This is a genomic window from Achromobacter sp. GbtcB20, from assembly GCF_019091095.1.
GTDB classification, from domain to species: Bacteria; Pseudomonadota; Gammaproteobacteria; order Burkholderiales; family Burkholderiaceae_B; genus Achromobacter; species Achromobacter mucicolens.
Map to the genome: position 1 here is coordinate 56,170 of NZ_JAGXJZ010000006.1, position 56,824 is coordinate 112,993.

50 protein-coding genes (2 of these 50 running past the window's edge) are annotated in these 56,824 nt (G+C 67.7%); 27 read left to right on the forward strand and 23 right to left on the reverse strand.

What is annotated here, in order from left to right; all coding sequences use genetic code 11:
• The 4 genes in view from KVT32_RS10715 to KVT32_RS10730 are tightly spaced (at most 43 nt apart) and all read right to left on the reverse strand, a layout consistent with a single transcriptional unit that may run on beyond the window.
• On the reverse strand, positions 1–481 hold the beginning of the coding sequence (locus KVT32_RS10715) for a tripartite tricarboxylate transporter substrate binding protein (RefSeq protein ID WP_175156136.1). 485 nt of this gene lie to the left of the window's left edge; only the first 481 of its 966 coding nucleotides appear in the window; its start codon is at positions 479–481; its stop codon lies beyond the left edge, outside the window.
• Positions 482–524: 43 nt separating this feature from the next.
• The gene (locus KVT32_RS10720; RefSeq protein WP_217618165.1) at positions 525–1,769 is read right to left on the reverse strand and encodes a CaiB/BaiF CoA-transferase family protein; all 1,245 of its coding nucleotides are present in this window, start codon (positions 1,767–1,769) and stop codon (positions 525–527) included.
• 29 nt (positions 1,770–1,798) lie between these two features.
• The gene (locus KVT32_RS10725; protein WP_056325026.1) at positions 1,799–2,944 is read right to left on the reverse strand and encodes a MaoC family dehydratase N-terminal domain-containing protein; all 1,146 of its coding nucleotides are present in this window, start codon (positions 2,942–2,944) and stop codon (positions 1,799–1,801) included.
• 40 nt (positions 2,945–2,984) lie between these two features.
• Positions 2,985–4,562: an acyl-CoA synthetase gene (locus KVT32_RS10730; protein WP_217618166.1), complete on the reverse strand. Its 1,578-nt coding sequence runs from the start codon at positions 4,560–4,562 to the stop codon at positions 2,985–2,987.
• Between the two features lie 168 nt (positions 4,563–4,730).
• On the opposite strand from KVT32_RS10730, the gene KVT32_RS10735 reads away from it, so the two are divergent.
• On the forward strand, positions 4,731–5,528 hold the full coding sequence (locus KVT32_RS10735; RefSeq protein ID WP_081259812.1) for an IclR family transcriptional regulator: 798 nt from the start codon (positions 4,731–4,733) through the stop codon (positions 5,526–5,528).
• A 4-nt stretch (positions 5,529–5,532) separates the two neighbouring features.
• Entirely contained in the window at positions 5,533–6,006 is a 474-nt protein-coding gene (locus tag KVT32_RS10740) for a PaaI family thioesterase (protein ID WP_152382668.1), read from the forward strand.
• Between the two features lie 34 nt (positions 6,007–6,040).
• On the opposite strand, the gene KVT32_RS10745 is transcribed toward KVT32_RS10740, so the two are convergent.
• The 7 genes from KVT32_RS10745 to KVT32_RS10775 all read right to left on the reverse strand — a co-directional run bounded on the left by KVT32_RS10745 (position 6,041) and on the right by KVT32_RS10775 (position 15,325).
• Positions 6,041–7,885, reverse strand: coding sequence for a methyl-accepting chemotaxis protein (locus tag KVT32_RS10745; protein WP_217618167.1), 1,845 nt, complete (start codon positions 7,883–7,885; stop codon positions 6,041–6,043).
• Between the two features lie 155 nt (positions 7,886–8,040).
• Positions 8,041–9,222, reverse strand: coding sequence for a 2-methylaconitate cis-trans isomerase PrpF (gene prpF, locus KVT32_RS10750; protein ID WP_217618168.1), 1,182 nt, complete (start codon positions 9,220–9,222; stop codon positions 8,041–8,043).
• 69 nt (positions 9,223–9,291) lie between these two features.
• The gene (gene acnD / locus KVT32_RS10755) at positions 9,292–11,907 is read right to left on the reverse strand and encodes a Fe/S-dependent 2-methylisocitrate dehydratase AcnD (protein ID WP_175234703.1); all 2,616 of its coding nucleotides are present in this window, start codon (positions 11,905–11,907) and stop codon (positions 9,292–9,294) included.
• Positions 11,907–12,641: a GntR family transcriptional regulator gene (locus KVT32_RS10760; protein WP_152382665.1), complete on the reverse strand. Its 735-nt coding sequence runs from the start codon at positions 12,639–12,641 to the stop codon at positions 11,907–11,909. Before KVT32_RS10760 ends, acnD begins: the two co-directional genes overlap by 1 nt.
• A gap of 185 nt (positions 12,642–12,826) precedes the next feature.
• On the reverse strand, positions 12,827–13,798 hold the full coding sequence (locus KVT32_RS10765; protein WP_217618169.1) for a tripartite tricarboxylate transporter substrate binding protein: 972 nt from the start codon (positions 13,796–13,798) through the stop codon (positions 12,827–12,829).
• Positions 13,799–13,901: 103 nt separating this feature from the next.
• The gene (locus KVT32_RS10770) at positions 13,902–14,726 is read right to left on the reverse strand and encodes an alpha/beta fold hydrolase (protein ID WP_152382663.1); all 825 of its coding nucleotides are present in this window, start codon (positions 14,724–14,726) and stop codon (positions 13,902–13,904) included.
• On the reverse strand, positions 14,723–15,325 hold the full coding sequence (locus KVT32_RS10775; protein ID WP_056325045.1) for an amino acid synthesis family protein: 603 nt from the start codon (positions 15,323–15,325) through the stop codon (positions 14,723–14,725). Before KVT32_RS10775 ends, KVT32_RS10770 begins: the two co-directional genes overlap by 4 nt.
• Before the next feature lie 122 nt (positions 15,326–15,447).
• On the opposite strand from KVT32_RS10775, the gene KVT32_RS10780 reads away from it, so the two are divergent.
• On the forward strand, positions 15,448–16,356 hold the full coding sequence (locus KVT32_RS10780) for a LysR family transcriptional regulator (RefSeq protein WP_217618170.1): 909 nt from the start codon (positions 15,448–15,450) through the stop codon (positions 16,354–16,356).
• A gap of 29 nt (positions 16,357–16,385) precedes the next feature.
• On the opposite strand, the gene KVT32_RS10785 is transcribed toward KVT32_RS10780, so the two are convergent.
• Positions 16,386–17,291, reverse strand: coding sequence for a LysR family transcriptional regulator (locus KVT32_RS10785; protein WP_180097714.1), 906 nt, complete (start codon positions 17,289–17,291; stop codon positions 16,386–16,388).
• A 112-nt stretch (positions 17,292–17,403) separates the two neighbouring features.
• On the opposite strand from KVT32_RS10785, the gene KVT32_RS10790 reads away from it, so the two are divergent.
• The 14 genes from KVT32_RS10790 to KVT32_RS10855 all read left to right on the forward strand — a co-directional run bounded on the left by KVT32_RS10790 (position 17,404) and on the right by KVT32_RS10855 (position 34,182).
• Entirely contained in the window at positions 17,404–20,943 is a 3,540-nt protein-coding gene (locus KVT32_RS10790) for an indolepyruvate ferredoxin oxidoreductase family protein (protein WP_217618171.1), read from the forward strand.
• A gap of 387 nt (positions 20,944–21,330) precedes the next feature.
• A complete protein-coding gene (locus KVT32_RS10795; RefSeq protein WP_152382659.1) occupies positions 21,331–22,191 on the forward strand; it encodes an N-acyl homoserine lactonase family protein in 861 nt (286 codons plus the stop codon).
• An 8-nt stretch (positions 22,192–22,199) separates the two neighbouring features.
• Positions 22,200–23,183, forward strand: coding sequence for an ABC transporter ATP-binding protein (locus KVT32_RS10800; RefSeq protein ID WP_152382658.1), 984 nt, complete (start codon positions 22,200–22,202; stop codon positions 23,181–23,183).
• The gene (locus KVT32_RS10805; RefSeq protein WP_056325070.1) at positions 23,180–23,893 is read left to right on the forward strand and encodes an ABC transporter permease; all 714 of its coding nucleotides are present in this window, start codon (positions 23,180–23,182) and stop codon (positions 23,891–23,893) included. The genes KVT32_RS10800 and KVT32_RS10805 overlap by 4 nt, the downstream gene beginning before the upstream one ends.
• Entirely contained in the window at positions 23,890–25,269 is a 1,380-nt protein-coding gene (locus tag KVT32_RS10810) for a GldG family protein (protein ID WP_217618172.1), read from the forward strand. The genes KVT32_RS10805 and KVT32_RS10810 overlap by 4 nt, the downstream gene beginning before the upstream one ends.
• Positions 25,266–25,844, forward strand: coding sequence for a DUF4340 domain-containing protein (locus tag KVT32_RS10815; protein WP_227741306.1), 579 nt, complete (start codon positions 25,266–25,268; stop codon positions 25,842–25,844). The genes KVT32_RS10810 and KVT32_RS10815 overlap by 4 nt, the downstream gene beginning before the upstream one ends.
• Before the next feature lie 244 nt (positions 25,845–26,088).
• Positions 26,089–26,994 carry a branched-chain amino acid ABC transporter permease gene (locus tag KVT32_RS10820; protein ID WP_056325078.1) on the forward strand — a complete coding sequence of 302 codons (906 nt, stop codon included), beginning with the start codon at positions 26,089–26,091 and terminating at the stop codon, positions 26,992–26,994.
• A complete protein-coding gene (locus tag KVT32_RS10825) occupies positions 26,994–27,974 on the forward strand; it encodes a branched-chain amino acid ABC transporter permease (protein WP_056325080.1) in 981 nt (326 codons plus the stop codon). Before KVT32_RS10820 ends, KVT32_RS10825 begins: the two co-directional genes overlap by 1 nt.
• Before the next feature lie 2 nt (positions 27,975–27,976).
• The gene (locus KVT32_RS10830; RefSeq protein ID WP_152382655.1) at positions 27,977–28,717 is read left to right on the forward strand and encodes an ABC transporter ATP-binding protein; all 741 of its coding nucleotides are present in this window, start codon (positions 27,977–27,979) and stop codon (positions 28,715–28,717) included.
• A gap of 3 nt (positions 28,718–28,720) precedes the next feature.
• Positions 28,721–29,377: an ABC transporter ATP-binding protein gene (locus KVT32_RS10835; RefSeq protein ID WP_063956832.1), complete on the forward strand. Its 657-nt coding sequence runs from the start codon at positions 28,721–28,723 to the stop codon at positions 29,375–29,377.
• 20 nt (positions 29,378–29,397) lie between these two features.
• Positions 29,398–30,834 carry an aldehyde dehydrogenase family protein gene (locus KVT32_RS10840; protein WP_128829112.1) on the forward strand — a complete coding sequence of 479 codons (1,437 nt, stop codon included), beginning with the start codon at positions 29,398–29,400 and terminating at the stop codon, positions 30,832–30,834.
• 27 nt (positions 30,835–30,861) lie between these two features.
• Complete coding sequence (locus KVT32_RS10845; protein WP_056559207.1) at positions 30,862–31,614, forward strand: glucose 1-dehydrogenase; 753 nt, start codon at positions 30,862–30,864, stop codon at positions 31,612–31,614.
• Between the two features lie 101 nt (positions 31,615–31,715).
• Positions 31,716–32,840, forward strand: coding sequence for a zinc-dependent alcohol dehydrogenase family protein (locus KVT32_RS10850; protein WP_062839933.1), 1,125 nt, complete (start codon positions 31,716–31,718; stop codon positions 32,838–32,840).
• A 37-nt stretch (positions 32,841–32,877) separates the two neighbouring features.
• Positions 32,878–34,182 (forward strand): ABC transporter substrate-binding protein, encoded by a 1,305-nt coding sequence (locus KVT32_RS10855; protein ID WP_152382653.1) that lies wholly within the window; start codon positions 32,878–32,880, stop codon positions 34,180–34,182.
• 74 nt (positions 34,183–34,256) lie between these two features.
• On the opposite strand, the gene KVT32_RS10860 is transcribed toward KVT32_RS10855, so the two are convergent.
• Entirely contained in the window at positions 34,257–36,608 is a 2,352-nt protein-coding gene (locus KVT32_RS10860) for a cytochrome P450/oxidoreductase (protein ID WP_217618173.1), read from the reverse strand.
• 151 nt (positions 36,609–36,759) lie between these two features.
• Entirely contained in the window at positions 36,760–37,713 is a 954-nt protein-coding gene (locus KVT32_RS10865) for a tripartite tricarboxylate transporter substrate binding protein (protein WP_254636851.1), read from the reverse strand.
• Positions 37,714–37,909: 196 nt separating this feature from the next.
• On the opposite strand from KVT32_RS10865, the gene KVT32_RS10870 reads away from it, so the two are divergent.
• Positions 37,910–38,764, forward strand: coding sequence for an IclR family transcriptional regulator (locus KVT32_RS10870; protein ID WP_217618175.1), 855 nt, complete (start codon positions 37,910–37,912; stop codon positions 38,762–38,764).
• Between the two features lie 4 nt (positions 38,765–38,768).
• Here KVT32_RS10870 and KVT32_RS10875 read toward each other — a convergent pair whose 3' ends face one another.
• Entirely contained in the window at positions 38,769–39,809 is a 1,041-nt protein-coding gene (locus tag KVT32_RS10875) for a DUF2235 domain-containing protein (RefSeq protein WP_217618176.1), read from the reverse strand.
• Between the two features lie 426 nt (positions 39,810–40,235).
• Between KVT32_RS10875 and KVT32_RS10880 the strand changes: the two genes are divergently transcribed.
• From KVT32_RS10880 to KVT32_RS10910, 7 genes are all read left to right on the forward strand, one after another.
• Positions 40,236–40,982, forward strand: coding sequence for a 5'-methylthioadenosine/adenosylhomocysteine nucleosidase (locus tag KVT32_RS10880; RefSeq protein ID WP_217618177.1), 747 nt, complete (start codon positions 40,236–40,238; stop codon positions 40,980–40,982).
• A gap of 102 nt (positions 40,983–41,084) precedes the next feature.
• Positions 41,085–42,065 carry a tripartite tricarboxylate transporter substrate binding protein gene (locus KVT32_RS10885; RefSeq protein WP_056325121.1) on the forward strand — a complete coding sequence of 327 codons (981 nt, stop codon included), beginning with the start codon at positions 41,085–41,087 and terminating at the stop codon, positions 42,063–42,065.
• A 54-nt stretch (positions 42,066–42,119) separates the two neighbouring features.
• Positions 42,120–43,085 (forward strand): tripartite tricarboxylate transporter substrate binding protein, encoded by a 966-nt coding sequence (locus KVT32_RS10890; RefSeq protein ID WP_175156227.1) that lies wholly within the window; start codon positions 42,120–42,122, stop codon positions 43,083–43,085.
• Positions 43,086–43,104: 19 nt separating this feature from the next.
• Complete coding sequence (locus KVT32_RS10895) at positions 43,105–43,749, forward strand: flavin reductase family protein (protein ID WP_152382648.1); 645 nt, start codon at positions 43,105–43,107, stop codon at positions 43,747–43,749.
• Between the two features lie 38 nt (positions 43,750–43,787).
• A complete protein-coding gene (locus KVT32_RS10900) occupies positions 43,788–44,402 on the forward strand; it encodes a glutathione S-transferase family protein (protein WP_152382647.1) in 615 nt (204 codons plus the stop codon).
• Positions 44,403–44,415: 13 nt separating this feature from the next.
• The gene (locus KVT32_RS10905; RefSeq protein WP_152382646.1) at positions 44,416–45,027 is read left to right on the forward strand and encodes a carboxymuconolactone decarboxylase family protein; all 612 of its coding nucleotides are present in this window, start codon (positions 44,416–44,418) and stop codon (positions 45,025–45,027) included.
• A complete protein-coding gene (locus KVT32_RS10910) occupies positions 45,024–45,947 on the forward strand; it encodes an amidohydrolase (RefSeq protein ID WP_152382645.1) in 924 nt (307 codons plus the stop codon). The genes KVT32_RS10905 and KVT32_RS10910 overlap by 4 nt, the downstream gene beginning before the upstream one ends.
• A 65-nt stretch (positions 45,948–46,012) precedes the next feature.
• Here the strand turns inward: KVT32_RS10910 and KVT32_RS10915 are convergent, their stop codons facing one another.
• The 8 genes from KVT32_RS10915 to KVT32_RS10950 all read right to left on the reverse strand — a co-directional run bounded on the left by KVT32_RS10915 (position 46,013) and on the right by KVT32_RS10950 (position 55,489).
• Positions 46,013–46,975, reverse strand: a complete 963-nt coding sequence (locus tag KVT32_RS10915) for a LysR family transcriptional regulator (protein ID WP_056325137.1) — start codon at positions 46,973–46,975, stop codon at positions 46,013–46,015.
• A 69-nt stretch (positions 46,976–47,044) separates the two neighbouring features.
• Positions 47,045–48,016: a tripartite tricarboxylate transporter substrate binding protein gene (locus KVT32_RS10920; RefSeq protein ID WP_152382644.1), complete on the reverse strand. Its 972-nt coding sequence runs from the start codon at positions 48,014–48,016 to the stop codon at positions 47,045–47,047.
• Between the two features lie 46 nt (positions 48,017–48,062).
• A complete protein-coding gene (locus tag KVT32_RS10925; RefSeq protein WP_217618178.1) occupies positions 48,063–50,414 on the reverse strand; it encodes an acyl-CoA dehydrogenase in 2,352 nt (783 codons plus the stop codon).
• Positions 50,411–51,634 (reverse strand): CaiB/BaiF CoA-transferase family protein, encoded by a 1,224-nt coding sequence (locus KVT32_RS10930; protein WP_152382642.1) that lies wholly within the window; start codon positions 51,632–51,634, stop codon positions 50,411–50,413. The genes KVT32_RS10925 and KVT32_RS10930 overlap by 4 nt, the downstream gene beginning before the upstream one ends.
• 11 nt (positions 51,635–51,645) lie before the next feature.
• Positions 51,646–52,443 carry an enoyl-CoA hydratase/isomerase family protein gene (locus KVT32_RS10935; RefSeq protein ID WP_370458339.1) on the reverse strand — a complete coding sequence of 266 codons (798 nt, stop codon included), beginning with the start codon at positions 52,441–52,443 and terminating at the stop codon, positions 51,646–51,648.
• 18 nt (positions 52,444–52,461) lie between these two features.
• Positions 52,462–53,682, reverse strand: a complete 1,221-nt coding sequence (locus KVT32_RS10940) for a CaiB/BaiF CoA-transferase family protein (protein WP_217618179.1) — start codon at positions 53,680–53,682, stop codon at positions 52,462–52,464.
• Positions 53,683–53,827: 145 nt separating this feature from the next.
• Positions 53,828–53,992, reverse strand: a complete 165-nt coding sequence (locus KVT32_RS10945) for a hypothetical protein (RefSeq protein ID WP_152382640.1) — start codon at positions 53,990–53,992, stop codon at positions 53,828–53,830.
• Between the two features lie 57 nt (positions 53,993–54,049).
• Entirely contained in the window at positions 54,050–55,489 is a 1,440-nt protein-coding gene (locus KVT32_RS10950) for a hypothetical protein (RefSeq protein ID WP_254636847.1), read from the reverse strand.
• A gap of 181 nt (positions 55,490–55,670) precedes the next feature.
• On the opposite strand from KVT32_RS10950, the gene KVT32_RS10955 reads away from it, so the two are divergent.
• Both KVT32_RS10955 and KVT32_RS10960 read left to right on the forward strand, forming a co-directional pair.
• A complete protein-coding gene (locus KVT32_RS10955) occupies positions 55,671–56,102 on the forward strand; it encodes a hypothetical protein (protein ID WP_217618180.1) in 432 nt (143 codons plus the stop codon).
• A gap of 43 nt (positions 56,103–56,145) precedes the next feature.
• Positions 56,146–56,824, forward strand: the 5' portion of a protein-coding gene (locus tag KVT32_RS10960; RefSeq protein WP_056325154.1) for a glutathione S-transferase N-terminal domain-containing protein. 20 nt of this gene lie beyond the right edge of the window; 679 of the gene's 699 nt are visible here — the first part of the coding sequence; it begins with the start codon at positions 56,146–56,148; the stop codon falls past the right edge of the window.

Sequence of the window (56,824 nt, forward strand, 5' to 3'; positions counted from 1 at the left end):
TGGTGCTGGGCATGCCCACGTTGACGCTGTCGGGCTTGGCCTTGGACGCGTTGCGCAGGTCGGCCAGGCTGGCGTAGGGCGAGGACGGCGTGGTCAGCAGCACCATGGGAAACGAGCTGACCAGCATGACCGGCGTGAAGTCTTTCTCCGGGTCGAAGTTGGTGGACGCGTACATGTACTGGTTCAGCACGTGCGTGCCGTTGGTGCCCATCAGCAGCGTGTAGCCGTCGGGGGCGGCGCGCGCGACCTCGGAGGCGCCGATGTTGCCGCCAGCGCCCGGGCGGTTTTCCACGATGAACGGTTGGCCCAGGTCACGGGCCAGGTATTCGGCCAGGTAGCGGGCGGCGACGTCGGTGCCTTGGCCGGCCTGGTAGGGAACGATGATCTTGACGGGTTTGGAGGGATAGCTGTCGGCGGCCCAGGCAGGTTGCGCGAACAGCAGCGGCGCCGCGAGCGCGGCGATGAGGCGTATGGTCTTCATGGTGGTCTCCTCGCTTTTTATGGTGTGCTGCATGCGGGTGCGGCTAGGGCTTGGGAGGCGGCCATCGCGGCAGGATGCCCTGTTCCTGCAACGCCGCGATTTGTGAGTCGTCGAAGCCGGCCTCCCGCAGGACCTCGACGGTGTGTTGCGCATAGGCGGGCGGCGGGCGCTTGACGCGCGCGGGCGCCTGCGACAGCCGGACTGCCGGACCGATACCGTGATAGCCATCGCGATCCACGCGCATGCCGCGATGCGCGGTGTGCGCCTGCGCAAAGGCTTCGGGCACGCTGTTGACCGGGCCCGCCGGTACGCCCAGCTGCATCAGCTCGGCGCACAGTTCGTCCCGTGAACGCGTCGCCAGCGCGTGCTCGATGGCGTCGCGCAATGCATCGCGGTGCGCCAGCCGCGACCGGTTGGTGGCAAAGCGCGGGTCGTCGGGCAATGCCGTCAGGCCGGCGTAGTCGCAGAAGCGGCGGAATTGGCGGTCGTTCACCACGCCCAGGAAGATCTCGCCATCGCGGCAGGCATAGCGGTCATACGGCGCGATGTTGGGATGCGCGCTGCCCAAGAGGCCGGGCGTTTGCTGCGTGTGCATCCAGTTGGCGGCGTGCGGCACCAGCAGGCTGAGCGCGGTGTCGAACAGCGTGACCTCGACCCGCTGGCCCAGGCCGGTGCGCGCCCGGTGGTAGAGCGCCAGCAGGATGCCGGACTGCGCGGTGTAGCTGGTCAGGTGGTCGACGATGGGTACGCCGATGCGGGTCGGGCCGCTGGCCGGTTCGCCGTTGATGCTCATCAGGCCGCACATGGCCTGCAGCACCGCGTCGTAGCCGGGCAGGCCGCCCAGCGGGCCGTCGTCGCCAAAGCCCGTGATGGCGCAGTAGATCAGCTGGGGAAAGCGGGGTTTGAGGTCCGCCTCAAAGTCCAGCCCCCATTTGGCCATCGTGCCGGGGATGAAGTTTTCGATCAGGACATCGGCATCGGCCAGCAGCGCAAAAAGCACGTCGCGGCCGGCGGGCCGGGACAGGTCCAGCCCGATGGCCCGTTTGCCGCGATTGACGGCGGTGAAGTAGGCCGCGTCGCCCGCTTCGTTGACCGGCGGCCCCAGGCTGCGGGTCTCGTCGCCGCCGGGCGGCTCGATCTTGATGACGTCTGCGCCCTGGTCCGCCAGCATTTGCGAGCACAGCGGACCGGCCAGGACGCGCGACAGGTCGATGACGCGCAGGCCGTCCAGCGCGCCCCGCGCGCGCGGCGCAGGGTTGGGTGCAGCTTGTTCCGATGAATCAGACATCGCCCACCTCGTCTGGGGGTTGCCGCCGGTCAGGCGCGGGTAGGCAATTCGACCACACCGGAGCCCAGTACGGACAGCTCGTCGTCCTGGTTGCGCGCTTCCTGTTCGATTTCCACCAGGTGCCGGCCGTCTTCCACATACTTGCGCACGACCTTGCCCTTGAAGAACAGCATGTCGCCCTCGGGATTGTGGCGGCGGATCTTGCACGTGGACTTGCGCAGGAACCCCGCGTCGCCCATCCAGTTGGTGAGGTGATGGGTCAGCCACGAGTTGCGCTCGGGACCGTAGTCGTAGGCGCCGGGCGCGCCGACTTCCAGCGCAAAGTCTTCTTCCCAGTGGACGCGCTCGGGCACGTCGGGAATGCCGAAGCGGTTGGTGATCCCCACGCCCGGATGCGCGTCTATGAGCTGCCACGCCAGCTTGTTGGCGCGGATGTACAGGCCGCCCCAGCCCTGCGCGAAGGCGATGAAGCCGGTCACCGTCATCGGGCCCTTGAACATCACGGGCAGTTCCTCGCCTTCCTTCACGTCTTCCCAGTAGCGCGGCGTGGCGCCGCGGACTTCTTCCTGGGCGTAGAGCTTGTAGGCTTCCTTGATTTCCTCGGGGCTGTAGCGGCGCGGCTCGCGTGCGCGGACTTCCGCGTACTTGCTGCCCTGTTCGCGCGCGTGGTCGCGTTCGGTGCGAAAGCACCAGCTGTCGGCCTCGGCGACCTTGTCGCCGTCCTGGTTGAAGAAGTCCACGTGATAGATCTGCTGCACGGCGCGGCCGGCAAAGCGCGTCTGGTGTTCGATCAGGTTCTTCAGGTGCGCTTCGGTGGAGATGGTGTCGTTGCGCTTGACGGTCTTGTGCCAGGTCCAGTCCGCGCCCGACCACATAGCGTGCACGCCCGGCAGCCCGCCCACGTAGCCCGACACGATGCGGCTGGTGGCAAAAAGGAAGCTGGGCAGCGCGATGATGCCGCCGTGCTGGGTCTTGGCCGCGTATTCCGGGTCCGTCCACAGGGGGTTGTCATCGCCGATGCCGTGGGCGTAGTGGCGGATGTTGTCGCGCGTGGCCTCGTAGCACCACGGTTCGGCGGTGGCGCCGATCTTCACGCCGATGCGTTCGCGCAGCTCGTCCAGCCCGCGTTCGGTGATCTTGGGAAAGCTGCGTTCGGTCTTGGTCTGGGTCAGCATGATGTCTCCTGGTTTTGAAGATGGCCTGTGCCGGACTGCCCTAGGCGTGGGCGGCCCCGGCGGGCGTGGTGTGGGCGGTCGCAAGCTCTTGCTCCCGCAATTTCCTGCGATGGATCTTTCCGGCGGGCGTCTTGGGCAGTTCGGCCACGAACACCACCTGGCGCGGATACTCGTGCTGCGCGAGGCGGCTGCGCACGGCGTCCTGGATTTCTTCCACGAAGGTGTCGTCGCCCTGGCGCGCCGACACCACGAAGGCCTTGACGACCTGGCCGCGCAGCGGGTCGGGCACGCCGATGGCGGCGGCCTCGGCCACGTCGCGGTGCTTGAGGATGGCGTCTTCGATCTCGACGGCGCTCATGGTCCAGCCGGCCGAGATGATGACGTCGTCGGCGCGGCCGCCGTGCCAGAAGTAGCCGTCTTCGTCCACGCGGCCCAGGTCCTTGGTGGCGACCCATGCGTCGCGGCGCCAGAGCTTGAGTTCGCCGGTTTCGCCGGGCGCGCAGGGCTGGCCGTTGGCGTCCTGGACCTCGACGCGCAATCCCGGCACGGGCTTGCCCAGCGAGCCGGCCTTGACGGTGAAATCCGGCGCGCCGGGGTAATTGACCAGGCACACCCCGATCTCCGTCGTGCCGTACATGCTGCAGACCGGCCGGCCGAAAGTCGCTTCCACGAAGGCGGCGGTCTCGCTGTCGATGGGTTCGCCGGTGAAGGACACCTTGTCCAGGTGATAGCGGTAGCGCCCGGCCGCGCCGCTGTTGCGCATCATCCGGTAATGGGTGGCGGCAGCCGATATGTTGTTGAAGCGGTGTTCCTGCAAGGCCTGCAGCAGGCGCTCGGCGTTGAACTTGCCGGCATACGCGCCGATGGTGACGCCCAAGGCCAGCGGCGCCAGCGTGCCGTGCCACAGCCCGTGGCCCCAGGCGGGCGAGGACGGGCACATGTAGCGGTCGCCGGGGCGGATGCCGGTGCCGTACAGCGCGGCCAGCATCAGCGTGACCAGGGCGCGGTGCGTGTGCTTGACGGCGTCGGGCAGCTCGCGGGTCGTGCCGGACGTGTACTGGAAGATGGCCAGATCGTCGGCGCGCGTGCGGCATTCGTAGTGCGAAGGGTAGGCGGCCAGCGTGCCGAGGAACGCCTCGTCGGCAATCACGACGCGCATGTCCTCGCCGCCCGCGGCCAGCGGCGCTTTTTCCGCGTTGGTCACCAGCATGCGCGGCTGGCAGTCCTGCACGCGCAGCCGGATGCCGTCGGGCCCGAACAGCGTGAACAGCGGCACGGCGATCGCGCCCATCTTCATGGCGCCGAACATGGCCACGTAGAACGGCAGCGACGGTTCCAGCATGACGGCCACGCGGTCGCCGGGGCGGATGCCCTGTTCGGCCAGGTAGTGCGCAAAGCGCGAGGATTGCTCGGCGATCTGGCGGAACGAGTAGGTTTCGTCCCCGCCCGCCGCACGCACCAGGATGATCGCCGGCTCGGTCTTATCCACGTGCCGGTCGATGCATTCGTGCGCAATGTTCATGTGTTCACGGTTGCCGTCGAAAAGCTCCCAGAGCTTGTCGGGGGCGCAAAGCGCCTGGGCGTCCGCATAGGAAAGGGTCTCGGTCAGCTTGGTCATTTCGTCGTACCTGTGTGGGTCGGCAACCTGTGGAACTCACTATGCGCGCCGCCAAATAAATTGTCAATGGCGTTTATGAATTGTATATGTACAATTAAAATGCGTTGGGGCGGACCCGCGACGTGGTCGCCGCACGGTATGCTTGCCGCAATAAAAACGGAGAAACCGATGAGTGAAACCAGTACCCCGGACCCCGCCGCCGCCGGCCCGCGCGTGCGGCCCGTGCCGGCCGTGACGCGATCGATCGCGATCCTGCGCCTGCTCGGGCGGGGCGGCGAGCCCATGACGCTCAAGGCCATCTCGCAGGAATTGGGCATGGTGACCAGCACCTGCCTGCACATTCTTCGCGTCCTGGTGGAAGAAGGCTTGGTCAAGGTCGATCCCGGCGCCAAGCGCTACAGCCTGGGCGTGGGCATGCTGACGCTGGCGCGCAGCGTGATCGAGAGCAATCCGTTTCCCGCGCTGGCCCAACCCGTGCTGGACCGGATCGCCAACGCGGCCAGCGTCACCGCGATCGGCGTCGAGGTGTCGGGCAGCGATCACATGGTCGTGCTGGCGTTGTCGCGGTCCAATGCGCCGTTCCGGCTGCACGTGGACGTGGGCAGCCGCTTTCCCGCGTTGATCAGCGCAACCGGCCGGCTCGTCGCGGCCTTTGCGGATTTGTCGGAAAAGGAACTGGAGCGGCGCTTCAAGGCCTTGCGCTGGGATCAGGCGCCCGAGTTTTCGGCCTGGAAAGCCGACGTGGACGCGGTGCGCCGCCAAGGCTACAGCGTGGACCGCAACAACTACATCAACGGCGTCGTCGTGATCGCGGTGCCCGTCTTCGACAGCCATCAGCGCCTGACGCATGCGCTGGTGGCCGCGGGATTGGCCGAACAGCTTGACGCGGCGCGCGTCGAATCGCTGGCGCGCGCGCTGCAGGACGAGTCGCGCGCGTTGTCGCAACTGATGGCCGCCAGGAGCTGAGCGCATGACCACGCAACCGGATGTCGAACTGCCCGTGCCGCAAGGGTGGCGCAAAAGAGGGCTTGCGGGCTTTGCGGGCCTGATCGGGCCGTTGTGGGTGCGCAAGGAGGACGAGGGCTGGGCGTACGGCCTCCTGGCCACCGCCGATCATCTGAATCCGGCTGGCGTGGTGCATGGCGGATTGCTGACGGCGTTGCTGGATCACGGCATCAGCGCGATCGCGTGGGAAGCGCTGGGCCGGCGCGCCTGCGTGACCGTGCAGCTGGACACGCATTTTCTGGCGGCGGCGCGCGAAGGCCAGTTTCTGGAAGTGCGCGGCCGCGTGGCGCGGGCGACGTCCTCGCTGGTGTTCATGCAAGGAGAGCTGAGCACGGACGGGCAGGTCGTTGCGACGGCCGTTGCCGTGCTCAAGCAGGTGGGGGCAGCGGCGGGCGATCCCGCGGCGGGCGCTCCCGCGGCGGGGGCCGCGGCGAAGTAAACCCCGCCCCGGATCCCGCCAGGCACGTCCGCGATCAGGCGGGCAGCGCGATCAGCCTGGCAGAACCCGCCGCTTCTTCCTCGCGCAGCTTGAACCGCGCCACCGCATCGGCCAGCACGCGCGCCTGGTCGCTCAGCATGCCGGACGCCGCCGTGGACTGTTCGACCAGCGCGGCATTTTGCTGCGTGGCCTGGTCCATGTCGGCGACCGAGCGGTCGATCTGACCCAGCCCCGTGCTCTGTTCGGCCATTGCGCCGTGGATCTCGCTCACCATCCGCTGCACACGGTTGATGCCGTCAACGATCTCGGTCATGGTCGAACCCGCGGCCTGCACGCGTTGCGTGCCGCTCTTGACGTTCTGGACGGACGCCTCGATCAGCGTCTTGATCTCCTGCGCAGACGCGGCGCTGCGCTGCGCCAGCGTGCGCACTTCACCGGCCACCACCGCAAAGCCGCGGCCTTGCTCGCCCGCGCGGGCGGCTTCGACCGCCGCGTTCAGCGCCAGGATGTTGGTCTGGAACGCGATGCCGTCGATCACGCGGATGATCTCGGTAATGCGCTGCGACGACTTCGAGATCTCGTCCATCGTGCTGACCGCGTCGTTGACCACCTGGCCGCCGCGGGCGGCGACAGCGCTGGCTTCGTCGGCCAGGCGCGTCGCGTGCTCGGCGGTTTCCTCGGTCTGGCGCACGCTGGAGGCCAGCTCGGTCAGGGCCGAAGAGGTTTCCTCAAGCGAGGCGGCCGACGTTTCGGTGCGCTGCGACAGATCACGGTTGCCCATGTCGATCTCGCGCGTGGCGGCGCTCATCGAATGCACACCGCTGCGCACTTCGCGCATGACATGGGTGATCTTTTCCACGAACGCGTTGAACGAGGCCGAGATCTGCGCGACTTCGTCGTGGCCGACCACGGCCAGGCGGTGCGTCATGTCGCCGTCGCCCGAGCCGATGGTGTCCATGGCGTCGCGCACCGCGGACAGGCGCTTGAACGCCCGCGACGTGATCACGCTGGCGATGGTCACGGCGATCAGCGTCAGGACGACCAGCGAGATCAGGGTTGCGTGCAGCACCTGCGTCAGGCCGACCGTGGCTTCGGCCTTGTCCAGCGCCACGACCAGATACCAGTCGGTGCCGGGAACGCGGCGCGCCTTCAGCAGCTTTTGCGCGCCGTCCAGCATGATGTCGGCGGGGGCGGCGCCGTCGCGGGCCAGGGATGCCACGACATCGGCCGTCAACGCCGGGGAAATGTCGGTCGACGGCTTGAGCGCCAGCTTGTCGTTCAGGTGCGAAATCACCTGGCCGTCGGTCGCCACCACGAAAGCGCTGCTGGACGGCGTGGGGTGGATGGCCTTGATGATGTCCTTCACGCCATCGAGCGGCACCGCGCCGCTCAGCACGCCCGCCGTCTGGCCGTTGCGGATCATCGGCGCGGTGAATGCGACGTACAGCACGCCGGTGGAGGAATCGCCATAAGGCTTGGTGACCGTCAGCTTGCCGGCGGCGACGGCGCTCTTGTACCAGGGCCGGGCGGTCGGATCGTAATCCGCCGCGGTCTTGGTGGTGGAAAAGAAGGTCTTGTCCGACCAGCCGATGGTGGTGATGGGAAAGCCATTGGTCTGGCCCATCAGCTGGGTCAGGCCGCGGGGATCGCCCTTTTCGACCACTTTCGCGGTGGCGTCGACCGCCTGCGCCTTGTCAGCCGACCAGCGCTCGATGGCGCTGGCGTTGCCCGAGGCCACGGCGTCCAACGTGGCGGCGATGGTGGACATCATGTTGTCGCGCACGATCTGGTAGGTGATGAGGCCGGAGAGCGTGAGGGCTCCCACCACCGTAAAGCAGGTAATAAGCAAAATGCGGTTGCGCAGCGACGTTATCTTCATGCTCGTGTACTGGATACGCCGGCGGGGAAGGCCGGCGGGTTGCAAGTCGGCCAGGAAACCCCCGGCCGCAACCCGCTAACGGCAGATGCAGGCGGCGACTTTAGGGGGCCGCGCCAGAACCCGAGCAATATCGTCGCGGCGGTTTCAGCCGGCTTTCAGCCCTCGCGCGGCACGTGCACCCGGCCTTCCATCAGCACCCGCGCGCTGCGGCTCATGATGGCCTTGGTCACTTTCCATTCGCCATCCACCAGCTGCGCCTGCGCGCCGACACGCAGCGTGCCCGACGGGTGGCCGAAGCAGACGTTGTCGCGCTCGCCGCCGCCCGCCGCCAGGTTCACCAGCGTGCCAGGCACCGCCGCTGCGGTGGCGATGGCCACGGACGCCGTGCCCATCATGGCGTGGTGCAGCTTGCCCATCGACAGGGCGCGCACCAGCACGTCGATGTCGCCCGTGCCGATCTTCTTGCCGCTGGAGGACACGTATTCCTTCGGGGAGGCAACAAAGGCCACCTTGGGCGTGTGCTGGCGGCTGGCCGCCTCGGCGATGTCCTTGATGAGTCCCATGCGCACGGCGCCGTGCGCGCGGATGGTCTCGAAGCGCGCCAGCGCGGCGGCATCGCCGTTGATGGCGTCCTGCAGTTCCGTGCCGCTGTAGCCCAGCGCGTCGGCCTCCAGGAAGATCGTGGGAATGCCGGAGTTGATCATCGTGGCCTTGAACGTGCCCACGCCCGGGACTTCCAGGTTGTCCACCAGGTTGCCGGTGGGGAACATGGAGCCGCCGTCGCCTTCCTCGGCCGGGTCCATGAATTCCAGGCGCACTTCGGCGGCCGGAAAGGTCACACCGTCCAGTTCGAAATCGCCGGTTTCCTGCACCGCGCCGCCGGTGATGGGCACGTGCGCGACGATGGTCTTCTGGATGTTGGCCTGCCAGATGCGCACGATGGCAATCCCGTCCTGCGGGATGCGGGCGGCGTCGACCAGGCCGTTGGTGATGGCAAAGGGCCCGACCGCGGCGGACAGGTTGCCGCAGTTGCCGCTCCAGTCCACGAAGGGCTGGTCGATGGAGACCTGGCCGAACAGGTAGTCCACGTCATGGTCCGGGCGCGCGCTTTTGGCGACGATGACGGTCTTGCTGGTGCTGGAGGTGGCCGCGCCCATGCCGTCGATCTGCTTGCCGTAGGGGTCGGGGCTGCCGATCACGCGCAACAGCAGCGCATCGCGCGCCGCGCCCGGCACGCGGGCCGATTCGGGCAGGTCGTCCAGCTTGAAGAACACGCCTTTGCTGGTGCCGCCGCGCATGTAGGTGGCGGCGATCTTGGTTTGGGGAGCATGTGACATGAAACGATCCTGAAGTATCGGAGTAGGGCGGCGGGCGCTGCAACCGCCCGCCGGTCTTTACAGTGCGGGTCAGGCCAGCTTGCCGGCGTCCGACGCGGAAGCGGCTTCCAGGAAATCCTGGGCAAAGCGCTGCAGCACGCCGCCGGCTTCGTAGATGGACACTTCTTCGGCGGTATCCAGGCGGCAGGTCACGGGCACCTGTTCGGTGCTGCCGTTGCGGCGGTGGATGACCAGCGTCAGGTCGGCGCGCGGCTTGCGCTCGCCGATGACGTCGTAGCTTTCGGTGCCGTCCAGCGCCAGCGTCTTGCGGTTCACGCCCGGCTTGAATTCCAGCGGCAGCACGCCCATGCCGATGAGGTTGGTGCGGTGGATGCGCTCGAAGCCTTCGGCCACGATGGCTTCGACGCCGGCCAGGCGCACGCCCTTGGCGGCCCAGTCGCGCGACGAGCCCTGGCCGTAGTCGGCGCCGGCCACGATGATGAGCGGCTGCTTGCGGTCCATGTAGGTCTCGATGGCTTCCCACATGCGCATGACCTGGCCTTCCGGCTCGACGCGCGCCAGCGAGCCTTGCTTCACGGTGCCGTCGGCGTTCTTCACCATTTCGTTGAAGAGCTTCGGGTTGGCGAAGGTGGCGCGCTGCGCGGTCAGGTGGTCGCCGCGGTGCGTGGCGTACGAGTTGAAGTCCTCTTCGGGCAGACCCATCTTGTGCAGGTATTCGCCCGCGGCGCTGTCCATCAGGATGGCGTTGGACGGCGACAGGTGGTCGGTGGTGATGTTGTCGCCCAGCACAGCCAGCGGCAGCATGCCGCGCAGCGTGCGTTCGCCGGCCAGCGCGCCTTCCCAGTAAGGCGGACGGCGGATGTACGTGCTTTGCGGACGCCAGTCGTACAGCGGGCTGACGGCGGTCTGGCGGTCGTCCTTGATGCCGAACATGGGGGCGTAGACCTTGCGGAACTGCTCGGGCTTGACCGCCGACTTGACCATCGCGTCGATCTCCTCGTCGCTGGGCCAGATGTCCTTCAGCCGGATCTCGCGGCCATCGGCGGCCACGCCCAGCACGTCGCGTTCGATGTCGAAACGGATGGTGCCGGCAATCGCATAGGCCACGACCAGCGGCGGCGAGGCCAGGAAGGCCTGCTTGGCGTACGGGTGGATGCGGCCATCGAAGTTGCGGTTGCCGGACAGCACGGCGGTGGCATAGAGGTCGCGGTCGATGATTTCCTGCTGGATCTTCGGGTCCAGCGCGCCGGACATGCCGTTGCACGTGGTACAGGCAAACGCCACGACGCCAAAGCCCAGTCGTTCCAGTTCGTGCGTGAGGCCGGCTTCTTCCAGATAAAGCTGGACGGCCTTGGAGCCGGGCGCCAGCGAGCTCTTGACCCAGGGCTTGCGCGCGAGACCCGCGCGGTTGGCGTTGCGCGCCAAGAGGCCCGCGGCGATCACGTTGCGCGGGTTGCTGGTGTTGGTGCAGCTGGTGATGGCGGCGATGATGACGGCGCCGTCGGGCATCAGGCCAGGCTGGTTCTCGACCACGCCGGCGATGCCGCGCTCGGCCAGGTCGGACACCGGCAGGCGGCGGTGCGGGTTGGACGGGCCGGCCAGCGTGCGCACGACGGTAGACAGGTCAAAGCGCAGCACGCGCTCGTACTGCGCGGTCTTCAGGCTGTCGGACCACAGGCCGGCGGTCTTGGCGTAGTTTTCCACCAGCGCAATCTGCTCGTCCTCGCGGCCGGTCAGGCGCAGGTAGTCGATGGTCTGCTGGTCGATGGAAAACATCGCCGCGGTGGCGCCGTACTCGGGCGCCATGTTCGAGATGGTGGCGCGGTCGCCCAGCGTCAGGCTGGAGGCGCCTTCGCCGTAGAACTCCAGATACGCGCCCACCACCTTTTCCTTGCGCAGGAATTCGGTCAGCGTCAGCACGATGTCGGTGGCGGTGATGCCGGGCTGCGCGCGGCCGGACAGTTCGACGCCGACGATGTCGGGCAGGCGCATCCACGACGCGCGGCCCAGCATGACGTTTTCGGCTTCCAGGCCGCCCACGCCGATGGCGATGACGCCCAGTGCGTCCACGTGCGGCGTGTGGCTGTCGGTGCCGACCAGCGTGTCGGGGAAGGCCACGCCGTCCTGCGTGTAGATGACGGGCGACATCCGCTCCAGGTTGATCTGGTGCATGATGCCGTTGCCCGGCGGCACGACTTCGATGTTTTCGAAGGCCTGCTTGGTCCAGTCGATGAAATGGAAGCGGTCTTCGTTGCGGCGGTCTTCGACCGCGCGGTTCTTGGCAAAGGCGTCCGGGTCGTTGCCGTCGTATTCGACGGCCAGCGAGTGGTCCACGATCAGCTGCACCGGCACCACGGGATTGACCTTGGCCGGGTCGCCGCCCTTGTCGGCAATGGCGTCGCGCAGGCCCGCCAGGTCCACCAGCGCGGTCTGGCCCAGGATGTCATGACAGACCACGCGCGCCGGAAACCACGGAAAGTCCAGATCGCGGCGGCGTTCGATCAGCTGCTTGAGCGCGTCGGTCAGCAGCGCGGGGTCGCAGCGGCGCACCAGGTTTTCGGCCAGGACGCGGGACGTGTAGGGCAGGCCGTCATAGGCGCCGGGGGCAATGGCCTCCACGGCCGCGCGGGCGTCGAAGTAGTCCAGGCGGGTGCCGGGCAGGTTCTTGCGGTACGACTTGTTCATCATGCCTCCGTGCGCTGTTGGGTGCTTTGCGCGATCTGTTGTTCGATGTTGATGCGGGATGCGCGGATGTGCCGGCGCATCAGGAGTTCGGCCAGCTCGCCGTCGCCGTCGGCGATGGCGTCCAGAATGCGGTGATGCTCGGCGTAGGCCTGCCGCGGACGATTGGGCGTCGTCGAATACTGGATGCGGTACATGCGCGCCAATTGATAAAGCTCGTCGCACAGCATGCGAAACAGCATCTGGTTGCCGCTGCCCTTGACGATGCGGTAGTGGAAATCGTAATCCCCTTCCTGCTGGTAATAGCCCAGGCCGGCCTGGAAGGCTTCGTCGCGTTCGTGGGCTTCCAGCACGCCGCGCAGCTCGTCGATTTCCGACGGCGGCATGCGTTCGGCGGCCAGGCGGCAGGCGGTGCCTTCCAGCGATTCACGGATTTCGTAGAGTTCGATCAGTTCCTGGATCGACAGGGACACGACGCGCGCGCCGGCGTGCGGCACGCGCACCAGCAGCTTCTGGCCCTCCAGCCGGTGCAGGGCCTCGCGCAGCGGGCCGCGGCTGACGCCGTGGATGCGCGCCAGCTCGGGCTCGGAGATCTTGCTGCCCGGGGCGATCTCGCCCTTGACGATGGCGGACTGGATCTTGCGGAAGATGTGGTCCGACAGGGTTTCGCCGATGGGTTCGCCAGCGGGGGCGCCATCGGCCGCCTGCGCGCCCGGCAAGGTGAGCACTTTGCTCATGGTGTTGACAATTCGTTCCGTTAAAGGGGGTATTTTCGGAATAAAGCGCGATTGGCGCGCTGAAATGTCAACAATTTACTCCCGGCAAGGGCGCGGGTGCAAGCGGGCCCCGGTCGCGGAGGCGGGCGCCGGGCAGGGCGCGGGCCCGGCCGGTTCAGGGCCGCCTGCGCAGGCGGGCCATCACCTTAGAGGTCGACCCGCACCTTGCCCGCCTTCACCAATCCGGCCACGTCCCGGATTTCCGCCAGTAGCGCATCCTGCAGTTGCGCCGGGGTGCCGCCGGTGGGCTCAAACCCCTGTTCGGCCAGCTTGGTGTGGACGGATTCGGTTTTCAGGGCGCGGTTGATGCCCTGGTTCAGCGCCGCGATGGTGGCTTCGGGCGTGCCCGCCGCGCAGTACGTGCCGAACTGGATCTGCGCCGAAAACCCCGCAAAGCCGCTTTCGGCAACGGTGGGAATATCCGGATACTTCGGCAGGCGCTGCGGGCTGGTCACGGCCAGCACGCGCAGGCGGCCGGTCTTCAGATACGGTTCGACCGCGGCCACCGTGGCCACCACCACCTGGATCTGGCCGCCCAGCAGGTCAGTCATCATCGGGCCCGTGCCGCGGTACGGCACATGCAGCATCTCGATGCCGCAGGCGGCTTGCAGCAGTTCGGTGGCCAGGTGCTGGGGCGTGGCGTTGCCGGGCGTGCCAAAGGTCAGCGCCTTGGGCTCGCGCCGCGCCTGCGCGACCAGTTCGGCCAGCGTCTTGGCGGGCAGGTCGCTATTGACCGCCACCATGTAGGGCGAGCGCGCAATCGGGCAGACGGGCGCCAGCTGCTTGAGCACGTCTTCGGGCGGGCGGGCGTAGTAGCGCACCGACGGCACCAGGCCGGCAAACAGCAGCATGCTGCCGTCTTTCGCGCCGTTGGCCGTGTAGTCCGCGCCCAGCATGCCGCTGGCGCCGGGTTTGTTTTCCACGACCACGGGGCGATCCAGCGCGCCTTCCAGCGAGGCGGCGATGACGCGGCCCAGCACGTCGGTGCCGCCGCCCGGCGGGAACGGCACGATCACGCGCAGGGGCGCTTCGCGCGCGGCGGCCAGTCGCGGGGCGGCGACGCCCAACGGGGCCAGCGACAGTGCCGCCAGGGTCTTGATGAGGGTTCTGCGGTCCATGTGTCTTGTCTCCGTCCCCGCGTCGTGGCGGGGTTGTCGCGCATCGTCTCTGTCGGCGGACGATGTCAGGGTTCGGGGGAAATCAGTGTGGCGATGGCGTCGGCTAGGCCTTTGCGGCATGCGCCTGCGTCGAGGACGTCTGCGCGGGATTGGCCACCACCGGATGCGCCGACGCGAAGCTGCGAAGCGCGGCGGCCACCGTGCCGGGTTCCTCCACCGGCAGCATATGACGCTGGCCGGGGGCGACGCGGGCGCAGGCCCGGGGCAGGGCGCGCGCCAGGTCTCGCGTCATGCGCGGGTTGGAGCCGACGTCATGCTCGCCGGTCATGACCAGCACGGGGCAGGCGATGTCCGGCGCCGCCTGCGCCAGCAGCGGGTCACCCAATGCGAACAGCGCATACGCGGACAGAAAGCTCTCGCGGTCATTGTCGAGCAGGCGCTGTTCGATCTGCGCCACGCGCGCGGGCCGCGCGGCTTGAAAGGCCGGCGTGAACCAGCGCGTCAGCGACACCTTGGCGGCAGCTTCGGGGTCTTGCGTGGCCGCGGCATCCAGCCGGGCGCGCACGGCGGCGGCTTCTTCGTCCGTGCGCCGGAACACCGTGTTCAGCAGCACCAGCCGGCTGACGCGTTCGGGGTGCGCCGCCGCGTAGGCGCCCGCGATCAGGCCGCCCATGGAATAGCCCAGTACGGTCGCGTGTTGCCAGCCCGCGTGGTCCAGTTCGGCGTCCAGTTGCGCGATGAAGTCCTGGATGTCCGCCGGGCCGCGCAGCGCGGGCGCGGCGCCGTGGCCCAGCAGGTCATATCGCAGCACGTCGAAGTCCGGCTCAAGCAAGGGAGCCAGGTCGTCCCACAGCGTGTGGTCCAGGCCGACGCCGTGCAAGAGGACCAGCGGTTCGCCGCAGCCAGTTCGCCGCCGTTGCATGGTCATTTTGCGCGCGCCTCCTGTGCTTCCTGCTCCAGTTCCTTCATGTCTGAATAGCGGTTGCCGATGCGGTGATGCGGACGGCCCGAGGTGGCCGCGCCCAGCGCGATCACGATCTCGTCGGGCGCGGGCGCGTCGTTGATGGTGGTCTGCACCGTCAGGTAGTGCGAGCGCAGGCCTTCGTCCAGCTTGTGCATCAGCGGCACGGAGATCACGCAGCCCGGTCCGCCGCGCATGTTGGTGAAGCTGAGATAGCTGGTGCCGCCCACCGCGTTGCGGTAGAAGTTGCCGAAACGCAGCGTGTGGATCAGCGCGGACGCATGTTCGACTTCGCCCGCAGTGCCGACCACGGCGGCCTTGCCGTAGGCCTCGATGTTGTCCGCCGAACCGGCCTGGCGCAGGATCTCGCCGACCAGCAGTTCGCCCAGCGGCGGCGCCGCTTCTAGGATGCCGGGCCGCAGATCTTCCTGAAACGGCAGGCCGGCCCACGGATTGCGGATCACGGCGGCGGCCACGATCATCACCAGCGGGCGCTCGGCCGCTCGGCCGCCTTCAATGAGGGTTTTCTCGACGTAACTGACTACCTTGCGCACTTGCAGTGACATGCACTTGCTCCGAAATCGTGGGGATGAATGACGAACCCATTGTTCGACGCTGCGTGCGATTTTGACAATCCAAATTAACGTGAGCTAATTTCAGAAAATCCGAATTCAAGGCGGCTTTCCCCATGCCTACGTCCCTGAAGATCCAGCACCTGCGCCAGTTCCTGCTGGCCGCCGATCACGGCAGTTTTCGCGTCGCCGCGCAGGGCACGTTCCGGTCGCAGGCGGCGGTGTCGGCCGCCATGCAGGACCTGGAGCAACAACTGGGCGCGCCGCTCTTTGAACCCGGCAAGCGCGCCCAGCTGACGGCATTGGGCAACGCGGTGGCGCCGCTGTTTCGCGAGCTGCTGGCCACGCATGACCGGGTGCTGGACGCAGCGCGGCAGTTCGGCACGGGCAGCCAGGGGCCGGTGGCGATGGCCGTCATGCCGTCGCTGGCCGACGAGTGGCTGCCGCGGCTGCTCGCGCGCTTTGCGCGTACCCATCCTGACGTGCGGATCCGCGCGTTGGACGAAACCTCGCCCGAAGTGCACCGGCTGGTGCTGGCAGGCGAGGTGCAGGTGGGCGTGGCCGGGCAGGCCCCGCGCACGGACGAGGTGGCATTCACACCCGTGGCGCGGGACGCCTTCGGGCTGGTCTGCAAGAAAAGCCACCCGCTTGCGCGGCGGCGCGGCCCGGTGTCCTGGGCGGCGCTGGCCGATGAGCGGCTGATCGGCAACGCCACCTTTGAAACGTTGAAGAACCGTCAATTAGGCAGCGGCATCGACGACCCGGCGATCGTGGTATCCAACCGGGCTTCGCTATTGGCCAGCGTGGTGGGCGGCCTGGGCGTGACGGTGCTGCCGGTGCTGGCGCGGCCCGCGGCCGGCAGCGGGCTGGCGTTTGTGCCGCTGGCCGAACCCGTGGTCGAACGCATTGTCGGCGTGCTGACGCGCAAGGACGAGATGCTGCTGCCGTCGGTCGCCGCCATGCACGCGCTGGCACTGCGGTCGCTGGCGCAGTTCACGCGGCGCAAGGGTGCGGTGCTGGTGTAGGGCCGGTCAGCCTGCGGCGCCGGCTGGCGTCATCCGCCGCACGCATAAATCATGAACTGCCGGAAGGCCTCGGCCGGCTTGGCCATGGCCGCGCGCGGATGCCACAGCAGGCCGGCCTCCATGGGCGGCACGGCGTCGGTGATGGGCACGGCTTCGATTTTGCGTCCCTCCAGCGACCAGGGCCGGTAAACCATGTCCGACAGCATCGTGACGCCAAAGCCATGCGCGACCAGGCCGCGCAGCGCCTCCATCGACCGCGTGCGAAAGGCGATGTCGGGCTGCAGGCCGTGGCCGCGCCAATAACCCAGCGTGGATCGCTCGCCCTCGTCCATTTCAAGCAGGATGTAGGGATAGCGCGCGATGTCGGCAAGCGCGGGCGCGGCCGCCTGCGTCAGCGGATGCCCGGCCGCGGTCCAGAGCTGGCGCCTTGAGCGCACCAGCACGTGGTGGCCGAAGCGGTCGCGCTTGTCCACGTTGGACAGCAACGCCACGCCCAGCTCCACGTCGCCGCTTGCCACGGCCTGTTCGATCTCCGGGCGGTCCAGGTCCACCAGGTCCAGCACGACGTCCGGATAGCGCCGCCGGAACCGCGCCAGCAGGTCAGGCAGAAAGTACCCCAGCACCGTGTAGGACGCCGCGATCCGCACCGAGCCGCGCAGCGCATACCGCTGAAACCCGGGTTCGCGCAGCGCGTCGTCCAGGGAGTCGAGCACGTCGCGGGCGCGCTGGTGGAAGTTGTGGCCCTCGGGCGTCAACGTCACGCCGTGCGCGTGGCGGTCGAAGAGGCGCACGCCCAGTTGCGCTTCCAGCGCCAGCACGGCGTTGGTGACCGCCGACTGCGAGACGTGTTCGTCGGCCGCCGCCATGGAAAACCGCCCCGTGCGGGCGGCGGCGGCGAAGTACCGGAGTTGGCGGAGCGTGACGTCATTAGCCATGTGTTTTTCACATACCAGCTAGTCGAATATATGAATATACGATGGCTCCTCGCGTTCCTACACTGCGGAAAACATGTAAATGCCCGCACCGCAGATTGCAGGAGACAACCCGATGAACGCCCCTCTACCCCCTGGCGTGGCCGATACCCATGGCCTGTCGCTGGACGACAAATACGCGCAGCCCACCGGCCGCGTCTACCTGAGCGGCACGCAGGCGCTGGTGCGCTTGCCCCTGATGCAAAAGCAGCGCGACCAGGCGGCCGGCCTGAACACCGCCGGCTATGTGTCGGGCTACCGGGGATCGCCGCTGGGCGGCCTGGACCAGGCGCTCTGGAAGGCCAAGCGTCATTTGAAAGACAACGATGTCGTGTTCCAGCCCGGCCTGAACGAGGATCTGGCCGCGACCGCCGTCTGGGGATCGCAGCAGCTCAATCTGTTTCCCGGCGCGCAGCGCGATGGCGTCTTTGGCATGTGGTACGGCAAGGGGCCGGGGGTGGACCGGTCGGTGGACGTGCTCAAGCACGCCAACTCGGCCGGCACGTCCGCGCATGGCGGGGTGCTGATGCTGGCGGGCGACGACCACGCCGCCAAGTCCTCGTCGGTGGCGCACCAGTCCGAACACGTGCTGATCGCCAGCGGCATCCCGGTGCTGTACCCGTCCAACGTGCAGGAGTATCTGGATTACGGCCTGCATGGCTGGGCGATGAGCCGCCACACGGGCCTGTGGGTGGCGATGAAATGCGTGACGGACGTGGTGGAGTCCAGCGCCTCGGTGGACGTTGACCCGTCACGCGTGCGGATCGTGCTGCCCGAGGACAGCCTGCCGCCAGGCGGGCTGAACATCCGCTGGCCGGACTCGCCGCTGGCGCAGGAGGCGCGGCTGCTGGACCACAAATGGTACGCGGCGCTGGCCTATGTGCGCGCCAACAAGCTGAACCGCGTGGTGCTGGACTCGCCCAACGCGCACTTCGGCATCATGACGGCCGGCAAGGCGTATCTGGACGTGCGCCAGGCGCTAAACGACCTGGGGCTGGACGATGCGGCCTGTGCACAGGCGGGCATCCGCGTGCTGAAGGTGGGCTGCATCTGGCCGCTGGACGCGCAGGACGCGCGCGAATTCGCCACGGGTCTGAAGGAGATCCTGGTCGTCGAGGAAAAGCGCCAGATCCTGGAATACGCGCTCAAGGAAGAGCTGTACAACTGGCGCGACGACGTGCGGCCCCGCGTCTTCGGCAAGTTCGACGAGCGCGAGAACGGCGGCGGCGAATGGTCCACGCCGCGCGGCGGCTGGCTGCTGCCGGCGCGGTATGAGCTGTCGCCCGCGCTGATCGCCCGCGCCATTGCCGCCCGCCTCGAAAAAGCCAGCCTGTCCGACGCGTTGCGCGCGCGCATTGCGGCGCGCCTGGCCGTCATCGACGCGAAAGAGCGCGAGGCCAGCCGCCCCACGCTGGTCGAAGAACGCAAGCCCTGGTTCTGTTCGGGCTGTCCGCACAACACCTCCACGCGCGTGCCGGAAGGATCGCGTGCGGTGGCGGGCATCGGCTGCCATTACATGGCGATGTGGATGGACCGCAATACCGACACCTTCAGCCAAATGGGCGGCGAGGGCGTGGCGTGGCTGGGCCAGAAGGACTTCACGTCCGAGCGCCATATCTTTGCCAATTTGGGCGACGGCACGTATTTTCATTCGGGCCTGCTCGCCATTCGCGCGGCCATCGCGGCGCGCGCGCGCATCACCTACAAGATCCTCTACAACGACGCCGTCGCCATGACGGGCGGGCAGCCGGTGGACGGCGTCCTGACCGTGCCGCAGATCGCGGCGCAGATGCTGGCCGAAGGCGTCGTCAAGACGGTGGTCGTGACGGACGAACCCGACAAGTACACGGGGGCGCAGACCTTGCCGGCAGGGGTGGAGGTCCACCACCGCAAGGCGCTGGACGACGTGCAGCGCGCGCTGCGCGACATTGACGGCGCCACGGTGCTGATCTACGACCAGACCTGCGCGACCGAGAAGCGCCGCCGCAGAAAGCGCGGCGAGTATCCCGATCCGCCCCGGCGCGCCTTCATCAACGAAGCGGTCTGCGAAGGCTGCGGCGATTGCTCGGTGCAGTCGAACTGCCTGTCGGTGGAACCGCTGGATACGCCGCTGGGCACGAAGCGGCGCATCAACCAGTCGTCGTGCAACAAGGATTTTTCGTGCGTGGAGGGATTTTGTCCCAGCTTCGTGACGGCCGAAGGCGCCACGCCGCGCAAGCCCGGCAAGCAGGGCGGCGCGCCGTCGCTGGCTGAGGTCCCGCTGCCCGGCCAGGCTGACATTGCACCGGGCGCGGCGTATCGCGTGGTCGTGGCCGGCGTTGGCGGCACGGGCGTGGTGACGGTCGGCGCGCTGATCGGCGCGGCCGCGCACATCGAAGGCAAGGGCGTGACCGTGCTGGACATGGCCGGGCTGGCGCAAAAGGGCGGGGCGGTGCTCAGCCACGTGCAGCTGGCCAACCGGCCCGAGGACCTGCACGCCACGCGCGTCGCGCTGGGCGAGGCCGACCTCGTGATCGGCTGCGATGCCCTGGTGTCGGCGTCGCCCGAGGTGCTGTCGCGCCTGCGGCCCGATCATGGCCGTGCGGTGGTCAACAGCAGCGCCGCGCCGACGGCCGCGTTTCTGTCGCAGCCCTCGTGGCGTTTTCCGGGGGCGCAGGCGCAGGCCGCGCTGACGCAGAGCACGGGCGGCAATTGCGACTTCCTGGAGGCCGGCCCGCTGGCCGAGGCCCTGCTGGGCGACAGCATCTACGCCAATCCGCTGCTGTTGGGATACGCGTGGCAAAGGGGTGGACTGCCGCTGTCGCTGGACAGCCTGCGCCGCGCGATCCAGATCAACGGCGTGTCGGTGGACAAGAATCTGGCTGCCTTCGAATTGGGCCGCCAGGCCGCGCATCGCGGCGTGGATGCGCTGCGCCCCGCGGCGGCCGAGCGGGTGGTGGCCATGCCGGAATCGCTGGACGCGCTGGTCAAGCGTCTGGCGGCACACGTGCGTGATTATCAGGACGAGGCCTATGCGCGTCGCTTCCTGACCGCGGTGGAGTCGGTGCGCGTGCGTGAAGCCGCGCTGGGCGACAAGCGGCAGGACGTGACGCGCGCGGTGGCGCGCAATCTTGCCAAGCTGATGACGTACAAGGACGAATACGAGGTGGCGCGGCTGCATGCCGATCCGGCTTTCAAGGACCGGCTGCGCGCGCAGTTCGAGGGCGAGCCGGGCCGCGACTACACGCTGCGTTACTACCTTGCACCGCCCATCCTGGCGCGTCGCGATGCGCGCGGGCGGCTGCAGAAGCGCGCGTACGGCGCCTGGATGGAATCGGCATTCCGGCTGCTTGCGCCCTTGAAGCGCGTGCGCGGCACGTGGCTGGACGTGTTCGGCAGAACGGCCGAGCGCCGCATGGAACGCCAGCTCGCGGCTGACTATCTGGCGCTGGCGGACGAATTTGCCCGCACGCTGGACGCCGGCAATCGCGATGTGGCGCTGGAACTGGCCAACGTGCCGGATGCGATCCGGGGGTATGGGCATGTGAAGGAAAAGAGCGTCGAGCAGGCTCGCGTCCGGCAGGCCGGGCTGTGGGAGCGGTATCGCGGCGGCGGCGCGGACCGGCTGGCGGCCTGAGCGCGGCCTGAGCGCGACCGGAGCGCGGCCTGGGCGCGGCCCGGCGTGGTGCCGGGTCGAGGGGGGTGGTGCATGGCGCCTGTGCGCGCCGGAACGGCAATATGACACCGGTCGGTCCGGCATATAGGGTTCCCCCCACTTCGCCCGCCGCGAAGCCCAGCTTCACAAATCCTTAATTGGCAGCCAATCCGGGCTGCGTCAGAGTGCGCAACAGAGAAAACGGCCGCCAGATGCCGTTTCCGGCCACGCGCTGCGCGTGGCCCCGCCGCAAGGCGCCTTCGCACGGAAAACACCTGTCGACGATGTGAACCCGGGACACACCGGGAGCTTGCTGATCGGCCGCGCCGTCCGGGCTGCGGCTTCCCCTGTTGGTCCGAGGAGACAACAATGCGCAAGAGCTGGAAGGCAATGGTTGGGGCGGTGGCGGTCATGGCGGGCGGATGGGCACACGCCGCCGACGCGCCGCCGGTGGACGTGAAGCTGATGCAGCTGTCGGTGGGCAAGATCGAGCTGGACAAGGGCTTCATGACCGCCATGGTGGACGTGGGCACCAAGATCAAGATTCCGGTGCCGGCCTATGTGATCCAGCACCCGCGCGGGCTGGTGCTGTTCGACACCGGCATGAACCAGGCCACGGCCGATGGCAACTGCGCCAATTACTGGGGACAGGGGCTGTGCGGCGCCTTCAATTCCATCCAGGGCCGCGACGAGGTCATCGACCGCCAGCTCAAGGCCGCCGGCTTTGACGTCAGCGACGTGAAGTATGTTGTGTACTCGCACTTCCACTTGGACCACGCCGGCAACATCAAGATGTTCCCCAAGGCCAAGCACGTCGTGCAGAAGGCCGAGCTGCGCGCCGCCTGGTGGCCAGAAAAATTCCAGCGCGCCGCCTACGTCATGAAAGACTTCGACACCACGCGCGACTACGACTTCATCCAGGTGGATGGCGACTTCGACCTGTTCGGCGACGGCACCATCGTATTGCTGGACACCAAGGGCCACACGCAGGGCCACCAGTCGCTGCAGGTCAAGCTGCCCAAGACCGGCACGGTGCTGCTGGCCGCGGACGCCATCTACACGGGTGAAAACGAGGCCGGCGTCATTCCCGGCATCACCTGGAACACGGCCGCGTCCATGCAGGCCATCGACCGGCTCAAGCAGATCCGCGACGCGCGCCAGGGCCAGCTCTGGTACAGCCACGACGCGGCGCAGCACGCGCAGAACGCCAAGACCAAAGTCTTCGACTGAAGGCCCCCATGGAGCCCGCCGTCGCCTTGCATCAGGTCAGCAAGTCGTTCGGATCCCGCCAGGTCCTGGAATCCCTGAGCCTGTCCGTCAGGCCCGGGGAAATCCTGGGCCTTCTGGGACCGAACGGCAGCGGCAAGACCACGACACTGCGCCTGATGGCGGGCTTTTACACGCCCGACAGCGGGCGCATCGCCATCCGGGGCCGCGAGCCCGTGCCGGGACGCGGCAACGCCGACATCGGCTATCTGCCCGAGCGCGCGCCGCTTTATGACGCGCTGACGGTCACCCAGTATCTGGAGTTCGGCGCCGGCGTGAAGGTGCAGGGCGGCGCCCGCGCCTGCCGCCAGGCCATCGAACGCGCCATCGACGGCTTTGACCTGCAAGGCGTGGCGCGCTCGGTGATCGGACGCCTGTCCAAGGGGCAGCGCCAGCGCGTGGGGCTGGCGCAGGCCGTGCTGAACGACCCGCCGGTGCTGCTGCTGGACGAAGCCACCAACGGCCTGGATCCCGTGCAGATCGTGGAAGCGCGCGCCATGATCCGGCGCTGCGCCGAGGGCCGCGCGGTGGTGTTCAGCAGCCATTTGATGCAGGAAGTCGAGGCGCTGTGTTCGCGCATCGCGATCCTGCGGCAGGGCCGGCTGGTCCAGGACCAGCCGCTGGGCGAATCGCAGGCAGCGCTGCAAATGCAGCTGTCCCTGCCCGCGGCGGGGCATGCCGCCTTGCACGCGGCGTTGTGCGCGTGTCCGGGCGTGAAGGCCGTGGACATCACGCTGCTGGATGCCGGCACCAGCAAGTGGCGGGTCACGTGGGACCCGCCGGGAGCAAGCGCGACTTCCAACGCGACCACCAACGCCGCCGCGTGCGACGCAGTCATGCGCACGGCGCTGGCGCACGCGGAACTGCGCGCCGTGCTGCCCGCGCAGGAAGCGGTCGAGGCCCGCCTGCTGGCGGCGCTGGCGCCCAACGATCCCCCGTTACGGAGACGCGCATGAAGGGTTTCGCGGCCTTGTACCGCAAGGAACTGCGCACCGACTTCGGCTCGCCCGTGGCGCTGGCCGTGGTGGCGGTGTTCTGGGCCCTGTCGGGCTATCTGTTCAGCTTCAACCTGTTTTTTGTCAGCACCGGGCAGATGGTGACGGCGTTTCACAACATGACCATCCTGCTGATGCTGGTGATGCCGCTGGTCAGCATGCGCGCCTTCGCGGAAGAGGCGCGGCAGGGCACGCTGGAATTGCTGCTGACGCTGCCGCTGTCGGACTTCACGCTGGTCGCGGCCAAGTATGCGGCGGGGCTGACCATGCTGGCGCTGATGCTGGCGGGCACCATGTCGGCGGTGTTGCCGCTGGCCTGGTACGGCGAGCCCGACTACGGCCCCATCGTGGGCGGCTACATCGGCGTGTTCCTGTATGGTGCGCTGTTCCTGGCGATCGGCATTGCCGTGTCCAGCGCCTGCTCGAACCAGATCGTGGCCGCCAGCGCCACGTGGGGCATCCTGGTGCTGTTGTGGTTCATCGACTATCCCGCCGCGCTGGACGCGTTTCCGGCGCTGTCGCCGTTCTTTCAGGCGTTGTCGCTGTCCGCCCAGCATGTGGACTTCATCCGGGGCGTGCTGCCCGGACCGGCCACGGTGACCCTGGCCAGCGTCACCGTGCTGGCCCTGATGGTGGCCTCGGTCAACCTGAAGCGCTGGAGGCTGCGATGACCCCCGCCCTGCGCCGTGCCGGGCGGCGGTTGTCGCTGTGGCTGCCGGTGCTGGCCGTGGCCGCGCTGCTGCTGGCGCTGAACTTGTGGGCGTCGCGCAATCTGGGACGCATCGACCTGACCGCGCAGCGGGTCTACAGCCTGGCCCCGGAAAGCCTTGAGGTCGCGGGGCAGATCCGTCAGCCTGTCGAGGTGACATGGTTTTACGACCTGCGCAACAAGAGCATGGTCGACGCGCTGGAACTCCTGCGGCAGTACGAGCGCCAGAATCCGCTGATCCGCGTGCGCGGCGTGGACCCCGCGCTGCGGCCCGCCGAGGCGCGCGCCGCCGGCATCCAGTTCGCGGGCAGTGCGGTGCTGGCCTCGGGCGCGCGGCGCACCACGATCAACGGCGGCACCGAAACGGACTTCACCAATGCGCTCATCCGCATCAGCCAGAATGGGGCGCAGACGGTCTGCTTCACGCAGGGCCACCGCGAGGCGACGCTCGACAGCCTGACGTCGCTGGACGACCTGGAAGATCACAGCAGCGACGAAAACCTGGTGGCGCGCGTCGAGGTGCACGAACAGCACGGCATGGCGATGGCGCGCAACGCCCTGCAGACGCTGGGGTTTTCCACGCGCGCGGTGGGCGCGGGCAGCCTGGCGCAAGCCTTGCCGGGCTGCGCCGTGCTGGTGGCGGCCGGTCCGCGCACGCCGTTCGGCGACGACGAGGCGCAAGCGCTGCGCCGCTGGACCGGCGCGGGCGGCAAGACGCTGTTGCTGCTGGAACCCGACACGCGGCATGGGTTGGACGGCCTGCTGGCGGACTTCGGCATCGCGCTCGCGCCGGGCGCGCTGGCCGATCCGGGCAGCCACTACCGCAACGATCCCGGCAGTCCCGCGGTCAGCGACTACACGCGCCACAAGATGACGCGCGGCCTTCCGCTCAGCTTCTTTCCCGGCGCGGCGGGACTTGAGCCGGCGGGAGACACCTTGCCGCCCGGCGTGGTGGTGACGCCGTTGGCGCAGACGTCAGCCGCCGCGCATCCCCCGGGGCAGCCTGCCTCGCGCTACACGCTGATGGCGCTGGCCACGCGCAACGCGCAGGCCGCCAGCGCGGAAGGCGCGGCCCATCCCACGCTGCTGGTGGCGGGCGACAGCGACTTCGCCGTCAACCGGCATTTCGCCACGCTGGGCAATGGCGCGCTATTCACCAATGCCGTCACGCTGCTGGCGGGTGAAGACGCCTTGCTGACGATCCGGCCCCGTCATTACGAGAACCGCCGCGTGGAACTGACCAACCGCCAGATGCGCGCCGTGTTCTGGACCAGCACGGTGGCCCTGCCGCTGCTTGCGCTGCTGACGGGACTGCTGTTGTGGTGGAGGCGCCGTTGAAGGCCGGGCGCCTGTTGTGGCCCGGGCTGCTCGCGGCCGGCATCGCACTGTCCGCGTGGCAATGGCAAGAGGCCGCGCATGCCCCGGCGCATCATCACGGCCATACCCATCTGCATGACGACAGCGGCAAGCCTGCCAGGCTCTACGCATGGGAGGCCGACAAGGCCGCGCTGGTCACCCTGGACGGTCCGGGAGGCTCGGTCCGCCTGACACGGCAGGCGCAGGGCTGGGTCGCATCCCCGGAGGGCACGGCGGCAGGCTTTGATGCGGCGGGCTTTGTGGCGCTGTTTTCGCAGGCGCGCAGCGACCGCACGCTCACGCCCGAGGACGGCGAAACGTATGGGCTTGCACCGCCGCAGTTGCGCATCGATGTGCGCGATGCCGCGGGCGCGAGGCTTGCCCAGCTGGACGTCGGCGCGCTTGCGCCGGATGGACTAGGCCGTTATGTACGTCTGCCGGACGAGGCGCAGATCCGGATTATCCCGGACTATCAAACGCGGGCACCACTGGCGGCGTTGGGGCAATCCACACCCACTCCATCGCTTGTTAAACCCGCCTTGCACAAAGATAAATAGCAGCCCGATTCACCCCTACCTATACTTCGCACACATACACAGGCGGACGTGCCCACGCCGTAGCGGGGCGGGCCCCCAGCCTGCAATAAAAGGGCCTTCCGGCGGCTGGCGCTGTGCGCCAATCAGCACGGAAAGGTTGATAACGAGACAAGGGCGCGCCGGGCGCGCCCGGGCGCAAGCCCGCACGCCGCGTGTGGCATGTTGAAATCGCCGCCGCCGTGCTCAGCGTATTGGGAGAAGACGCTTGACCTTGGATCTATTGCCTCTCGCCTTGGTGGATGGCGTGGCATACGCCAGTCTGCTGTTCCTGGTATCGATGGGGTTAACCCTGGTGTTCGGGGTGATGGGCATCCTGAACGTCGCGCACGGCGCGTTCTACGCCTTTGGTGGCTATGCCGCGGCCAGCCTCGTCATGTTCCTGGCGCCCAAGACCGACTCGCCCATCCTCCTGTTCGCGGCCTTGTTCGTGGCCGCCATCGCCATCGGGCTACTGCTTGGCAGCATCATGGAATTCGTCCTGATCCGCCGCGCACAGAACTACGACCCCATCCTCAAGCTGCTGCTCACCTTCGGCGCCTTCCTGATGCTGGAAGACATCCAGCGCATGCTGTGGGGCGCGCAGCCCTATAGCGCCAGCGAAGTCGTCAACCGCCTGGGCAACATCGAGATCGGCGACATCACCTACACGACGTATCAACTGGTGGTCGTGCCCGCCACGGCGCTCTTGGCCTACGTGTGCCTGGAATTCTTCCTGCGTCACACCAAGCTGGGCAAGCAGACGGTGGCCACCACGCACAACCGCGAAGTCGCCACGTCGCTTGGCATCAACGCCAAGAAGATCGGCTACGTCACCTTCGTGATCGCGACCATCCTGGGCGCCCTGGGCGGCGCGCTGGCCTCGCCCACCACCTCGCTGGTGCCGGGGGCGGGCACGGACATGACGGTGCTGTCGTTTGCCGTGGTCGCTACCGCGGGCCTCGGCCAGATCACCGGCGCGCTGATCGCCGCGCTGCTCATCGGCATCATCCGCGCCATCGCCGTGTACGCCGCGCCGGAGCTGGAAGTCGCCGTGCCCTACATCATCATGGTGCTGGTGCTGATCATCCGTCCGCACGGCCTGTTCACCGTTGCCCAAGCGAGGACGATCTGATGAAAGTCCCTGTCCTGAGCGTGCTGGCCGCGCTGTTCACGCTATTTCTTGGCTACACCTATTCCTGGACCATCACGCCCATCGTCATCGGCCTGACCTACGCCATCGCGGCGCTGGGCGTGTCGGTGATGGCGCGCGCCGGCCAGATCTCGTTCGGCCACGCCATGTTTGCCTGCATCTCGGCGTACACGGTGGCGTTCCTGGCCAAAGCCATGCCCGGCCTGGATGCGCTCGTCCTGATCCTGGCCGGCGTCGTCGCCAGCTTTGTCGCCGCCGTCGTCATCGGCCTGTTCGTCGTGCGTTACCGCGGCATCTTCTTCGGCATGTTGAATCTGGCGCTCAGCATGGTGCTGTTCGCGCTCCTGGGCAAGCTCTACACGCTGACCGGCGGCTCGGACGGCATGCGCATCGTGCGCCCGACCATGGCCGGCATCGTGATGGAGCGCGAATCCTTCGAACGCGCGTTGCTGGTGCTGACGCTGGTCCTGTCGCTGGTGCTGGCCTGGTGGGTGCAGCGCTACTTCCGCTCGGGCAGCGGTCAGGCGCTGTCGGCTATCAAGACCAACGAAACCCGCATCGAATATCTGGGCTTTTCCGCCTACTTCATCATGTGGAAGGGCTACCTGCTGTCGGCCGTGGTGGTCGGCTTCTCGGGCGCGATCCTGGCGCTGATGCAAGGGCTGGTCACGCCGGAAATCGGTTCGTGGCTGCGTTCCGGCGAGTTCGTCTTCATCACCATCCTGGGCGGCGCGGGCCATGCCGCCGGCGCGTTCCTGGGCGCGGTGGGCTTCGAATCCGTCAAGCTCGTGTCCGCCGCCTACTTCCCCGGCCTGTGGCAATTCCTGCTGGGCCTGACGCTGATCCTGGTCATCTTCATGTTCCCCACCGGCTTCGTCGGCCAGATCACCAAGCGCATCCGGTCGCGGGAACGCGCCCAGCGCCGCGCGCAGGCGCCCCTGCAGGCCGCGGCAAGGAACTGACGATGAAACCGCTCATTCAAACCACCGACCTCTATCTGGCCTTCGGCGGCGTGGTGGCCGCCGACAACATCAACTTCGAACTGCACGAAGGCGAACGGCTGGCCGTGATCGGCCAGAACGGCGCGGGCAAGACGACCTTCATCAACATCTGCACCGGCTACCTCACGCCATCGACGGGCAAGGTCTATTTCGACGGCAAGGACGTCACGGCGATGGCGCCGCGCAAAATCGTGCGGCTGGGCATGGGACGCTCGTTCCAGCTTCCGCAGCTATTTACCGAACACACCGTGCGCCAGTGCGTGCAGATCGCCGCCGCCAGGCGCAACAAGGAACTGAGCTGGTTCCGGTCGCTGGAAAGCACCATCGACGCCCGCGAGGTGGACGCGACGCTGGACCTGGTGGGCCTCTTGCCCGATGCCGACGAAGCGTGCATCGAGCTGCCCGAAGGCAAGCGCAAGCTGCTGGACGTGGCGATGGCGCTGGCGTTGCAGCCCAAGCTGCTCATCATGGACGAACCCACCAGCGGCGTTGCATCGGAAGACAAGTTCGCGCTGATGGAAACCGTGATGCACGCGCTGGACGAGCGCCGCGTCACCAGCTGGTTCGTCGAGCACGATGTGGACATCGTGTCGCGCTACGCCACCCGCGTGGCGGCCTGGATCGCGGGCAAGGTGGCCGCGGACGGCTCGCCCGAGGACGTCTTGAACAATCCGCAGATCAGAAGCGAAGTGCTGGGGGCCTGAACCATGTTGAACCTATCGGCCATTAACGTCGACCTGGCGGGCAATCGCATCCTGCGCGACGTCAGCGCCAACTTTGAAGCGTCCCGCACCATCGGCATCGTGGGCCGCAACGGCGCGGGCAAGACCACGCTCCTGCGCACCATCATGGGCCTGACGCGCATTCGTTCCGGCAAGATCGCGTTCGACGGCACCGACCTGACGTCGCTGCCCGGGCACAAGCGCGCCGCCATGAAGGTGGGCTACGCGCCCGAGGACCGCGTCATCTTCCCGACCATGACGGTCGAGGAAAACCTGCATCTGCCGTGCGAGGTGCAGGGCCAGTCCAAGGCCGAGATCCAGGCCCGCATGGACACGGTGCTGAAGGTGGTGCCGCAGCTGGAACCGATGCTCAAGCGCTCGGGCTCCGCGTTGTCGGGCGGGCAAGGCAAGATGGTGGCGCTGGCGCGCGCCGTCATGGTCGGCACCCGGCTCTTGATGCTGGACGAGCCCTTTCAGGGGCTCGCGCCCAAGCTGGCGCGCGACTACACCGAGGCGCTGGGCCGCCTGAAGGAAATGCAGCCCGACCTGTGCGTGGTCATCACGGAATCCAACGTGAAGCTGCTGGGCGACATCCCCGACCAGATATGGACGATCGAGCGCGGCTCGATCACGCTGAACTGATACCCCACGGAGACATTTCCATGACGCAGATGATTATCGGCGGCCGCCAGGTCGATGCCCAGGACGGGCGCACGATCGAGGTCGTTTCCCCCGTAGACGGCGAGGTCTTCACCACCATCCCGCGCGGTCAGCAGGCCGACGTGAACGCGGCAGTGCAGGCCGCGCGCGATGCGCTGGAAGGCGCGTGGGGCGACATGACCGCGCTGGAGCGCGGCCGCCTGCTGATGCGCCTGGGCGAGAGCGTCCTGGCGCACCACGAAGAGCTGGCGCAGCTGGAGTCGCGCGACACCGGCAAGCCCATGTCCACCGCGCGCGGCGACATCACGGTGCTGGCCCGCTACTTCGAGTTCTACGGCGGCGCGGCCGACAAGGTCCACGGCCAGACCATCCCGTTCCAGAAAGACTATTCGGTGCAGCTCATCCGCGAGCCGCTGGGCGTCACCGCCCACATCATTCCGTGGAACTACCCCGCGCAGATGTTCGGGCGCAGCGTGGCGCCGGCGCTTGCCATGGGCAACGCCGCGGTGGTCAAACCCGCCGAGGACGCCTGCCTGTCGATCATCCGCGTGGCCGAACTGGCCCTGGAAGTCGGCTTTCCGCCGGGTGCACTGAACATCGTGACGGGCCTGGGCGAAGAAGCCGGCGCCGCGCTGTCGCGCCATCCCGGCATCAATTTCATCACCTTCACCGGCTCCAACGAAGTCGGCGTGCTGGTCCAGCAGGCGGCCGCCCTCAATGCGGTCAAGTGCGTGCTGGAACTGGGCGGCAAGTCGGCGCACATCGTGTTTGACGACGCCAACTACAAGCTCGCCATTCCGGCCATCGTCAAGGGCATCGTCCACAACACCGGCCAGACCTGCACGGCGGGCAGCCGCCTGCTGGTGCAGAAGGGCATCTACGCGGACTTCATGAAGGCGCTGGGCGAGGAATTTTCCAAGGTGCGCGCAGGCACGCCGGACATGGACCTGACTTGCGGACCGGTCGTCAACAAGGCGCAATACGACCGCGTCAACCGCTACATCGCCAAGGGGCTGTCCGACGGCTTGAAAGTGGCTGCCGAGGGCGGCATCGCGGACGGCGTGCCCAAGGGCGGCTTCTTCGTCAAACCCACGCTCTTTGCCGCTGCCAATCACGACAGCGACCTGCTCACGCAAGAGATCTTCGGGCCCGTGCTGGTCGCGCTGCCCTTCGCGGACGAGGCCGAGGCCATCCGCCTGGCCAACGCCACGGACTACGGCCTGTTGGGCGCGGTCTGGACCGAAAACGGCGGGCGCCAGCAGCGCGTGGCACGCGGCATCAAGTGCGGCCAGGTCTACATCAACGGGTTTGGCGCGGGCGGCGGCGTGGAGCTGCCCTTCGGCGGCGTGAAGAAAAGCGGCCATGGCCGCGAGAAAGGCTTCATCGCGCTGGAAGAAATGAGCACGACCAAGACCCTGATTCAGTTCTATGGCGAGTGATCGCCGCGCACAATACGGAGACAGAAAATGAGCCAGTTGCAAGGCAAGGTTGCGATCGTCACGGGCGGGGGAAACGGTTTCGGCGAGGGCATCGTCAAGCTGTACGCCAAGGAAGGCGCCAAGGTCGTGATCGCCGACATCAATAAAGAGGCCGCCGACCGCGTGGCTGCTGAAATCGGCGACGCCGCGCTGGCCGTGAAGGCCGACGTGTCCAGCCGCGCCGACATCGACAACGTGGTGCGCGCCGCGCTCGACAAATTCGGTACGGTGGACATCGTGGTCAACAACGCCGCCATCACCCACAAGAACCAGCCGATGCTGGACGTGGACGAGGCCACCTTCGATCGCATGTTCGACATCAACGTCAAGTCGATCTACCACATGGCGCAGGCCGTCGTGCCTGTCATGCGCAAGCAAAAGCGCGGCGTGATCCTGAACATCGGATCGACGGCCGGCATCCGTCCGCGCCCCGGGCTCAGCTGGTACAACGCGTCCAAAGGCGCGGTCAACGTGCTGTCCAAGTCGATGGCCGTGGAGCTGGGCGGCGAAGGCATCCGCGTCAACGCCATTTGCCCGGTCATGGGCGTGACCGGCATGTTCGAACTCTTCATGGGCCTGCCCGACACGCCCGAGAACCGCGCCAAATTCGTGTCTACCATTCCGCTCGGCCGCTTCTGCCAGCCGTCCGACGTGGCCGCGGCCGCGCTGTTCCTGGCCAGCGACGCCGCCGAGTTCATCACCGGCGTGGAGTTCCCTGTCGACGGCGGGCGCACGGTGTAGGGTTGGGCGCCGGCTTGCCGGGGTCGCAAGACCCCGCTCGCGCCGGCATGCCGGATGCCGCGTCCGCCCGCGGTCCGGATCACTTCTGTGGATGAAGACGCATGAAAATCAAAGCGGCGTTATTGCGGCAAGTGGGGGTCGAAGGACCGTACGCGCAGTCCCGGCCCCTGACCATTGCGGACATCGAGCTGGACCCGCCGGGCGTTGGCGAGGTGCTGGTCAGAATCCGTGCGGCGGGGCTGTGCCATTCGGACCTGTCCGTCATCAACGGCGACCGGCCGCGCGGCGTGCCGATCGTGCTGGGACATGAATCGTCGGGCGAAGTCGTCGAGACCGGCCCCGGCGTCACGGACCTGAAGGCCGGCGATCACGTCGCCATGGTGTTCGTGCCCAGCTGCGGCTGCTGCAACCCCTGCATGGAAGGCCGGCCTGCGCTTTGCGAACCGGGCGCCGTGGCCAACACCAAAGGAACGCTGCTGGGCGGCGAGCGCCGGCTGCACATCGGCGACGAGTACATCAACCATCACACCGGCGTGTCCTGCTTTGCGGAATACGCCGTGGTGTCGCGGCGCTCGTGCGTCAAGGTGAATGTGGAACTCAGCCACCGCGAAGCCGCGCTGTTCGGCTGCGCCGTGCTGACCGGCGCCGGGGCCGTCATCAACCGCGCCCGCATCAAGATGGGCGACACGGCCGCGATCGTCGGGCTGGGTGGCGTGGGCCTGAGCGCACTGTTGGCGGCGGTGGCCGCCGGCGCGCGCCGGGTGGTCGCCATCGACCTCAGCGACGAGAAGTTGGCGCTGGCGAAAGAACTGGGCGCCACGCACCTCGTCAACCCAAAGCAGATCAAGACCGACGACGACCTCATGGATCTGGCCGGCGGCCGCGTGGACTTCGGCTTTGACATGGCCGGCGCCGTGCCGGCCTTCGAAACCGCCTACAAGCTCACGCGCCGCGGCGGGGCGACGGTCACCTCCGGCCTGCCCAATCCCAAGTTCAGCTTTCCGCTGTCGCTGTCGCAAATGGTGGGCGAAGAGCGCGAGATCCGGGGCAGCTACCTGGGCTCGGGCGTGCCTGCCATCGACATCAGCCGCTACATCGACCTGTACAAGGCCGGCCGCTTGCCGGTCGACAGGATGATGGGCCAATCGTTTTCGCTGGACCAGATCAACGAGGGGTTCGATCACCTCGCCACCGGCGGCAGCCTGCGCGACGCCATCGTTTTCTAAGGGCACAGACCCGATCAACAACACTGGAGACAACACCATGAAGACCTCAAGACTGGCGGCCTTGCTGGGCGCCACCCTGCTGTCGGGCCTGACCACGCTGGCCATCGCGGCCGACAAGCCCAAGGAACTGAACGTCGGCATCTCGACCTTCCTGTCGGGCTCGGCGTCCGTGTTCGGCGTGCCGGCGCGCGATGCGGCCGACATCCTGATCGAAGAGATCAACGCGGGCGGCGGCATCGACGGCGTCAAGATCGTGCCCAGCTACATCGACGAAGGCGGCGGCGGCGAAAAGCTCTTGTCCGAATACCGTCGCCTGGCCGAAGGCGGCACGCGCGTGATGCTGTCGGCCATTTCCAGCGGCCACTGCAACATCGTCGCGCCCGTGGCCGAGGACCTGAAGGTGCTGAACGTGCTGTGGGACTGCGGCACCGAGAAGGCGCTGGAAGGCAAAAAGTACAAGTACGTCGTGCGCACGCAGGCCAACGCCACCACCGAAATGGTCGCGCAGGTGCTGTACCTGATGAAGGTCAAGCCCGACTTCAAGACCATCGCCATCGTGAACCAGGACTACGCCTGGGGCCGCGATTCGCGCGACATCTTCCTGGCCGCGCTCAAGAAGTTCAAGCCCGACGTCAAGGTCGTCGCCGAGATGTTCCCCAAGTTCGGCGCCGCCGACTTCTCCACCGAAATCAGCCGCCTGCAGGCGCTGCGCCCGGATGTCATCGTCTCCACATCGTGGGGCGGCGACCTGGACAACTTCGTGCGCCAGGCTTCGCAGCGCAACCTGTTCAAGAACTCCACCTTCGTGCTGTCGCTGGCGGAAAGCTCGCTGGAACGCCTGGGCAACGCGCTGCCCGAAGGCGTCCTGGTCGGCGCGCGCGGCGATCACTACTTCCTGCATCCGGAAACCAAGGACGATCCCAAGCACCAGGCCTTCGTGAAGAAATTCCACGACAAGACCGGCGCCTATCCGATCTACTCGGTCTATCACATGGTGCAAGGCATCTACGGCCTGAAGGCCGGCTACGAAAAGGCCATCAAGGACAACGGCGGCAACTGGCCCACGCCTGAACAGGTGGCCGCCGCCATGCACGACGTGACCTTCAAGGGCTACGGCCGCGAAGTGAAGATGCACCGCGCCGACGGCCAGGCCTTGGAAGCGCAACTGTTCGGCGTCACCAAGAAGAGCGACAAGTACCCGTTCAAGGTCCTGTCCGACATCACCATCGTGCCGGCTGAGCTGGTGACGCCCGGGGTGACGGATACGTCGATGGCATGGATCGAAAAGAGCCTGACGCCTGAGGTGTTGAAGAGCGACCAGATCAAGGTGTTCCCGAACTGATCGGGATGGACTGAGCAAGCAGCAGTGTGTGTAGTGCAGGGATAGCCCCGGCGTTAATGCCGGGGCGTTTTTTTCTACAGCTCCAACACCACCTTCTTCCCCCCGCTAGACCGCGAGCAGCACGCCATCATCTTGTTGTTCGCCTCGCGTTCCGCCCGCGTCAGCACCACGTCGCGGTGGTCGATGTCGCCTTCCAGCACGCGCACCTCGCACGACCCGCACAACCCTTCCTCGCAGTCGCTCTGCACATCGATGTTGGCGCCGCGCAGCGCCGTCAGCAGCGTCTGGTCCGCGGGCACGGTGATGACGATGCCCGAATCCTTCAGCACCGCTTCAAACGCCTGTTCCTTCGACGGATCCAACGTCCCAAGCGTGGAATGGAAGTGCTCCACCCGCAGCGCATCTTCCGGCCACGCCGCGCAGCATCCCGCCAGCGCGTCCAGCAGGCCCTGCGGACCGCACGCATACACCTGCGTGCCCGCGCGCGGTTCGGCAAGCAGGGCCGCGTAGTCGGCGCGAGTGCCTTCGTCCTTGACGTGCAGATGCAGCCGGTCGCCGTGCAACGCCGCCAGTTCTTCCGCCAGCGCCATGCACCGGCGCGATCGCCCGCTGTAATGCAATTCGTAGTCCAGCCCCAGCTCACGCGCACGCCGCGCCATCGCGCTGATCGGCGTGATGCCGATGCCGCCCGCGATCAGGATGAGCTTGGAAGCCGACTCGTCCATTCGGAAGTGATTGCGCGGGCCACGAATGCGCAGGCGCGCGCCGGGCGTGGCGTTCGCGTGCATCCAGGCCGAGCCGCCACGGCCATCCGCCTCGCGCAGCACGGCAATTTCAAACACGCCGGTCTCGACCGGGTCACCGCACAGCGAGTACTGGCGCGACAGGCCGGTGTCGCCGCATTCCACGTCGATGTGCGATCCGGGCGACCAGCGGGGCAGGGGCTTGCCGTCGGGTGACACCAGACGCAGCCGCAGGATGCCGTCCGCGGCCTGCTCTGCGCTTTGCACGACGACGGGCCGGGTGATGGCGTGCGATGAAGGCTCGCCGATGCGCACGGGATGCCTGTCTTCAAGCAGGGATGGGTTCGCGCGCTCCGGGTTCTGCGCCGGATCCCATTCCACCCACAGGTGCTCCGGCCCGCGGAAGGAGGTGTTGGGCACATAGGTGAAGGACTGCTCCGCCAGCTTCAGATGCGGCAGCCGGCGCGTCAGTTCCTCCAGGAAGATCTGCATCTCCATGCGCGCCAGGTTCTTGCCCATGCACTGATGCGAGCCATACCCGAACGTGAGCTGATCGCTGGCGTTTTCGCGGCGGATGTCAAAGAGGTCAGCGTCTTCGAACTGGCCTTCGTCATGGTTGGCCGACGAGGTCACGATCAGCAGTTTGGAGCCGGCCGGAATCGCCACGCCTGCGATTTCCACGTCGCGCGTGGCCAGGCGGCGCCACGCGGCAACCGATCCGTTGTGACGAAGGCATTCCTCGACCGCGTTGGGGATCAGGTTCGGATCCTCGCAGATCTCGCGCCAGGCCTGCGGATGCTGCAACAGCAGCTTGATGGCATTGGCCGACGCATTGGCCGTGGTCTCGTGCGCCGCCACGATGCCGGCCATCATCATCGAATGCAGGTACGAATCGGTGACCACCTCCGGGTGCGTCTGCTGCTTGCGCAGGCCGTATTGCATCCAGCCGGGGCCCGACGGGTCCTGCCGCATCTTGTCCAGGATCTTGCCGGCCAGCTGCCAGAAATTGCCGACCGCATGCGCGACGGCAACCTGCTCCTCGGGCTTGGGGCGGCCCCAGGTGTTCACGGTGTGCGCGATGGAATATTGCCGCAGCAGGTCCATGTCCTCTTCGGGCACGCCCAGAAAGTGCAGCGCCACGGTCAGCGGCACTTCCCACAGCATCTGGTCGACGAGATCGGCGCGCCCGTCGTCGATGAACCGGTCCACGTATTCGCGTGTCAGGCGACGCACCATGGGTTCATGGTGCTTCAATTCCTCGGGCGTGAACGGGTCCATCAGCACGCGTCGGCGCGGCATGTGCGCGGGCTCGTCCTCGTTCACCAGCGTGCGGTTCATGGCGTAGCCGTACGACGCCAGCACCGCGTTGGCCTCCGGCCCCGTCGGCGTAATTTTCTCCAGCGCGATCGAGGGGCTGAAGGTGATGTTGTCGCGGAAGATCGCCTTGATGTCGTCATAGCGCGTCACGACCCAGTAGCCCAACTGCGGACTGTAGAACACCGGCTCCTGCTCACGCGCCCAGCGCACGTATTCGGGCGGGTCCTGTTGATAGCCGTCGCCAAAGGGATCGAACGCGGCGGCGCGCGCGCTGACCGGACAGCCCGTCGGGCTTTGCTCGGCGGACAGCGCAGCGTGATCGATGGGACAGCCCGAGGGGCGCGGCGTGGCGGATGCTTGGTTCATGAGGTCGTTCCGTGTGTTCGTCTTGCGGGCCCGCCGCGGGGTGCGGCACATGCTTGCGGTTATGAATGCGGCGGGCCGGTGATGCGGGGTTCAACGTGATGCGGTCGAGCGTGATGCCTAGGCCGGCATGACGCGCATTCCCGCGTAATGCTCAATCCAGCGTGATGCCCAGATCTTTGATCAGCTTTTGCCAGCGGGCGCGTTCGGCCGTCAGCATCTCGGCATATTGCGCGGGCGTGTTGCCGATCGGCTCGATGCCGAACTCCACCAGGCGCTGGCGCGTGGCCGGGTCATTGATGGTCGCGACCACCTGCTTGTTCAGGGCGTCGATCACCGGCTTGGGGGTGGCGGCCGGCACTACCACGCCGACCTGCGCGGCGGCTTCCACGTTCTTCAGACCGATCTCGGCGAACGTCGGCACGTCGGGCAATTGCGGCAGACGCGTCGGATTGGCGACCGCCAGCGCCTTGACCTTGCCGCCGTTGATGAAGCCGGCGCCCGCGGCCAGGTCCACCATCATCGCGGGCACCTGACCGCCGGCGACATCCGCCAGGGCTGGCGAGGCGCCACGGTACGGCACGTGGGTCATCGTCAGGCCCGCCTCGACCTTCAGCAATTCCATCGCCAAGTGGTGCGGGCTGCCGGCGCCGGCCGAGGCGTAATCCAGGCCTTCCTTGCGTCCCTTGGCTTCAGCCAGGAACTCCTTGGCCGAGTTGACCTTCATGGCCGGGCCGACCACCAGGATCATCGGGAACCGTCCCATCAGCGTGACCGGCGCCAGATCCTTCGCCGGGTCATACGACAGCTTTTTGTAGAGCGCGGGGTTGAATACCAGCGTGCCGTTGTCGGCGGACAACATCGTGTAGCCGTCGGCCGGGGCGCGCGCCGTTTCCGACGCCGCAATTGCCGTGTTGCCCCCCGGCTTGTTCTCGATCACCACCGGCTGGCCCAGGCGTCCGGTCAGGCCTTGCCCGATGCTGCGCGCCAGGAAGTCCGACCCGCCACCCGCGGCATACGGCACGATCCAGCGCACGGGCTTGGACGGGTAATCGGCAGCCCCCTGCTGCGCGGACGCGCTGGCACAAGCCAAGAGGGGCAGGGCCATCAGGCCGGCCAGGATGTGGTGTTTAACACTGCGCATGGACAAGTCTCCTCGTTGTGGAATGTCAAAAGTGCATTCCTTGTTTGCGTAAAGCATATACGCAATGCGTAATTTTTGAAGAAGGGTTAACCTTAGTGCCGCTCCAGGCTTTCGGTCCCTCGGTTGCCGGCGAGCCCGCTGTTACGGAGCCGTATTTCCAATGAGCAAAGCCGCCTTGCCGCCCGAATCCGACCTCGCGTCTGATCTTGAATCCGCCGAAGCCCCGGCCGTCCGGCCTCGCGAACGCCGGCAGCGGGTCCAGGCCGCGGAAACCGGCATGTCCGTCCTGAAAGGCCTTGCTCGTCTGGGCGGCCGCGCGAGCCTCACGGCGCTGGCCGCCCACGTCGGCGAAAGCCCCGCCAAGGTGCACCGCTACCTGATGAGCCTCATTGCCGAGGGCCTGGTCGACCAGGAAGTGGCGACGCAGCAGTACCACCTGGGCCTCGAAGCGCTTTATGTAGGGGTAGCCGCCATGCGCCAGGCCGACCCGCTACGCATCGGCGAACCCGCGCTCGTGCGCCTGCGCGAAAGCCTGGCCGTCACGTGCTTCATCGCCGTCATGGGCAACAAGGGGCCGACTATCGTGCGATTCGAGGAACCCGGCTTGCCGGTCACGGTGAACGTACGCGTGGGGTCGGTGCTGTCGATGCTGTGGTCGGCGACGGGGCGGGCCTTTCTGGGTTTGCTGGACGAGGCGCCGGTGCGGGCGCTGGCGGAAGCTGAATTGGCCAGCGCGCCCGCCGAGCAGCGCGCGCTGCTGGATCGCGACGATCCCATCGGCGTCTTGCGTCGAGACGTGCGGGCGTTGGGGTGCGCCACGGTGAAGGACACGAACCTGCGCGGCATCAGCGCCGTCTCGGCGCCGCTGTATGACCATACTGGACGGGTCTGCGCGGTATTGACAGCGCTGGGCGCGACCGGCGGTTTTGACGTTTCCGAGAGCGGGGCGGTGGTGGCCGCGGTAAAGCGCGAGGCGCTGGCGGCCAGTGTGGCGTTGGGGTACGTGGCGGGGTGATCCCCTACCGCCCCACCTCCAACTTCCCCAACGCATCCCGGAAATCCGGATACTCCTTCAGAAACGCCTGATTGCGCTCGAACCGCCTGACCAGCCGATCATCGATCGTCAGATTCAGGACCGTGTCCTTATCCCACACCCGTGGCCGACGTTTCACCGGAATCGGTACCTTCTCCGTGAATTCCTTATACGAATCATGCGGTTCGCACTGTTCGTAATCCGTCGAGATCCGCTGCACCGTCCCCGCCTCCAACCCCGCCTGCCGCGCCTTTTCCTGTAGCCACGACGCCGGTAGCGTCTGCAGGCTTCCATCCTGATATCCGCCGCCCACGTCGGAATGCGCGCCGATGAACCAGCGTTGCTCGACGGGCAGGTTTGCGGGGCGTGGCGGCGAGCCCGCGCGGCGGGTCCAGAGCGTGGGGAAGTACGGCTCGCGGTATTCGTTGGTGGCGATGGCGTGGTACGCGTTCAGGACGTGGTTGCTCAGTTCCGTGTCGTGAAAGTTGTAGAAGCTGGAAAAGCCGGGAAACGAGATGCCGCCCACGGGGATGCCCAGGCTGCCCACGGTGTCCCAGACGCCGACGAAGTGCAGGTCGGTGTCGCGCGAGAAGCGGTCGCGGAAGGCGGCGGCTTCCAGGGATGACGGGGTGCAGTCGTCGCGGTACAGCGCGTAGGCCTCGGACACGTTAGCATCGGTGGCTTCGTTGAGCAGGCCGCATTTGCGCACCATGCCCGCGAGGCTGCGCGCGGAGTAGGCGCCGCGGCTGAAGCCGAAGAGGAAGATGCGGTCGCCGGGCTGGTGACGCTGGCAGAGCCACCGGTAGCCCTGCCGGATGTTGGCCGACAGGCCTGCGCCGAACGCGCCGCCCATGAATTTGTCGATGGCTGCCCACAGGCCCTGGCCCTGCGTGCCCACGCCCTCGATGTAGAGCGTTTCCTGCGTGCTGGTCTCGGGCGCGGCTTTGTAGAGCTCGTAGACATTGGTGCGGTCGTTAGGTTCGTTCCACGTGCCGTCGAAGAAAACGGCGAGGTTCTTCTTGACCATGATCGTCTCCCCACACACAGATAAAGGCTTGCGATACCTATGCCGCTGGCCGGGACAACGCCTGCGTGAGGCAAGCTAGCACGCGCGGCGATCGCAGCAGGGCACGGGGTTTCCCTGCTGCATGTCCGTACACCACCTTTTTGCCTAGCCCGAGGTGGGAGTCATCCTGAATCGCGCGGGAAAACAGCCGATCCGCCGATTGCTGGAGTACGCCGTCACTACCGCATCAGTAGCCATCCAAGACTGATATGGTTGGTATCCGGTCAGCGCAAAAAACGGCCCGGAGGCCGTTTTTCGGGGTGCTTGAAACCGGGTCAGGCGATCTGGAACTGCAAAGCCCCGTCATTGGCGGGCAAGGCTGCATTGGAGTATGTTGCGCGCTGGCGGCACGGGCCGCGCAACGCAACGATCACGGAAACACCACACATGGGACGTCTCGCCATTTTGGGCGCGCTGCACGAAGAGATCGCCGACCTGCTGGCGGCCATGGACCCCGGCGCGCAAACGCGCCGCATCGCCATGCGCGATTTTCAGGTGGGCACGCTGTGGGGCACGCCGTGCGTCATCGCGCTCAGCCGCATCGGCAAGGTGGCCGCGGCGGCGACGGCGTCCATCGTCATCCAGGAATTTGGCGTGACGCGCGTGCTCTTCACGGGCCTAGCGGGCGGCCTGCATCCGCAGGTGCGCGTGGGCGACGTGGTCGTGGCCGACGCCCTGATGCAGCACGACATGGACGCGCGTCCCTTGTTCGGCCGCCATGAAATCCCCCTGTTGGGACGCGAACGCTTCGATACCGATGCCGCCCTGAGCGCGCTGTTGCTGGACAGCGCCCGGGACTTTGCGGGCAAGGGCGGCTTGCCGGCCGCAACCGCCACGCCGCGTGTCCATCATGGCCTGATTGCGACGGGCGACATTTTCGTTAACGACAACGACCTGGCGCACGCGCTGCGCGAGCGTCTGCCCGATGCCCTGTGCCTGGAGATGGAAGGCGCGGCGATGGCGCAGGTGTGCCACGAGTTCGGCGTGCCGTTCGCGGTGATGCGCGTGATTTCCGACAGCGCCGATCACACGGCGAAGACGGATTTCACGGACTTTCTGGTCAATCTGGCGCGGCTGTACACCGCCGGCATCCTGAAGCCGCTGCTGCAATCCGGCGCGCTGCGCGACGCCTGACGGTCAATCCCCGCGCAAACCAGATATGCGATCCCGCGCATAGCCCCGGCCCGGTCCCGCGCCTACCATGCTGCAAACACAAGAACGAAGTTTGGAGACAGCATGAAAATCGCAAGTGCGCTGACCGCGGCCGGGCTTTGCCTTGGCATGGGGCTGATTTCCGCGGCGGGGGCCGCGTCCACCTATCCCGACCGGCCCGTGCGGCTGGTCGTTCCGTTTCCGGCGGGCGGGGCCACCGACCTGATGGCCCGCGCCCTGGCGCAGGGGCTGGGCGAGAAACTGGGCCAATCCGTCGTGGTGGAGAACCGGGGCGGCGCCGGCGGTGCGATCGGCGCCGAGGCGGTGGCCAACGCCGCGCCGGATGGCTACACCTTGCTGTACTCGACCATGGGGGTGCTGACGATCAACCCCACGCTGTACGCCAAGCTGCGCTACGACCCGCAGAAGAGCTTTGCGCCGATCGCGATGACCAATCTGACCGCGAACCTGCTCGTGGTGAATCCGGCGCTGCAGGTGAACTCGGTCGCGGAGCTTGCGGAACTGGCCCGCAAAAAGCCGGGCGAGCTGACCTTCAGTTCCTCGGGCAGCGGCACCACCAGCCATCTGTCGGGCGAGATGTTCAAGTCCACGGCTGGCGTGGATATCCGCCACATCCCGTACAAGGGCACGTCTGGGGCGATCAACGACTTCATGGCCGGTCGCATCTCGATGATGATCGACACCTCGTCCAACTTTGTCGAACAGGTCAAGCAGGGCAAGGTCAAGGCGTTGGGCGTGACCAGCCGCCAGCGCCTGGCGGCGCTGCCCGACGTGCCCGCCATCTCGGAGTCGCCGGGCTTCGAATCCTTCGAAGTCAGCTTGTGGTCAGGCGTGCTGGCGCCCGCGGGCACGCCGCGCCCGATCATCGACCGGCTGAATGCGGACATCAAAAGCGTGATGCTGGCGCCGCAGATGGTCGAGCGCATGGCCGGATACGGCATTCAGACAACCTACAGCACGCCCGAGGCGTTTGCCGAACGCATCCGCGCCGATACGCAGAAATGGGCGCGGATCATCGAGGCCTCCGGCGCACGCGCCGACTGAGCGCCAGCCCGTCTCGCCATCACCGCTTTCACGCAAGGACCTGCCATGCCCTCGATGCTTCGAATCCTGCTGACGGCGGCGGCCGCGCTGTCCGCCGTCTCGCTGTCCGCGCCGGCCGCGGCGGCTTATCCCGACCACCCCATCACGCTCATCAATCCTTACGCCGCCGGCGGTCCGGCCGACGTGGTGGCGCGCAGCCTGGCGCGCGCCCTGGAAAAGCGGCTGGGCCAGCCCGTCGTGGTCGAGAACAAGCCGGGCGGGGGCGCGTCCATCGGCACGGGCTTCGTGGCCCGCGCCAAGCCTGACGGCTACACGCTGCTGCTCGGCACCTCGGCCGGCCACGTGGTGACGCCGCTGATGCAGAAGACCACGTACGACGGCATCCAGGCCTTCGAATTCTGTTCGGTGGTGGCGGTGCAGCCCATCATGCTGGTCGTCAACCCGTCGCGCGGCATCAAGACGGTGCAGGCGCTGATCGCCCGCGCCAAGGCCGAACCCGGCAAGCTCAGTTATGGCTCGGCCGGCGTGGGCGGCGCCACGCACCTGGGCGCCGAACTGTTCCAGCAGGCCGCGCACGTGCAGCTCAATCACATTCCCTATGCGGGCGCGTCGCCGGCGATCAATGACGCCGTGGGCGGACAGATCGACCTGGCCATGCTGAACCTGTCGGCCAGCCTGCCGTTCATCCGCCAGGGCCGGCTGGTGCCGCTGGCGTACGCGGCCAGCGAGCGCTCGCCGCTGCTGCCCGACGTGCCGACGCTGGATGAGGCCGGGATGCCGGGCGCGCAGGCCGCCACCTGGTACAGCCTGGCCGCGCCCGCGGGCACCCCCGCGGACATCGTGCAGACGCTGAGCGATACCGTCCGGCGCGTGAACGACGATCCCGACTACCGCCGCGTGATGCAGGATCAGGCGATATCGTTGATGGCGTTGTCGCCCCAGGACGCCGGCGCTTATGTCCGCAAGGACCGCGCCGATATGCAGCGGCTGCTCGGCACGCTGGGGCTGCTGGCCAAATGACGATGAACCCTCCCGCGCCATGAACTTCGATTTCAGCAAACTGGCCTCGGCCGACGCCTTCAAGCTGCTTTCCAGCGTGGTCGTGCCGCGGCCCATCGCCTGGGTGGTCAGCCAGTCGCCGCAAGGTGCGCGCAACGCCGCGCCGTTCTCGTTCTTCAATGTGGTCAGCAGCGATCCGCCCATCGTCGCGCTGGGCATCGGCCCGCGCGGCGGCCAGTTGAAGGACACCTCGCGCAACATCCTGCAGACGGGGCAGTTCGTGATCAACCTGGTGTCGGCGGAGCTGGCCGAGCAGATGAACCACACCAGCCTGGACTACGACGCCGGCATCGATGAATTGGTGCGCGCCGGCCTGTCCACCGAGCCGTCCCTGATGGTGGCGCCGCCGCGCATCGCGCAAAGTCCCGCGGCGCTGGAGTGCGAGGTCTGGCAGGTGCTGGATGCGGCGCCCCAGCGCGTGATCGTGCTGGCGCGCGTGGTGGCGCTGTACCTGCGAGACGACGCCTTGCTCAACGCCGAAAAGTTTTACGTGGACACGCCCGCGCTGCGCCTTCTGGGCCGCATGCACGGCGCGGGCTGGTACGCGCACACCAGCGATCTCTTTCAGATGCGCACGCCCGACGCGGCCAACGATCCCGCCGTGCGGCCTACGCAGGGGCATTGAATGCGCGAGAAGACCTTGAACCCTTTTGGAGCCTGTCGATGAAACTGCATTGGTCGCCGCGATCGCCCTTCGTGCGCAAGGTGATGATCGTCATTCACGAGGCCGGCATCGAGGACCGCGTGACGCTCGTGCGCACGCCGGTCGCGATGGATAAGCCCAACCTGGATCTGGTGCCCGACAATCCGCTCATCAAGTTGCCGACGCTGGTGCTGGACGATGGCCAGCCGCTGTACGACTCGCGCGTGATCTGCGCCTACCTGGACGCGCTGACGGGCTGCGGCCTGTTGCCGGCCGACCCGCAGACCCGCCTGACCGCCGAACGGCGCCAGGCGCTGGGCGACGGCTTTCTGGACGCGCTGCTGCTGTTCCGCCAGGAACGCAACAAGCCCGAGGCGCGGCAGACGCCCGCGTGGCTGGACGCCTTTGCGCTCAAGACCCGGGCGGTGCTGGCTGCGCTGGAGGCCGAAGCGCCCGCGCTGCAGGCAAGCCGCTTCGACCTGGGCCTGATCGCCATCGGCTGCGCGCTGTCGTACATGGACTATCGTTTCCCGGATATCGTCTGGCGCGACGGCCACCCGGCGCTGGCGGCCTGGCACGCGCGGTTTGCCGCGCGCCCGTCCGTGATGCGCACGCAGCCCGACGAAACCCCGTAACGAGAGGACGAAGATGAGCCGTATCCCGCTGCCCACGCCAGACACCATGACCGACGACCAGAAGCGCGTGTACGAGAAGATCGTCTCCGGTCCGCGCGGACGCCTTGTCGGCCCCTTGCGCGCCGCGCTGCACAGCCCGGAACTGGCCGAGCGCTGGCAGGCGCTGGGCGCGTTGCTGCGCTTTGGCACCAGCCTGGCGCCGCGCGTCAGCGAACTGGCCATTGTGGTGACGGCGCGCCGTTGGAACAGCCAGATCGAATGGCACATCCATGCGCAGGCGGCGCGCGCCGCCGGTATCTCGGACGCCGCACTGGACGCGATCCGGGCCCGCGAAACACCCGTGTTCGACAATCCCGACGACGCGGTGGTCTACGAGTTTGCGCGGCAGATCCAGGAGACCGGTCAGGTCGAACCGGACCTGTATGCGCAGGCCGTCGCGAGCTGGGACGCGGTGGGCGTGGTGGAACTGACCGCCGTGATCGGCTACTACACCATGGTGTCCATGACGCTGAACGCGCACGAAATTCCGATGCCGGACGACGCGCCGCCGCCGCTAGATACACCGCGCCAGGCGGGCGCGCCGGTGCTGAGCCGGCTTGCGCCCCTGACCGGGAGCCAGCCATGAGCGCCACCGGAAATCCGGCCGCAGGCGGGCAGGCCCGCGCCTATGTGCCGGACAGCGTGGAAACGCCCCGCATGCCGGTGACGCCGCGCCAAGCCCTGCCGGCGGGCGCGTGCGACACGCATTGCCATGTCTTTGGTCCCTACGACCGTTTTCCCCTGCAGCATCCCTCGTCCTACGCCGCGCCGGATGCGCCGGCGTCGCGCTATCTGCGCATGCTGGACACGCTGGGCGCATCGCGCGGGGTGCTGGTGCAGCCGGCGCCCTATGGCACGAACCCGGATGCCTTGCTGGACGCGCTGCGCGAAGGCGCAGGCCGCCTGCGCGGGATCGCGGTGGCGGATCCGTCCGTCACGGACGCACAGCTGCAAGCCTTGCATGACGGCGGCGTGCGCGGCCTGCGCTTCGTCGAGGCGCGCGACCCCGCGGGAAACCTGTTTCCCGGCAGCGTGGGATTCGATCAGGTCGCGGCGCTTGCGCCGCGCATGAAGCAGTTTGGCCTGCACGCGCAGCTGTGGGCGCCGTGCGATACCTATTTGCGCCATCTGCCCGAGCTGGCAAAGCTGGACTTGCCGCTGGTCATCGACCACCTGGGCAGCCTGGTCCCGGCGCGGGGCGAGGCCGATCCGGTGTTCCAGCTGCTGCGCGGGCTGCTGGCCGACGGCAGGATCTGGATGAAGCTGACGGTGTGCCGGGTGGGGGCCGCGCCCGATTATGAAAACGCGCGCTTCATCCACGATGCCTTCACTGCCGCCAATCCGGATCAGGTGCTGTGGGGATCGGACTGGCCCTTCGTGCGCATGGGGGCGGCGGCGCCGTCGGCCGACGCGCTGGTGGACCTGGCGCACGATTGGCTGGACAACGAGGCGCTGCGCAAGCGGGTCTGGGTGGTCAACCCCGAGCGTCTGTACGGCTTTGCATGAATACAAGCGGGGGTCGCTGAGCCCCCGCGCTGAACCCGCATCCTGAACCCACTGGTGAACGCCGCTTACGGGCTGGCGTGCCAGACGCCTTCGCCGCCGATCTCGCGCACCAGCGCCTCGATCTGCGTGGCAACTTCCGTGACCGTGCGTCCGGGCCCCTTCGATCGCGAGAACGCCATCGAGATGATGCGGCTCATCGTGGGGTCGCGCAGCGCGGCGATGCTCAAGCGCCCCTCCTGCACCTCCTGCCAGACGGCGTGCAGCGGCAGCACGGTGTACATCTTCTCGTGTTCGACGATGGACTTCATGAGCGGAAGCGAGTCGGCCTCGATCAGGGGCGCGATGGTGATCTTGCGCGCCCGCGCCAGGCCGTCCAGCGCGTTGCGCAGGCCGTTGGGCGCGCCGGGCAGGATGAACGGCAGCCCGTCCAGCTGATCGAAGGTGACTTCGCCGGCCTGCGTGCGCGCATCGCCCGCCGCGCCGACCAGGTAAGAGTCCACGGACGCCAGCGCCTGCTCGCCGGGCGGGCATTTGTCGCCGTAGCGGTATAGGATGGCGATGTCCACGCGGCTGTCGGTCAGCCATTCCTCGATCTGGCCGCTGGAGCCTTCCAGAATCTTCAAGTGCACCTTGGGAAACTGCTGGCGCAGCCGCGAAAACAGCCGGCGGATGAGCGGGTGCGCGGTCGATGGCAACAGGCCCAGCGTGACCTCGCCGGCAGGTTCGCGTGCCTCGCCGTTCAGTTCCAGCTCAAGCCGTTCGGCGTCGCCCAGCAGCGTTTGCACCAGCGGGAACAGGCGCTCGCCCACTTCCGACAGGTTCACGCCGCGCCCGGTGCGGTTAAAGAGCCGCGCATTGCACTCGCGTTCCAGCGCATTGATGCGGCGGCTCAGCACCGACTGGTCCTGGTCCAGGTACAAGGCCGCGCGCGTGATGCTGCCGAGTTCCGCGATGGCCAGGAAGGCCCGCCATTTGTGAAGGTCGGCGGTCAGGTCCAGGCTCAGGCCCGTGGCTTTTGCGGATGGCATGGTCGATGGCGCAGGTCGGCAGTCGGTGGAATCGGCATAAGCGTACGGCAAAAGCGTGCGGGCATGGCGTTATTGCAAACCCAGCTTGCCGCGCTTGATGACCTCGCCCCATTTCTTCGATTCCGCCTCCATCAAGGCGCGATAGGCGTCGTGCGTCGTCGCGACGGGGATGGCGCCCTGGTCGATCATTTTCTGGCGCAGCACCGGGTCGGCCAGCGACTTGGCGATCGCGTCCGACATCTTGTCCACGATGTCCTTGGGCGTGCCGGTGGGCGCGATGACGCCGTAGTTGGATTCCACGACGATGCCGGGAAAGCCGGCCTCCTTGGTGGTGGGCACGTCGGGCAGGCCCTCGAAGCGCTCCGGGCTGGCCACGGCCAGCGCGCGCAGCTTGCCCGCCTTGATGAAGCCCAGCGCGGCCGAGGCGTCGCCGGGGAACATCTGCACCTCGTTGGACAGCAGCGCGGTCACCGCGGGCGCGGCGCCTTTGTAGGGCACGTGCATGATGTCGATGCCGGTCTGCTGCTTGAGCAGTTCGCCGCCCAGGTGCGGGGTGGTGACGTTGCCGGCCGAGCCGTAGTTGTACTTGCCGGGGTGCTTTTTGGCGCTGTCGACAAAGGCGGCCAGGGTGGTGTCCGGCAATGACGGGTTGACCATGATCACTTGCGGAATGCGCGCGACCAGCGACACGTACTGGATCTTGGACACGTCGTACGGCACCTTCATGACGTGGGGCAGCCCGGTGATGGCGCCCGGCACGCCAAAGCCAAACGTATTGCCGTCGGGCGTGGCGCGCACGGTGGCGTCCACGCCGATGGTGCCGCTGGCGCCGGCCTTGTTCTCGATCACGATGGTCTGGCCCAGGCGCTCGCCCAGCGACGGGGCGAGCAGGCGCGCCAGGTTGTCCACCGAGCCGCCGGGCGGGTAGGGCACGATCAGCCGGATCGGCTGGCTTGGCCAAGGTTGGGCCGCGTGGGCGGCGGGCGCGGCGGCGCCGCCCAGGATCATTGCCGCCACCGCCAGTACGGTTGCTTTTTTCATGTGTCTCTCTCCGGTTGCGCCGGCTCGGGCCGGCGCGTTGTCATTGTCAGGCGCCTTGCAGGCCCAGAACCTGTTTGGCGTAGATGTTGCGCTGGATCTCGTTGGTGCCGCTGAAGATGGTGGCCGCGAGCGCATTGACGTAGGGCGCCAGCGCCTGCACGCCGCCATTGCCATAGCCCAGGCGCATCGCCGCGCCGCCGTATTCCTCGGCGATCTGGATCAGCAGGGCGCCCAGCCGCTCGTGCGTCTCGGTGGCCCAGATCTTGAGCAGCGACAGTTCCGGCGGCAGCGGGCGCCCGGCCTTGGCCATGTCCGCAAACACGCGGTACATCGCGGTCAGGTCGGCGCTGTCCAGCCGCAACTCGGCCAGCCGGTCGGTGAACGCCGGATCGGCCAGCAGGCCGCGCTGGCGCGCCAGGCTGAAGATCTGCTGCAGGGCGTGGCTGGCGTGCTTGGGGCTGCCGCTGAACAGGCGCTCAAACCCCAGCAGCGCCTTGGCGATGCCCCAGCCCGCGTTCAGTTCGCCGACCACATTGCCGCGCGGCACGCGGACCTGGTCGAAGAAGACCTCGCAGAACTCCTCGTGGCCCGACAGCGTGCGGATCGGCCGGCGGCTGACGCCCGGGCTATTCAGGTCCACCAGCAGGAAGCTGATGCCGGCCTGTTTCTTCACGGTCTTGTCGGTGCGCACCAGCATGAACATGTGCGTCGCGTCCTGCGCCAGCGTGGACCAGGTTTTCTGGCCGGTGACCACCAGTTCGTCGCCGTCGATCACCGCCTCGCAGCGCAGCGAGGCCAGATCGGATCCAGCGTCCGGTTCCGAGTAGCCCTGCGCCCACACCGCCTCGCCGGACAGGATGCCCGGCAGAAACCGCGCGCGCTGCGCCTCGGTGCCGTAGCGGATGAGGATGGGACCCAGCATGACCAGGCCCTGGTCCGGCGCGCGCGCCACGCCGTAGCGTTCGGCTTCCTCGATGAACGCGATCTGCCGGGCGGGCGACAGCGCCATGCCGCCATGCTCGCGCGGCCACGACGGCGCAATCCAGCCTTGTCGCGACAAGGTGAAGTACCACGCCTTGATCTCGTCCCAATGCAGCCGCCACGGCACGTGCCGCAGGTGATCGGGGTAATGCGCGCGGAAGAACCGGCGCAGCAGCTTGCGGAACGCCGCTTCCGGCATGGCGTTCCAATCTGCGTCGCGCGGGAAATCGGTGGTGTCGTTGCCGTCGGCGGCATCCTCCGCCGTATCGTCCGTCTCCGGCGCCGGGTCGGCTGCCAGCACGCCATAACGCTGGCGATGCGCCGTGGCGTTGCCCAGCCAGGCGGCCAGGTGCAGGGCGCTGCGGAAATACAGGCTGACGTCGCATTCGTCGGTGTAGCCGATGGCGCCGTGCAGCTGGATGGCCAGCCGCGCCGCGTCGATGCCGGCGCGTGCGGCGCGGGCCTTGACCCGGCTGGCCGCCGCCTTGCGCGCCTTGACGTCGCCCGGCGCCGCGGCAAGGGCGTTCAACGCGTCCAGCAGGCTGTTGGACGCCAGCTCGACCTGCAGGGTCGCGTCCACCAGACGGTGCTGCAGCGCCTGGAACGACGAGAGCGTCTGGCCGAACTGCTTGCGCGTGTTCAGGTAGGCCACCGAATCGGCCAGCACCTGCCGCGCGATGCCCACAAGTTCCGCGGACTGCATCAGGCGGCCGTAGTCCAGCGCCTCGTCAACCGCGTCCAGCACGCCCTCGCGCGCCAGCAACGCCTCGCCGCCAACCACCGCGGACTCGATCGTCAGATGGCAGGCCGGCGAGCCGTCCGCGCGTTCGTGCGTCCGCACCGTGACGCCGGGCGTGCCGGCGGGCAGATGGAACAGCGCAGACCCCGTTTCGCCATCGGCCGTGACAAGCCAGCCGTCCACGTCCGCGCCGGGGACGACGTGGCGCTTTTCGCCGTTCAGCACATAGGCGCCTTCGCGCGCGGTGAACGTGACGCCGAACGCCCCGGCGGATTCGCCGGCCTCAAGCTGCCCTTCGGTTTCCTGCCAGGCCAGGCCCACCACTTTTTCACCGGCGCACAAGGCTTGCAGCAACGCGTCCCGAACGGCGGCATCGCCCGCCGGGGTGATGCGCGCCAGCAGCGCGGTGCTCAGTACGCCCGCCCCGACGAGGGGCTCTGGCAATTGGGCGCGGCCCGCTTCCTCCAGCACGGCGGCCATCGCGTGCCAGCCCAGTCCCAGACCGCCCAGCGCTTCGGGCACGCTCATGCCCAGCCAGCCGACTGAGGCAATCTCCTGCCAGTACGCGCGATCGCCGCCCGGGGTGCGGCGCTTGCGTTGCCGCTGGTTGCGGCGCTGCAGAAAGTCGCGCGCGCTGTCGCGGATTTCCTCGATCAGTTCGTGGTCGGCGGCGCTCATACGATGCCCTCGGCGTGCAGCTGCGCGATCGCCGCGTCGGTCAGGCCCAGCTCGGCGCGCAGGACGTCGGCCGTGTGCTCGCCCAGCATGGGGGGCGGCAATCCCAGTGCGATGGGCGTGCCGGAAAAATGAATGGGATTGCGCACAACCGGCATGCTGCCCAGCGCCGGATGCGTCACGCTGCCCAGTACTTCGCGATGCCGCACCTGCGGATCCTCGAAAACCTGATCCATGGTGTAGATCGGCCCGCAGGGCACATTGGCGGCTGCCAGCGCCTGGTTCCAGTCCGCCACCGTGCGCGCCAGCATCGCCGGCTCGATCTGGCGGGACAGATCGGCCTGCGCCGCGGCGCGCTTGGGGTTGGTGTCAAAGCGCGGATCGGCGGCCAGGTCGGGCAGGCCGATCACGTTGCAGAAGCTGCGGAACTGCGAGTCGTTGCCCACCGCCACCATCAGGTGCCCATCGCGGCACTCGAAGGCGCGGAACGGCGCGGTGATCTGCGAGGCCGATCCCATGCGGGCGGGCAGCTGGCCGCTGGCCAGATAGTTCATGCCGATGTGCGAGATGGCCGCGATCTGCGCGTCCAGCAGCGCCAGGTCGATGTGCTGGCCCACGCCGGAGATCTGGTCGCGGTGCCGCAGCGCGGCAAGAATGGCCGCCACTGCATAAAAGCCCGCGGTCAGGTCCGACACGGAATAGCCCGCCTTGACCGGTCCCGCCCCGGGCTCGCCATCCGGCACGCCCGTCACGCTCATCAGGCCGCTCATGGACTGGAAGATCGGATCGTAGCCCGGCAGATGGCTGTAGGGGCCGGTCTGGCCGAAGCCGGTGATCGAGCAATACACCAGCCGCGGATTCACTTCCGACAGCGAGGCATAGTCCAGCCCGTAGCGCTTCAGGTCACCCGCCTTGAAGTTCTCGATGACGATGTCGGCCTTCTGCGCAAGCTGGCGCACCAGCGCCTGGCCTTCGGGCCGCGAGATATCGAGCGTCACGGATTTCTTGCCGCGGTTCATCGCGACGAACGAAGAGGTCTCCCGGCTGGGCTTGCCGTCGCGGTCCGGCATGGGATAGCCCTGGTGCCGCACGTCGTCGCCGCGGCCGGGGCGCTCCACCTTGATGACCTCGGCGCCGAAGTCGGCCAGCATCTGCGCAGCCCACGGCCCGGAAAACACGCGGCTCAGGTCCAGGACCTTCACGCCTTCCAATGCACTGGTCATGGCGGCTCCCGTTATTTGCCCTGGAACACCGGCGCGCGCTTTTCCAGGAAGGCGCGGCGCGCCTCCTGCGCGTCCTCGGTCTTGGCGATGGCCGCCGTCATGTCCTGTTCGTAGCGGTAGCCGTCGCGCAGGCTCATGTCTTCGATGGCGTTGAGCGTCTGCTTGGCCAGCACGGACGCCAGCGGGCTCTTGCTGGCCAACTCGCGCGCCAGTTCCATTGCGCGGTCCATCAGTGCTTCAGCAGGGACGCTGGCCTCGACGATGCCCAGCCGGTAGAGTTCGTCGCCGTCCACGCGCAGCCCCGTCAGCATCATGCGGCGCAGGCGCGAGTGGCCAAAGAGCCGCATGCCGTGGCGGCCGCCGCCCAGCAGTCCGACGTTGATTTCCGGCAGGCCCACGACCGCGGTGGAGGCGGCGATCAGGATGTCGCACGAGGCCACGATGGCCAGCCCCGCGCCCAGCGCTGCGCCGTTGATTGCGCCCACCACGGGCTTGGCGCACTCGCGGATCGCATGAAAGCATTCCCGCGTGCGGCGCGAGTGTTGCGGCAGGTCGCCCGGCCCCTTGATGGTGGCCGCGCGGTTCTTCAGGTCGGCGCCCGCGCAGAACGTCTTGCCCTGGCCCGACAGCACCACTGCGCGCACCTCGGGCGTTTCCGAAATGCGGTCCAGCACCCAGGACAGCTCGTTCATCATCTCGGTGCTGAGCGCGTTGACGGGCGGGTTGGCCAGCAGGATGGTGGCAACGCCGTCGGCGATCGCGACGTCCAGCGCCGTGTACGGCCCGGCCAGGTTCTCCGGCATGCTCATGTCTCTCTCCTTTGTTGTTCAGATGATCTTGCGGTCGCGATAGTCCTGGATCTGCTCGGCGGACAGGCCCAGCTCGGCCAGCACGTCGGCGGTGTGCTGGCCCAGCAGCGGCGGCGCGGCATCGGCGCGCAGCGCCGAGCTGCCAAAGCGCAGCGGGTTCATCACCTGCGGCACCGAGCCGGCGGCCGGATGCGGCAGGCGGCGCAGCATGCCGCGGTGCACGACCTGCGGGTCTTCGAAGACCTCGGGCACGGTATTGATCGACCCCGCCGGCACGCCCGCCTTTTTCAGCGCGGCCAGCCAATGGGCGCGCGGCTGGGTGGCGAAGATGGCGTCCAGCACGGGATCCAGCGTGTCCTGATTGCGCACGCGTTGGCTGTTGGTGATGTAGCGCGGGTCCTGCGCCAGTTCGGGCTTGCCCAGCATCTCGCACAGCGTGGCGAACTGCCCGTCGTTGCCCACCACGATGACGATGTCGCCGTCGGCGCAGGCAAACGTGCGCTGCGGCTGGATGTTCGGGTGCGCGGTGCCGGTGCGGCGCGGCACCTTGTTGCCCAGCAGGAAGTTCATGGCCTGGTTGGCCAGCAGGCCCACCTGCACGTCCAGCATGGCGACGTCGATGTACTCGCCCTTGCCGGTCTGCGCGCGGCGCAACAGCGCGGCCACGATGCCCAGCGCGGCGTACACGCCGGTGGTCAGGTCCACGATCGGCACGCCCACCTTCTGGGGGCCGCCGCCGGGGCGGTCGTCGCGTTCGCCCGTGACGCTCATCAGGCCGCCCATCGCCTGGATCAGGAAGTCGTACGCGGGTTCGGCGGCGCGCGGTCCGGTCTGGCCGAAGCCGGTGACCGAGCAGTACACCAGGCGCGGATTGATCTTGGACAGCGACTCGTAGTCCAGCCTCATGCGCGCCAGCGTGCCGACCTTGTAGTTCTCCAGCACCACGTCCGCGTCGCGGCACAGGTCCTTGACCAGCGCCTGGCCTTCGGGCGTCTGCAGGTCCAGCGTGATGGAGCGCTTGCCGCGGTTGGTGGCAATGAAATAGGCGCCGTCCCGGGTGTCCTGGCCGTCTTCATCCTTCAGGAACGGCGGGCCCCAGGTGCGCGTGTCGTCGCCCTGGCCTGGCCGCTCGACCTTGATGACGTCAGCGCCCAGGTCGGCCAGGATCTGGCTGGCCCACGGACCGGCCAGGATGCGGCTCAGGTCCAGCACTTTGAGATTCGATAACAGCGGCTGCAAAGCCTTCTCCTTGACTGCGGTATGTGCAGGCAGTCTAGGAGTTGGCGGGCGCCGCGGGAGGGGCCCGCGGGCGCAAAGCTGTTATGCGGTTCGGGCCGTCACAGCGGTGGCAAGGTGTCCAGCACGGCGGGAGGGTGCGGCGGCGTCAGCGGCCGGTATCGGGATAGTTTGGCCCCGCGTCACGGAAGCCGCCGGTGCTGTAGGGATTGACCGCGCCGGGGTGGGGCGGTCCGCCGGGGCCGGCGCCGCAGCCGGCCAGGAGCAGGGCGGCGGCAAGGAGAGAAAGCAGGCGCGTCGGGAAGGATTTCATAAAGGTCTCCTGCGGCTGCCCCTCAGCAGGCGCGTTACTCGCAGCGTATGGGCAGGATTATAGGCCTGCCGTCTTCGCCTTGATCCGCGGTTTCGCGCAGCGTGCGCGATAGTCGTTCACCGCATCGGAATCGGCGGGCAGGAAGTACGGGTGCGGGTATCCCGCCTCCCGCAAGGCGGCGTGCATGCGCACGCCCCACACGCATTCGCGCTGCGCCTCGTCCCACAGCCGCGTGGCCTGGTCCCGTTGCCCGCTACGCCACAGCGCAAGGCCGTAGTCGGCCACCATCTCCTCGTCGCGCGGCAGGTCGCGGTACGCCGTGTGCATCAGGCGCAGGCCATCGGCGGTCTGCCCGCGCAGGGCCAAAATCCACCCCAGCGTGCCCTGGTTGTACGGACGCGGGCCGACGCGGTCGAGCGAGCGGCGGGCCTGCTCCTCGGCTTGCGGCAGGTAGTCCGGGAAGTCCGCCAGGTAGTAGGCCGTGTTGTTCGCCAGGTCCACCGCGCCGGCGGCACGCGCGCCGCGTTTGCCTGCCGCGAGGTCCTGCAGGACGTTCGACTCCTGCAACACCAGATCTGGCATGCCCAGCAGGCGCGCCACTTCCAGCCGCTTGCGCCGCTCGCCCGGGTCGACGGGCTTGAACATGTCCGGAAATGGCCGCTGGCGTGCCTGCAGCAGCCAATGGCGCGCCAGGCCGGGCTGGCCGGCGGCCAGCAGCAGCCGCGCCAGGTCCAGCTTCTGGTCGGCGCTGCGGGTGCAGCGCATGCCGTCGATCAGGGCGCGGGCGCCCTCGGCGTCGTTCCGGGCGAACGCGCGGTTGACGGCGTCCAGCTCGGCAAAGCACGGCCCGTCGCGCGTGACTTGCGCGTCGATGTGCAGCGAGATCGCGCCGGCCGGCACGTCGTGGCTGAAGTAGGCCGTCGCGCCCTGGCGGTTGGTGTAGCCCAGGTCCACCCAGGCTTCGCCCCAGCGCTGGCGCATGGTCATGATGTACGGCCAGCCGGGCAAGGGCTCGGGGGAGCCGCTGCTGTGCAGCTGAAAGAAGTGGCCCCACGGGCCATCCCCGATGCGGCGGATCAGGGTGAAGTCGTCCTCCGCGTGCGGCAGCGTCGTGCGGATAGGCGCCGTGCGTCCTTCGCCATCGGTGACGCCGTGCAGGATGCCGTCGCCGGAAGGCGTATCAAGGATGGCGTCGTCCTTGCCGGTGACGAAGGCGCGGTACGGCGTGTGGGGCGCGGGGGCGGCGCGCCGCTTGCCATCCCACAGGGTCAGCGTCAGGCTGCGCGTGGTGCGCAGGGTGTCAGCCGCCGGCGCCGCCGGGGTGCCGGATACCGCTTGCGCGGTGTTCTGACCCGCGGCGTGCGCGGCCGGACCGGTCAGCCACGCTGCGGCGGCCAGGCATGACGCCGCGGCCCCCATGCGCCAATCTGCGCGGGCCGGGATCAGGCGGCGATGGAAAGTGGCGGGTTGTCCGGAACGTTGCTGCGGGTGCTTCATGGAGACTGCCAGTGGCGCCGGGCGCGGCGGACGCCACGGCGGTATGGGGGTGACCTGCGGGGCAGGGCGCCGCCTTGCGGGCGCGAGGCGGATTGTGCATCACAAACCTGTTTCACGCCCCACCCGGCGCTGGGCAGGAACGTATGGCATTCTCCCGCCACGTCTTTGCCGCCATCCGCTCATGCCCAAACTCCTAGCGCGAACCCTCGACCTGCTTCTCCTGTCCTTCGCCGCCGCGCTGTTCGGCGCTTGCCTGACCTCCGTGCTGACGACCGGCGCCTATGGCTGGGTCGTCCCCGTCGCGCCTTATCTGTACGGTGTGCGCGACTTCTACGCCGAGGCCGTCCTGGCGGGGCTGGCGGGCGTCATCGTGCTGATCCTGGCCGAGCGCCCGGCCCGGCTGCGGCGATCCACGCCCTGGCGCCTGCTGGCGACCTTTGCCGCGGCCCTCGTTGCCCTGTATCTGGCGCCGCCGTCACCGCAAGTGTTTGGCAACACCTGGGCACCCGGCGAGGCGACACGCGAGCTGTTCCTGGCGCAATGGCCCATGGTGCTGCTCATTGCGGTGGCGGCAACCGCGCTGCGGTGGGGATTGCACCGGGTTTTGCGCTAGGATTGTCGTCACCCAACCCCCGCCTGCCCCGGAGAAACCCCGCATGTCCTCCCTAGACGACTTTGCCATCACCAAGAAGTGGCCCGCCCAGCACCCCGACCGCATCCAGCTTTATTCGCTGCCGACGCCCAACGGCGTGAAGGCGTCGATCATGCTGGAAGAGACGGGTCTGCCCTACGAGGTCCACCGTGTCGCCTTCGATACCAAGGATCAGTTCACGCCCGAGTTCCTGTCGCTCAGCCCGAACAACAAGATTCCGGCCATCCTCGACCCGAACGGGCCGGACGGCAAGCCGCTGGGCCTGTTCGAGTCCGGCGCGATCCTGGTGTACCTGGCCAGCAAGGCCGGCCAGTTCATTCCTGCCGACGCGGCCGGACGCTTTGAAACGCTGCAATGGGTGATGTTCCAGATGGGCGGCATCGGGCCGATGTTCGGCCAGCTGGGCTTTTTCCATCGGTTCGCGGGCAAGGACTACGAGGACAAGCGGCCGCGCGACCGGTACGTCGACGAGTCCAAGCGCCTGCTGACGGTGCTGGACCAGCGCCTGCAAGGGCGCGACTGGGTGATGGGCGACCAGTACACCATCGCCGATATCGCGATTTTTCCCTGGGTGCGCAACCTGGTGGGGTTCTACGACGCCGGCGATCTCGTCGGCTTTTCGTCGTTCAAGAACGTCGCGCGCGTGCTGGACGCCTTCGTTGCGCGCCCGGCGGTCGCCAAGG

Excerpts from the sequence above, each read along its gene's own strand:
- KVT32_RS10720 (WP_217618165.1), bottom strand. The coding sequence starts at position 1,769 with ATGTCTGATTCATCGGAACAAGCTGCACCCAACCCTGCGCCGCGCGCG.
- KVT32_RS10725 (WP_056325026.1), bottom strand. The coding sequence starts at position 2,944 with ATGCTGACCCAGACCAAGACCGAACGCAGCTTTCCCAAGATCACCGAA.
- KVT32_RS10730 (WP_217618166.1), bottom strand. The coding sequence starts at position 4,562 with ATGACCAAGCTGACCGAGACCCTTTCCTATGCGGACGCCCAGGCGCTT.
- KVT32_RS10735 (WP_081259812.1), top strand. The coding sequence starts at position 4,731 with ATGAGTGAAACCAGTACCCCGGACCCCGCCGCCGCCGGCCCGCGCGTG.
- KVT32_RS10740 (WP_152382668.1), top strand. The coding sequence starts at position 5,533 with ATGACCACGCAACCGGATGTCGAACTGCCCGTGCCGCAAGGGTGGCGC.
- KVT32_RS10745 (WP_217618167.1), bottom strand. The coding sequence starts at position 7,885 with ATGAAGATAACGTCGCTGCGCAACCGCATTTTGCTTATTACCTGCTTT.
- prpF (WP_217618168.1), bottom strand. The coding sequence starts at position 9,222 with ATGTCACATGCTCCCCAAACCAAGATCGCCGCCACCTACATGCGCGGC.
- acnD (WP_175234703.1), bottom strand. The coding sequence starts at position 11,907 with ATGAACAAGTCGTACCGCAAGAACCTGCCCGGCACCCGCCTGGACTAC.
- KVT32_RS10760 (WP_152382665.1), bottom strand. The coding sequence starts at position 12,641 with ATGAGCAAAGTGCTCACCTTGCCGGGCGCGCAGGCGGCCGATGGCGCC.
- KVT32_RS10765 (WP_217618169.1), bottom strand. The coding sequence starts at position 13,798 with ATGGACCGCAGAACCCTCATCAAGACCCTGGCGGCACTGTCGCTGGCC.
- KVT32_RS10770 (WP_152382663.1), bottom strand. The coding sequence starts at position 14,726 with ATGACCATGCAACGGCGGCGAACTGGCTGCGGCGAACCGCTGGTCCTC.
- KVT32_RS10775 (WP_056325045.1), bottom strand. The coding sequence starts at position 15,325 with ATGTCACTGCAAGTGCGCAAGGTAGTCAGTTACGTCGAGAAAACCCTC.
- KVT32_RS10780 (WP_217618170.1), top strand. The coding sequence starts at position 15,448 with ATGCCTACGTCCCTGAAGATCCAGCACCTGCGCCAGTTCCTGCTGGCC.
- KVT32_RS10785 (WP_180097714.1), bottom strand. The coding sequence starts at position 17,291 with ATGGCTAATGACGTCACGCTCCGCCAACTCCGGTACTTCGCCGCCGCC.
- KVT32_RS10790 (WP_217618171.1), top strand. The coding sequence starts at position 17,404 with ATGAACGCCCCTCTACCCCCTGGCGTGGCCGATACCCATGGCCTGTCG.
- KVT32_RS10795 (WP_152382659.1), top strand. The coding sequence starts at position 21,331 with ATGCGCAAGAGCTGGAAGGCAATGGTTGGGGCGGTGGCGGTCATGGCG.
- KVT32_RS10800 (WP_152382658.1), top strand. The coding sequence starts at position 22,200 with ATGGAGCCCGCCGTCGCCTTGCATCAGGTCAGCAAGTCGTTCGGATCC.
- KVT32_RS10805 (WP_056325070.1), top strand. The coding sequence starts at position 23,180 with ATGAAGGGTTTCGCGGCCTTGTACCGCAAGGAACTGCGCACCGACTTC.
- KVT32_RS10810 (WP_217618172.1), top strand. The coding sequence starts at position 23,890 with ATGACCCCCGCCCTGCGCCGTGCCGGGCGGCGGTTGTCGCTGTGGCTG.
- KVT32_RS10825 (WP_056325080.1), top strand. The coding sequence starts at position 26,994 with ATGAAAGTCCCTGTCCTGAGCGTGCTGGCCGCGCTGTTCACGCTATTT.
- KVT32_RS10830 (WP_152382655.1), top strand. The coding sequence starts at position 27,977 with ATGAAACCGCTCATTCAAACCACCGACCTCTATCTGGCCTTCGGCGGC.
- KVT32_RS10835 (WP_063956832.1), top strand. The coding sequence starts at position 28,721 with ATGTTGAACCTATCGGCCATTAACGTCGACCTGGCGGGCAATCGCATC.
- KVT32_RS10840 (WP_128829112.1), top strand. The coding sequence starts at position 29,398 with ATGACGCAGATGATTATCGGCGGCCGCCAGGTCGATGCCCAGGACGGG.
- KVT32_RS10845 (WP_056559207.1), top strand. The coding sequence starts at position 30,862 with ATGAGCCAGTTGCAAGGCAAGGTTGCGATCGTCACGGGCGGGGGAAAC.
- KVT32_RS10850 (WP_062839933.1), top strand. The coding sequence starts at position 31,716 with ATGAAAATCAAAGCGGCGTTATTGCGGCAAGTGGGGGTCGAAGGACCG.
- KVT32_RS10855 (WP_152382653.1), top strand. The coding sequence starts at position 32,878 with ATGAAGACCTCAAGACTGGCGGCCTTGCTGGGCGCCACCCTGCTGTCG.
- KVT32_RS10860 (WP_217618173.1), bottom strand. The coding sequence starts at position 36,608 with ATGAACCAAGCATCCGCCACGCCGCGCCCCTCGGGCTGTCCCATCGAT.
- KVT32_RS10865 (WP_254636851.1), bottom strand. The coding sequence starts at position 37,713 with ATGGCCCTGCCCCTCTTGGCTTGTGCCAGCGCGTCCGCGCAGCAGGGG.
- KVT32_RS10870 (WP_217618175.1), top strand. The coding sequence starts at position 37,910 with ATGAGCAAAGCCGCCTTGCCGCCCGAATCCGACCTCGCGTCTGATCTT.
- KVT32_RS10875 (WP_217618176.1), bottom strand. The coding sequence starts at position 39,809 with ATGGTCAAGAAGAACCTCGCCGTTTTCTTCGACGGCACGTGGAACGAA.
- KVT32_RS10880 (WP_217618177.1), top strand. The coding sequence starts at position 40,236 with ATGGGACGTCTCGCCATTTTGGGCGCGCTGCACGAAGAGATCGCCGAC.
- KVT32_RS10885 (WP_056325121.1), top strand. The coding sequence starts at position 41,085 with ATGAAAATCGCAAGTGCGCTGACCGCGGCCGGGCTTTGCCTTGGCATG.
- KVT32_RS10890 (WP_175156227.1), top strand. The coding sequence starts at position 42,120 with ATGCTTCGAATCCTGCTGACGGCGGCGGCCGCGCTGTCCGCCGTCTCG.
- KVT32_RS10895 (WP_152382648.1), top strand. The coding sequence starts at position 43,105 with ATGAACTTCGATTTCAGCAAACTGGCCTCGGCCGACGCCTTCAAGCTG.
- KVT32_RS10900 (WP_152382647.1), top strand. The coding sequence starts at position 43,788 with ATGAAACTGCATTGGTCGCCGCGATCGCCCTTCGTGCGCAAGGTGATG.
- KVT32_RS10905 (WP_152382646.1), top strand. The coding sequence starts at position 44,416 with ATGAGCCGTATCCCGCTGCCCACGCCAGACACCATGACCGACGACCAG.
- KVT32_RS10910 (WP_152382645.1), top strand. The coding sequence starts at position 45,024 with ATGAGCGCCACCGGAAATCCGGCCGCAGGCGGGCAGGCCCGCGCCTAT.
- KVT32_RS10915 (WP_056325137.1), bottom strand. The coding sequence starts at position 46,975 with ATGCCATCCGCAAAAGCCACGGGCCTGAGCCTGGACCTGACCGCCGAC.
- KVT32_RS10920 (WP_152382644.1), bottom strand. The coding sequence starts at position 48,016 with ATGAAAAAAGCAACCGTACTGGCGGTGGCGGCAATGATCCTGGGCGGC.
- KVT32_RS10925 (WP_217618178.1), bottom strand. The coding sequence starts at position 50,414 with ATGAGCGCCGCCGACCACGAACTGATCGAGGAAATCCGCGACAGCGCG.
- KVT32_RS10930 (WP_152382642.1), bottom strand. The coding sequence starts at position 51,634 with ATGACCAGTGCATTGGAAGGCGTGAAGGTCCTGGACCTGAGCCGCGTG.
- KVT32_RS10935 (WP_370458339.1), bottom strand. The coding sequence starts at position 52,443 with ATGAGCATGCCGGAGAACCTGGCCGGGCCGTACACGGCGCTGGACGTC.
- KVT32_RS10945 (WP_152382640.1), bottom strand. The coding sequence starts at position 53,992 with ATGAAATCCTTCCCGACGCGCCTGCTTTCTCTCCTTGCCGCCGCCCTG.
- KVT32_RS10950 (WP_254636847.1), bottom strand. The coding sequence starts at position 55,489 with ATGAAGCACCCGCAGCAACGTTCCGGACAACCCGCCACTTTCCATCGC.
- KVT32_RS10955 (WP_217618180.1), top strand. The coding sequence starts at position 55,671 with ATGCCCAAACTCCTAGCGCGAACCCTCGACCTGCTTCTCCTGTCCTTC.